Genomic DNA, 57,671 nt, shown 5'->3' with positions numbered 1-57,671 from the left:
CCACGAGTACCCGCACGCCGTCATCGAGCGCGAGTTACCCGGCACCGGGCACCCACTGCCGCCTGACTGGGCCCTGCAGCACTCCGAGGACTGGCGTGAGGTACTGCGCACCGTCGTTCCCGCTGCGCTCGCCGTCTCCGGCGTCGATCCCGCTCACGTCATCGGCATCGCCACCGACTTCACCGCCAGCACGGTCCTGCCGGTGCTCGCCGACGGCACCCCGCTCGCCGAGACCACCGAGTGGGCCGCTCACCCGCACGCCTGGCCCAAGCTCTGGAAGCACCACGCGGCCCAGGACCAGGCCGACCGCATCAACGCCCTCGCCCACGCACGCGGAGAGAAGTGGATCTCCCGCTACGGCGGAAGGATCTCCGCCGAGTGGCAGTACGCCAAGGCGCTCCAGGTCCTGGAGGAGGACCCGGCCGTCTATGCCGCCTGCGCGCGGTGGATCGAGGCAGCCGACTGGATCGTCTGGCAGCTCACCGGCGTCGAGAGCCGCAACGCCTGCACGGCCGGATACAGCGGCATCTTCCAGGACGGCGGTTACCCGAGCGAGGAGTACCTCGCCGCCCTGCACCCCGGGTTCGCCGACTTCGCCCGCACCCGTCTGGAACACCCCCTCGCCCCGCTGGGCTCCCGGGTCGGCTCGCTCACCGCCCGGGCGGCGGAGTGGACGGGGCTGCCCGCGGGCATCGCGGTGGCCGCCGGCAACGTCGACGCGCACGTGGCCGCACCGGCCGCTCGGGCCGTCGAGAACGGCCAACTCCTCGCCCTCATGGGCACCTCCACCTGCCACGTCGTCAACGGCGCCGCCCTCGCAGACGTCCCTGGCATCTGCGGCGTGGTCGAGGACGGCATCGTCACCGGCTCCTATCGCTACGAGGCGGGTCAGAGTGCCGTCGGCGACATCTTCGCCTGGTGGCTGCGTCAGGGCCTCCCGGCCCACTACCTCGCCGAGGCCGAGGCGGTCGGTGCAGACCGGCACGAGCTCCTCAGCCGCAAGGCCGCCGCCCAGCCCGTCGGTGGGCACGGCCTGGTGGCTCTCGACTGGATGAACGGCAACCGCTCCACCCTGGTCGACCACAACCTCTCCGGCGTGATCGTAGGCCTCGGACTCAACACCCGCCCCGAGGAGATCTACCGTGCCCTGCTGGAGGCCACCGCCTTCGGTACCCGTGTCATCGTCGAGGCCCTGGAACAGGGCGGTGTCCCCGTCTCCGAGTTCATCGTCACCGGTGGCCTGAAGAAGAACGCCCTGCTGATGCAGATCTACGCCGACGTACTACGCCGTCCCGTCTCGCTCGCCCAGTCGGATCAGGGTCCGGCCCTCGGCTCGGCGATCCACGCCGCCGTCGCCGCCGGGGCGCACCCGGATGTGCGCTCGGCGGCGGCGGCCATGGGCCGGGTGCTCCGGGGGGCGTACCAGCCCGACCCCGGCCGGGCCGACGCCTACGACGCGCTGTACGCCGAGTACCGCGCCCTGCACGACCACTTCGGCACCGGGCCGGACAAGCTGCTCCACCGACTGAGCCGCATCCGCAACGCCGCCCTGACCACGCCTACCACCCCGACCACGGCCCTGACCGACCCGAGCGAGGTACGGTGAACGCGACCATCGACCTGGTTCGTCGCCAGGTCAGCGGCCTCCGCCGGGAACTCGTCCGTAATGGCCTGGTGGTCTGGACGGCGGGCAATGTCCCCCCCCGCGTTCCCCGCCGAGGACCTGTGGGTCATCAAGCCGAGCGGCGTCTCCCACGACGAGCTGTCGCCCCGGAACACGATGCTCAGTGACCCCGACGGGAACGTCGTCGAAGGCGACCACGCGCCCTCCTCCGACACCGCCGCACACGCCTACGTCTACCGGCACCCGCCCGAGGCCGGGGGAGTGGTGCACACCCACTCGACATGGGCGGCCGCTTCCGGCTGGTCGCCAACGAGGTCGACGTGGTCGAAGCCCCGGCTCCGCTGCCCAACCTGCCGGTTCGCCCGCGCCGTCTGGAAGCCGCGTCCGGACCTGCGCACCTCCACCGAGGCCTGGCTGACAGCCGGAGCGCCGACCACACCGTACTCTCCGGCCCCCTCGGTGCCGAGGAACTCGACGACCTCGCGGAGATGCTCGGCGTGGAACTCCTGGTGATCGACGCCGGCACCGCCATCCGCCGGTTCACCAAGGAGCTGCGCTGGAACCAGGCCTACCACCGACTGGCTCAGGGGATGTGACCTCGCCCGCCCCGAGCCGATGACGCCCGCCCATACGGCGGGCATCGCCCCCCTCCCCGCCTCGTCGAACGGAGTAGTCGCGTGTCGCGAGACGCACTCGTGTCCCATGGTGAACTGACGGTGACCCAGGAGACTGCCGCAGAGCTCCCGGACGGACGGCGTATCACCCGCTGGACGTTTGGCTCCCCGGAGCGCGTGACGGCGGAGGTGCTCAGTCTGGGAGCCCGCTTGCAGGCCCTGCACACGCCGGACCGGAACGGGCGGCGGGCCAACGTCGTCCTGGGCTGCGAGAGCACAGCGGATCTGTTCGGGGAGGCTGCCTCCTTCGGCGCGACGGTCGGCCGCTACGCCAATCGAATCGCCGGCGGAACGCTGCCCCTCGACGGCACGACGCACCGGCTGGCGACCCAGCAGGACGGCCACACCCTGCACGGCGGACCGGACGGCTTCGCCACCCGCCTCTGGGACGGCGTGCCGGTCCGCGTGGGCAGGCGGGCAGGCGTCCGTCTCCGCATGGACAGTCCCGACGGCGATCAGGGATTCCCGGGCGCCCTCACGGCCGAGGTCACGTACCTGCTCGGCCCCGACGGTGAACTCTCCCTCACCTACCGGGCGACCACGGATGCCCCGACGGTCGTCAACCTCACCAACCACATGTACGTCAACCTGGCCGGCGAGGGCTGTGGGACGGTGCTCGGCCACCTGCTGCGGGTCGAGGCCGCCCGTTACACCCCCGTGGACGCAGAACTGATACCGCTCGGTCCGGCCGAGTCCGTCACCGGCACACCGTTCGACCTCCGCGAGGCCCAGACGATCGGTGCCCGCATCACCGAGGAACACCCGCAGATCCGCCGGGCCGCCGATGGCTTCGACCACAACTGGGTGCTCGACGGCACCGGGCTCAGGCGGGCCGCCGTCCTGAGCCACCCTGCCAGCGGCCGGCGCGTCGAATGCCTGACGTCGGAGCCGGGGCTCCAGGTCTACACCGGAAACCACTTCGACGGCTCGCTGACCGGCCGCTCCGGTCGCCCGTATTTCGCGTACGCGGGCATCGCGTTGGAGACCCAGCACTTTCCCGACTCGCCCAACCGGCCCGAGTACCCCTCCACCCTCCTGCGCCCGGGGGAGGAGTACCGCTCGACGACGGCGTACCGCTTCTCGACCGAGTAGGAAAGGCCGACGTGATGCTTCACAGCCGCCGACCGCTCCGCCGAGCACCCGGTCCTCACCGCACAGCTCACGGTGACCGGGACGGCCCCCGCGCCCCGCGTGGTCGTCGACTTCGACGACCACGCGGACACCGCCACGTCGACGCCACCCGCACCAGCGGCGACGCAGTGACCCCGGCCGATCCGGTGTGGCCCGCGGTGCTTCTCTTCCGCGACGTCGATCTCTCCGGGGCGGTCCGGGGGGAGGCCGAGACCCGCCCTCGAGAACGCGGGGTGCGGGGAGGCGCGGTGGCCCGTCCGGGGGGACGGGCCACCGCCCCTCCCCACACCAGTGCCCGGACCTGCGAGGCAAGGCTCCCTGTGGCCGCCAAGCTCCGCTGCCTCGTCACCTCTCCGACCGGAGGAAGCCCCATGCCGCTCACCGACCTCGACGCGGACGAACTCGTCCGCTACCGGCCAGAGTTGTCCGATCCGAGGGATTTCGACGCCTTCCGGCGGCGGACCCTTGCCGAAGCCCGGTCGCACGACGCGGCGATCAAGGTGGAACGGGTCACCGCCCAGCACCTGCTGAGCACCGTCGAGTCGACGACGTGCGCTTCCCCGGCTGGAACGGCGAGCCGGTGGCCGCCTGGCTGCTGCGCCCGCGCAACGCGGCCGGACCGCTGCCGGTCGTCGTTACCTACATGGGCTACGGCGGCGGACGGGGACTGCCCACCGACCACCTGTTCTGGTCCGCCGCCGGCTACGCCCAACTCGTCGTCGACAGCCGGGGCCAGGGCCACGACACCCCGGACCGGGGCATGGGCGACGGCACGCAGTGGGTCGAGGGCTTCATGACCCGCGGCATCGACTCTCCCGACACCTACTACTACCGGCGATTGGTCACCGACTGCGTGCGAGCCGTGGAGGCGGTCGCGGAGCTGCCCGGACTCGACGGCCGTCGGATCGTGGTGGCCGGAGCCAGCCAGGGCGGCGGTCTGGCGCTCGCCGTCGCCGGTCTCGCCGGGGACCGCGTGGCGGCGGCGATGCCGGACCTCCCGTTCCTGTGCCACTTCCGCCACGCTGCCGCGATCTGCGGCGACGGCCCGTACCAGGAGATCGCCAAGTACCTGCGCTGGCAGAGCCGCCACCGCGCGGAACCGGCCTTCGCCACCCTCGACCACTTCGACGGCGTCCACTTCGCCCGGCGGGCCACCGTGCCGACGCTGTTCAGCGTGGGCCTGATGGACCCGGTCTGCCCGCCCTCCACGGTCTACGCCGCCTTCAATCACTACGCGGGCGAGGACCGCACCATGACCGTGTGGCCGTTCGGCGGCCACGGCGGCGGCCACGGCTCCAACCCGCCCGTCCAACTGGCCTGGCTGCGCGAGCGCGACCTGGCGCCGGCGCTCTGACCGCCCCGCACCACCGGACCGGGCAGACCGCGCGAGGCCCCGCGCGCCCACGCACTGAGCCCCGCCCCCGAGACTGAGGAGCAGGACAGACCCATGAGGTACTGCCCATGAGCACCCCGGCCTTCCCGGAACTGCCCACCGGGTTCTGTTTCGGTGCCGCGATCGCCGCCTACCAGATCGAGGGCGCCCACGACCAGGACGGCCGCGGGCCGTCCATCTGGGACACCTTCAGCCACACCCCCGGCCGTACGCTCGACGGTGCAACGGGCGACACCGCCTGCGACCACTACCACCGCTACCGCGAGGACGTGGCCCTGCTGCGCGGGCTCGGCGTCGACAGCTACCGCTTCTCGATCGCCTGGCCCCGCCTGCTGCCCCGGGGCACCGGGCCGGTCAACGCCAAGGGCCTGGACTTCTACGACCGCCTGATCGACGAGCTGCTGGCCGCCGGAGTCGCACCCGCCGCCACCCTCTACCACTGGGACCTGCCCCAAGCCCTGGAGGACCGCGGCGGCTGGCGCGTCAGGGAGACCGCCGAGGCGTTCGCGCAGTACGCGGCCCTCGCGGCCGAGCGCTACGGGGACCGGGTGGTGCGCTGGATCACCCTCAACGAGCCGTACTGCTCCGCCTTCGCCGGCTACGCCGAGGGGCGGCACGCACCCGGTGCCGAGGAGGGCCGCGGCGCACGGGCGGCCGCCCACCACCTGCTGGTCGCCCACGGCCTCGCGATACGGGAGCTGCGCGCCGCGGGCGCCCAGGAGGCCGGGATCACCCTCAATCTCGACCGCATCCATCTCGCCTCCGCCCTCCCAGAGGACCGGGCCGCCCTGCGCCGTGCCAAGGTCCTCCACAACGAGGTCTGGACCGAGCCGCTCCTCGCGGGCCGTTACCCCGCGCACGAGGCCGAGACCTGGGCCGGCCTCGCCGACGGCCCCTGGCGGTTGCCGGGCGACCTGGAACTGATCGGCGCCCCGCTGGACTTCCTCGGAGTCAACTTCTACCGCCCGGTGACGTTCGCCGCCGCCCCCCACGGCGAGGCCGACCCCGAAGTGCGCACCGCCGTGGACATCGGCGTCACCGAGCTGGACCGGTACCGGGCCCGGCACACCACCATGGGATGGCCCGTCGTCCCGGACGCGCTCACAGAGTTGCTCCGTGAACTCCACGCCCGCTACCCGCGGCTTCCGCCGGTCTGGATCACCGGGAACGGCTCCGCCGAGGGAGACACCGTCGGCCCCGACGGCCGGGTCCATGACACAGAGCGGATCGACTACCTCGCGGACCACCTCGCCGCCGTCGCCGACGCCATCTCCGCAGGGGTGGACGTGCGCGGCTACTACGTCTGGTCGCTGCTGGACAACTTCGAGTGGGCGCGCGGCTACGGCCAGCGTTTCGGCCTGGTCCACGTCGACTACGACGCCCTGACCCGAACGCCCAAGGACAGCTACCACTGGTACCGGGGCCTGATCACCGCGCACCGCGCCCGGACGGAGGAACCTGCACGATGAAGTTCACCGACGGCTAATGGCTGATGCCCCCGGGCGTCACCACGCGTTACGCCACCGAGGTCGCGGACGTCCGGGCCGACGAGCACCGGATGACCCTCTACGCGCCGGTGGAGCACGTGCGCGGCCGCGGCGACACGCTCAACAGTCTGTTGCTGACCGTCGAGTGCCGGTCGCCGGCCGAGGGCGTGATCGGGGTCCGCGTCACGCACCACGCCGGTTCGGTGCGGCGGGGGCCGGAGTACGCGCTGCCCGGCGCGCAACCGGAAGTGGGAAAGGTGCACCAGGACGGCGCGGTGGTCGAGCTCAGTGCGGGTGAGCTGTCGCTGCGGGTGGACACCTCCCAGCCGTGGCGCCTGGAGTTCACCGCCGGCGGACGGATGCTGACCTCCGTGGGCGAGCGCGGCACCGGCTTCGCCACCGACGCCGCCGGCCGGCACTTCATGCTCGGGCAACTCTCCCTCGGTGTGGGTGAGTCGCAGTACGGGCTGGGGGAGCGGCTCACTCCGTTCGTCAAGAACGGGCAGATCGTGGACATCTGGCAGGCCGACGGCGGCAGCAGCGTGGACTGCTTCAAGGCCGACTTCGGTGTACTGGGTCGGCGACTGCGAGTCGCACTTCAACGCCATGGCCGAGTCACTGCGCGGCGGCCTCTGTCGGCCCCCTGGCGGTTCCCTCGTGGCGGAGCCGGGCCGTGGAACGTCACGGCCCGGTTCATGGGCACACCGGCTCAGCGGGCGCCGAGGAGGTGTTCGAGGGCGAGCTGGTCCAGCTGTTCGAAGGCCATGCCGCGGCGGGCGGCGGCATCGACGTCGAACTCGTCGAAGGCGGACCGGTCGGCCAGCAGCCCGGCCAGGCCGTCCTCGGCGGTGGGGAGAGCGAGTTCGGGCAGCCGGGAGGAGGCGAACGCGGCCTGGACCTCCGGATCGGCCCGGAAGGCGCGGGAACGCTCCGCCAGGAGCAGGTAGTTGCGCATGCAGGCGGCCGCCGAGGCCCAGACGCCGGCAGAGTCCTCGGTGCGCGGCGGCTTGAAGTCGAAGTGGCGGGGGCCGTCGTAGCCGGCCGACTCCAGCAGGTCGACCAGCCAGAAGGCCTGACGCAGGTCGCCCGCTCCGAAGCGCAGGTCCTGGTCGTACTTGATGCCGGACTGGCCGTTGAGGTCGATGTGGAACAGCTTGCCGTGCCACAGGGTCTGGGCGATGCCGTGCGGGAAGTTCAGCCCGGCCATCTGCTCATGGCCGACCTCCGGGTTGAGGCCGACCCGCTCGGGCCGGTCCAACTCGTTGATGAACGCCAGGGCGTGGCCGATGGTGGGCAGCAGGATGTCGCCGCGCGGCTCGTTGGGCTTGGGTTCGATCGCGAAGCGCAGGTCGTAACCCTGGTTCTCGACGTACTCGCCCAGCAGGTCGAAGGCCTCCTTCAGCCGGTCGAGGGCGGTGCGCACGTCCTTGGCCGCGCCCGACTCGGCGCCCTCGCGGCCGCCCCAGGCGACGTAGACCGAGGCACCGAGTTCCACGGCCAGGTCGATGTTGCGGATCGTCTTGCGCAGCGCGTACCGGCGCACGTCCCGGTCGTTGGCGGTGAAAGCGCCGTCCTTGAACACCGGGTGGGTGAAGAGGTTGGTGGTGGCCATCGGCACCTTCAACCCGGCCGTGTCGAGTGCGGTGCGGAAGCGCTTGACCGCCTGCTCGCGTGCGGTGCCGCCGGCGGCGAAGGGGATCAGGTCGTCGTCGTGGAACGTGACGCCGTAGGCGCCGAGTTCGGCCAGCCGCTGCACGGTCTCGACCGGGTCGAGGGCGGCTCGGGTGGCGTCGCCGAAGGGGTCCCGGCCCTGCCAGCCGACGGTCCACAGGCCGAAGGTGAACCTGTGCGCGGGAGTGGGGACGAGCGGGTCGCTGGTCATGAGGCGCTCCGGATCAGGGCCGAGGGCTATTTGTAATGACGAAAAACAAATTAGTATGCCGACACGCCAGAAGGAACCCCACCGGAGGAACGCATGTCTGCACAGCGTGTCGTGATCGGTGTCGACAGCTCGACCCAGTCCACCAAGGCCCTCGCCGTCGACCTGGAAACCGGCGCCGTCCTGGGCGAGGGCCGCGCCGCGCACGCCGTCAGCGCGGGCGCCGGACGCGAGAGCGACCCCGACCAGTGGTGGTGGGGGCTCGGCGAGGCCATGGCGGGCACCGGCTGGGCGGATCGTGCCGCCGCCTGCTCGATCGCCGGCCAGCAGCACGGCCTGGTCACCCTCGACACGGCGGGCCGGCCGGTGCGCCCGGCGCTGCTGTGGAACGACGTCCGCTCCGCCCCGCAGGCCGCCGAACTCGCAGCCGCGTTCGGCCCGGCAGAGCTCGCCCGCCGCACCGGCAGCGTCCCGACGGCCGCCTTCACGGCCGCCAAGTGGGCCTGGCTGCGCGCCAACGAGCGTGCCGCCGCAGACCGCGTCGCGGCCGTCCGGCTTCCCCACGACTTCCTGACGGAGCGGCTGACCGGCGAGGCGGTCACCGACCGCGGTGACGCGTCGGGAACCGGCTGGTGGGGCCCGGACGGCTACGACCAGGACGTCCTCGGCCGGATCGGCCTCGACCCCGGGCTACTGCCACAGGTCCTCCCGCCGGGCGCCCGGGCGGGCGTCGTCCGAGCAGGGATGCCACTGCGCGAGGGCGCGCTGGTGGCCACCGGGACCGGTGACAACATGGCGGCCGCCCTCGGGCTGGGCCTGACGCCCGGACGTCCGGTGCTGAGCCTCGGTACCTCCGGCACCGTCTACGCCGTCGGCCGGACCCGGCCCACCGACCCGAGCGGAACCGTCGCCGGCTTCGCCGATGCCCTCGGCGGCTGGCTGCCGCTCGCCTGCACGCTCAACTGCACCCTCGCCGTGGACCGCTTCGCCGCCCTCGTCGGCCGCGACCGCGAGGACGTCGAGGGTGGCGGCACGGTGGTGGTGCTTCCCCATCTGGACGGCGAGCGCACTCCGGACCTCCCGGGTGCATCCGGCCTGGTCCACGGCCTGCGCCACGACACCACGCCGGGACAGCTGCTCCAGGCCGCCTACGACGGCGCCGCCCAAGCCCTGCTCGCGGCCCTGGACGACGTGTTGCGTGCCGGAGGCGAGAAACCCGCCCCCGACGAACCCCTGCTGCTGATCGGCGGCGGAGCCCGCGGCCGGGCCTGGCAGCGGACCGTCCTGCGGCTGTCCGGTCGAGCGGTTCAGGTGCCCGCGGCCCAGGAACCGGTCGCGCTCGGGGCCGCCGCCCAGGCCGCCGCACTGCTCACCGGTGAGCCTGCCGACGCCGTCGCCCGGCGCTGGCGGACCGCCGAGGGCCGGGTGCTGGAACCCGTGACCCGTGACGACGACACGCTCGAACGGATCACCAGTACGCTGCGGCGGGCGCGGGCGTTGCAGGAGGTCCCGCCGGGAGGGCGATAGGAGGGTCGGGTCAATGACGGGGATCGGCAGGGCGAGCGGGGGCGTGGACGCCGCGCCCGCCTCGCAGCAGGGGATGCGTCGGCAGAACCTCGCGGTGGTGATCGGCGCAGTCGCCGCGCACGGCCCGCTCTCCCGGGCGGACGTCGCCGGGCACACGGGCCTGACCAGGCCGGCCGTCTCCTCCATGGTCGACGAGCTCATCGGTCGCGGAGCGCTGACCGAGACGGAGACCGCGCCCAGCGGACGGGTCGGCCGCCCCGGACGGGCACTGGCCCTGAGCGATCGGGGTCCCGCGGGCCTCGGCCTGGAGATCGGCGTCACCCATCTCGCCGCGTGCGTCGTGGACCTGCGCGGTGAACCCCGGGTGTGGCGTCGGGTGGAGCGGGCCAACGCCGGCCGGCCGGCCGGGCAGGTGCTGGCGGAGGCCGCCGCGCTGGGCGCCGAGGCGGAGGCCGAGGCCGCCGCCCTCGGCCTGCGCGTCGAGGGCCGCGTCCTGGCCGTGCCGGGGGTGGTGCCGAACACGCCGAGCGGGCTGATCGCGAACGCGCCCAACCTCGGCTGGCAGGCGGTCCGCCCCGCCGACCACTGGCCCGACCCCGGCACCGTGCCCGAGCCGGAGAACGAGGCCAACCTCGGGGCGCTGGCCGAGCAGTGGCACCAGGGACACCCCGCCGAGACCTTCGTACACGTCTCCGCCGAGGCCGGAATCGGTGCCGCACTGGTCATCGGCGGACAGCTGTTCCGGGGCGCCCGCGGCTTCGCAGGCGAACTCGGCCACCTGCCCGTCCACCCGGAGGGCGCCCGTTGCGCCTGCGGGGCACGCGGCTGCCTGGAGCAGTACGCGGGCGAAGCGGCCGTGCTGCGCGAGGCCGGGCTGGGACATGTCGGCGACCCGGTGGCCCTGCTGGCCGAACGGGCAGGCGCCGGGGACGCGTCGACCCTTCGCGCCCTGGACCGCGCCGGACGGGCCCTGGGACTCGCCCTCGCCTCGGCAGTGAACCTGATCGACCCGGACTCCCTCGTTCTGGGCGGCGCCTACGCCGAACTCGCCGACTGGCTCCTCCCGTCGATACGCGCCGAACTGGCCGTCCGGGTCACCGTCCGGCCCTGGACCCCGGAGGCGGTGCGCCCCTCCGCGCTGGGGCGCCGCGGACCGGTGCTGGGCGCGGCATGGTCGACCGTCCGACAGATCATCGCCGATCCCACCCGCCTGCCTGCCCGCTAGTGCTCTGACCGCATGGGTTCGCAACGACGACCAGTACCGGTGGGGCTGGACCGGCACGGCCATCTCCGGCGATCCGCCCGTCCACGGCTGCTCAGGGGTGGCGCGGAGCGACTTCCTGCTCGTGGACCTGTTCCGGGCGCCGCTGGGCGTGCAGGCCCCGGGACCGTGACGGTCCGGGGCCTCGTGCGGTGCACTGCCTCCCGGCCGTGCCTGGCGTGACGGGTCCGGGCATGAGTGGGCCGCAGTGGACTCCCCTTGGGCCCTCGGATGGACACGTTCCCCGACCATGATCGGGAACACGCGGTGCGCATCAGGTGCACCGACATGTCTGCCTTGGAGGTCCGATGGCAAGCAAGGTGATACGCAGGTCTGGCAACACAGTGTTGGCGCTGCTGATGGCGGCCGGGGCCGTCGCGGTGATGCCGGGTACCGCGGCAGCAACCAGCGGCGGCGGGTGTGGGACGAGCCGGCTGGTCGGCTCCGTGCCGGATCCGAGCAGCCCCGTCCCGCGCCAGCTGCGTACCATCCTCGACGTCCGCACCTGCATCAGTGCCCGTGGGGCCAGCGTGTACCCGGACGCTTACGTCACCCCGGTCATGCAGCAGGCTCCGTGCTCTCTGCAGATCTCGTACGTCGGACCGAACGGCAACAGCAACCGGGAGACGCCCCGCTACGCCTCGGGCCGCATCGTGTACCAGCAGCCGGCCGGCGGGGTACGCGGCACGTACCGCACGGTGCTCCACCTGAACTGCATGTTCGCCGACAAGGACAGGGCGGAGAGCCCGGATTTGCACCTGGCCTGGTAGGCCGGGCACGCGGCTTCAGGGATGGGCCCTGCGGCAGAGTTCGCGAACCCACAGGTGGTCGCTCACCTGGTGCAGGGCTTTCGCCAGGTGGCGCCGGTAGGTTCCGAACGGCAGTCCCAGACGCAGCGCGGCGGACTGTCTCGTGCGTGCCGAGTCGATGAACGTCGTCGTCAGCAGGGCGTGGAACGGCTCGGTGCCCGGGCTCTCGCGCAGTGCGTCGACGGCGTCCGTCAGCCCGTGCCGCACTCGGGCCGCGAGGTCTGCCTCCCCGTATCCGGCGAGCAGTGCGCTGCGGGTGAGCGGGTTGGCTTGGAGCGCAGCCGGTCGGTGCCAGTTCCTGAAGGCGTCGTGGAGGGCATGCTCGAACTCGGTGCGGCTCAGTGCAGCCGGCTCACCGGTGCCGGGCGTGCCCCGTCCCGCGTTCGGATTCGTCCCGTCGAGTTCGAGCCGTCCAATAGCGGTGAGCCATTGCCGCAGGGGCATAGCGCGCCAGTCGTGCGCGTACAGGATGGGTACGCGGTCGTCGGCGCCGGGTGCAGAAGCGAGCGGATGCTGGTCGAGGTAGGTGAAGAACGGGCGCCACCACTGCATACCGGCCAGGGCGACGTAGGACCAGGCCAGGTTCTGCGAGTGCAGGATGGGCGAGCACCCGGTGCAGCAGCATGTCCGTGATCGGCGACGGCTCCTGCCGGCCGTCGGGAGGGACGAGAAAGCGCGCGACGGCGAGGTGCTCGCCGTCGCGCAGCGCTGCGGTCTCGCGGCAGTGCTCCCAGACAGTCGCGAGGACCGGATCGGCGGACGTCTCCGGCCCGTCGGGCTTCCGCAGCTCCAGCCATGCTGTGAAAGCCACGGGCTCGCCGGTGTCGGTCCGGCGCAGCACCCGAAAGGCGTCTGGGCGGCGGGCGATCCAGAACCCGGCCGCAGCCGCCGCCTGAGAGCCTTCGGCGCGCTCGGTCAGCCCGAGCAGTGCTTCGCGATCCCGGGAGTGGTAGTGGTCCTCATGGACGGAATCCGCTTCCTGCCATGTCACGAAGCGCCCCATGAAGCCACCCGGCCGGTGAAGGTGTGTCAGAGCCATGGCTGCGGGGAGGGCGGAAGGGCCCCCGGCTGTGAGGGCGCGGGAGACCACATGGGTGCGTACCCGCTCATGCATGTCCGCGTACCCCTGCGGGTCTCGCCACCTCATGTCGGCGTCGAGGACCGCGCGCACCGCGTCGTGCGGAGACAGCCCGCTCGGACCGGAGTCGATGTAGGGCTGTCGGCGAAGCCAGTCGAAGAGCGGCGCCGGCGCCGTGCTGGGCAGGACCTCGCGCAGCAAATCCTCCCTGGTCGCCCGAGTGTGGGCACACACCTGAAGGGCCCGGAGGTGATCCGGACAGGGCACGTCGCCGACGAGGTGATCGCGCAGTCTCCGGACGAGGTCGTGGGACGGATGCCACATCGCCGGGTGTGTCGGGCCGTAGGCGGCGCTCGCAGCGGCCAGCCGCAGTGCCAGGGGGTGCCCGCCGGCGAAGTCGAGCACTTTCTCGTGCAGCTCCGGCCGCACTCCTTCGGAGTGCAGCAGCTCTGCGGCAGAGTCCGCGGCCAGTTCCGCAAGCCGGACGACACGCAGGGCCCGCCGCCAGCCGGGGTCGGCGACCCACTGGTCGGCCGGTGCGCGCCGGGCCGTCATGACGACGAGAGTGCCCCTCGGAAGCAGCGGGAGGAAGCGGTGGGGAAACTCTTCCTCCCATGCCTCGCACTGGTCGGAGTCGTCCACCAGCAGGACGGCTCGCTCGTGCATGCGGACCTGGTCCGCCCACACCCCCCAGAGCACGGGCCAGCAGGTGGTCCTTCGCAGATCGACGCGGACCACGGGCCTTTCCGCCGCCGCGGCCTCGTCCTCGAACCGCTGCAGCAACGTCGACTTCCCGATCCCGCCCGGGCCGTGCAGGCACAGAACCGCCAGCGTGTCGGCATCGTCGGGACGGCCGCCAAGAGCCTCTCGGAACAACCCGATCTCTGCCTCGCGTCCCACGAACAGTCCCCGACGTGCGGCACGCAGCCGGCCGTACAGCTGCGCCTCTTCGAGGCTCGGGTCGTCGGACATCTGTATCTCCCATGCCTGTGTATCGGTGATCAGTGGAGGGGAAAGTGAGGGGAAAGGTTCACGTGGCGATTGCGGTCTGTGGGCGTTGCCTTGGCTCTCCCTCGGCACGGCGGCTCCATGGCGATCACTGGGCGCTGAGCGGGTTCGAGGGCGACTGGTGGTATGGCAGCCTGGTGCGGCCTCTGAGCGTCGTGGGCCCGGCCAGGCGGCGCCTTGGCTCCCGGCCCGGATCCGTACACCGGTACGGCTGGGTGGTTGGAGGATTCCTCGGCCTCGCCGGTGACGAGAAGAACCTGCCGTGTCGCGCCGCGGATCCGGGCCGGGTTTCGGGGCCCACGCCCGCCGTTGCCCGGGCACCACCGCGCAGGTTGCCCACCTTCGGGTGGATGACTGCAGGCACCGCACCTGTGCGGTGCCCGGCGTGGCGGACGCGGGAGCGGGCGCCGGCACGTTCTCTCCCGCACGGCGGCTGCCGAACGGGCATCGACGGCACCGCTGGCGGATCCGCACACGAACACGGCCGTGCCCCGATCCGGTGGCCCGGTCCGGCTACCGTCTCGGTCCCGCGACGGCGTAGGCCGCGGTGCCGGCAACCGTGAGGACCAGGGCCGTCCAGGTGCCCGCTGCCGTGCCGGGCGGCAGCAGCATCCAGGTCGCCACCTGCATCGGCACACCTGTCGGGGGCGGGGCGAAGAACGAGAAGGAGAGCCAGGTGAACGGTAGCGTCCAGGCGTACTGGCCGCCCAAGAGCGCCGCGCCCAGGGCGACCAGTCCCATCAGGCCCGCGCTGTCCCGGACGACGAACGCGGTGGTGGCCATGTCCTCGCCCATGGTCTGCACTGTCAACAGCACCGTGCCGACGACCGCGCCGATGAGCAGCACGTGTGCCGCTCTTCGGGGCACCCATCGGATCGCGGCCGTCCGGTCCAGCGCGAGGTCCTGCCCGCTGAGCCCGATCGAGGCTGCCATCGCCCCCGTAGCGAGGATGAGCACGGGCAGCCGCGGATCACCGGGTCCCTCGCCCCCGTCCCGGACCAGTGCCCACACCGCCACCGCGCTGATCACCACTGCGGCGAGTGACGCGGGTACCTGACGCGAGCGCGCGTACAGCGTCAGCCATCTCATCGGGACGCACCCCCGTTCAGTGCATCGAACGCGTCGCCCTTGCAGGAGAGCGCGGCGGCGCGCATCGCGTTGATCCGCGAGAGCTGTTCGGCCCGCGGCAGCGCCTTGAGTTCCGTCCACACCGGGCGGGCCGCGGCGTCGACCTCGCGGCGCAAACTTGCTGATCCTGTGCCGGGCAGCGACCTGAGGTCTCCGAGGACCCAGCCCACGGCGACGGTCTGCGCGAAATCCTCATTCCCGAAGCTGCTCCAGCCGACGGGGGTGCACCCTGGCACCATGCCTTTGGCGATCAGGGCCCAGGTCAGCTCCTCGCCCTTCGCGGCGGCGATGATGTCGTCGTCGAAGTCGAAGAGCACGGTCTTGCCGGACCACTGCGGCGTGGAGCCGTCGGGCAGTACGGCGGTGTTCTCCCGGACCGAGACCGGCGCCTGGCCGCCCAGGGCGCCGTGCAGCAGGCGCAGCGCCTCCTTGCCGGGACCCGCGAGGTCGGCGAGTCGTGCCTGGTGCGTCTTGGTCACGCACACCGGACCATCGCACACCAGCTCCGCGGCGGCCTCGTCGACCACATACATCCGGCCTGGAGCGGAGGGGAGGACGAGCAGGGCGATCGCCGCGCCGGCCAGGACGGGCGTCAGGGCGATCAGCCGGGCGCGCGGGGTCGCGGCGACCAGCAGCGCGAAGCCGGTCGCGGCCATGCCGAGCAGCCAGATCGTCTGCCCGACGTGCACGGAGGCGGAGAGCGTGACGAGTACCTCGCGCACCTCCTGCACCGCCGGGGACAGCAGGGAGACCCGGTTCGGCTCCGTGCCCAACGACATGTGCATGAGGGCCGTGAACACGAAGGCGCCCATGGTCAGCGCGGGCGGGGTGAGCGCGGACGGCAGGGCGCGCCCGGCCCCCATGCCCAGCACGGCTCCCGCGGCGAGAGAGAGTGCCCCCACCAGCGAGACCGGCAGCCATCCGAGGTGCGTGTACTCGGTGTTGGAGAGCACCTGGACCGCGCCCACGAGGACGAGGAGCGCGAACGCCGAGGCCAGGGTGATCGCCGTCGTGCCCGCCAGCGTGGCGGCGCGGTGCCAGGCGGGACGCGATGTGGTCGTCAGCAGCTCGGACACCTTCGAGCGGTGGTCGCGCAGGCCCTGCAGCGCCCCGAGCCCCACGGCCAGCGGCCACAGGTAGCCCAGCAGGGCGCGGGTCCACAGGGCCATGGACGTCCACTGGGCCGTCCACGCCGTGGTGCCCCTCCACCACGCGGCGTCCACCAGGTACAGGAACGCCAGCGCCGTCGTCAGGACCACGGCGCCGGCCCACGGGGCGACGGAGCGCTTCAGCTCGATGCGCAGGACACGGACGTTCACCAGGTGCCCCTTGTCTGCTCGGGGGTCAGGAGCAGTGCCGAGTAGCCGCGCTCCAGGGGGCTGTCGCCCACGTGCTCGGGGCCGCCCGCCGCGGCCAGCTCGTCCGGGGTGCCCTGGAAGACCAGCCTGCCCTCGGCGAAGAGCACCACGTTGGTGCAGGCGGCGGCGACGTCCTCCACCAGATGGGTGGAGACCACGACGCACGTGTCCGTGCCGAGCTGCTGAAGCAGCTCGCGGAAGCGCAGCCGCTGCGCCGGGTCCAGGCCGACCGTCGGCTCGTCCAGCAGCAGGATCGTCGGGTCGTTGACGATGGCCTGGGCGATGCCGACCCTGCGTACCATGCCGCCCGACAGGGCCTTCATCTTCTCGTCGGCGCGGTCCGCCAGACCCACCCGCTCCACGGCACGCTGCACCGCCCCGGGGATGTCCGCCTTGGGCACCTCCTTCAGCCACGCCATGTACTCGACGAACTCGCGCACCGTGAAGCGCTTGTAGTAGCCGAACTCCTGCGGCAGGTATCCGATCCGGCGGCGCAGCGCACGGTGCTCGCCCATGCCGCCCGCGGACTCGCCGAGCAGCTCCAAGGTGCCTTCGGTGGGGTGCAGTACGGTGGCCAGTGCCCGGATGAGGGTGGTCTTGCCGGCCCCGTTGGGGCCGAGCAGGCCGTGTACGCCGATGCCGAGCTTCAGGTCGAGCCCGTCGACCGCCATCCGTTTCCGGCCGACTCTGACCTTCAGCCCGGTGGCCTGGATCTCCCAGGCGTAGGCCGTCGGCGCGATGTCAGCCGCGCTCACCGCGGTCATCATGTGGTGTTCCTTGCGTTGTCGGTGGGTTGATTCCGGTCACTCGTAGGACCGGGAGATCCAGGGATGCCGGTGTGGCTGTGGTGTTTCAGCCACTCATGGGGATGCGCGCGACAAGATCGCTGGGTAAGGGCACACTGGCGAGGCCGATGGTCATCGATGGGCTCCCAGCACGGAGTACGCGCCCCTGCGGGCGATCACGACACCGATGCCGAGCGCGAGGATCAGCCCCCACACGGGCAGACCGTCCGTCTGCAGGGCGAAGGTCGTACGGCTGGCGGCCAGGGTCGGCGCCACGACTACGGCGGCCCACACCGCCACCAGCGCAACGGCCGCACGGGTCACGCCGACGACACCGCCGAGCGCCAGGGTCGTCGAGGTGAAGGCCAGACAGGGCAGCAGCCACTGCGCGGCCGTCATCCCCGTCACCCAGCCGGCCACCAGCAGCGCGGGGACGACCACGGCGAGCACGGACGCGGTGCGCCGCAGCACCAGGTACAGCCCGGCTCTGGGCGCCGAGGCCGTCAGTTCGTACGCCGGGTCTAGCCCGCGCGACCACGACGCCGCGACGCCGAGCACCGGCAGCACCGGAGCGAGCAGAAGTACCAGTGACACCTCGGCGGATCCGGTGCCGACCAGGTCGAGCAGGAGCGCGAGCAGTGTCACGCTCACGACCATGGCCAGCCGCGGCACCGTCACCGGCGTCATCCACACGGACAGCCACGCCGACCAGCGCCGCCGGCGCGGCATCGTGGCGGTGGCGGCCAACTGGGGGCCGAGGCCGGACCACACCGTGTCGACCAGTGCCGCCACGGCGGGCGCCTGCGCCGTAACGGCGGCCGACAGCCGGTCACGGCACACCCGGCACGCCTCCAGGTGGGCCTCCAGGGCCCACACCTCGTCGGCGGCGATGTCCGTGTCGCCGCGCGCGTAACCGTCGATGATCCGCATCGACGCGTGTTCCACGCTCATACCAGCGCCCTCCGCATCGCGATCCTGGCCCGGCGGGCACGGGTCTTGACCGTGCCCTCGGGCAGCCCGAGCAGAACCGCGGTCTCCCTGACGGACAGTCCGTCGAGCACCATGGCCTGCAGTACCTGTCTGAGCTCCGGCGTGAGGCGCCGCAGCGCGTCGCCGACGTCACCGCCCACGATCGCCGCGAGCGCCTCCTCCTCGGCGGGCGCCACGGGCTGCGGGGCGGCCGCGGGCGGCGGCTCCGCGTGGTGGGCCCTGCGCCGGAACGCGTCGACGAGGCGCCGCGCCGCGATCGTCCACAGCCAGCCGACGGCCGTTCCTCCGGCCGCGGCCCCGGCGAACGCACTCGCCGCGCGCCACACCGCCAGATACGTCTCCTGCATGACTTCGGCGACGATCTGCTCGTCCGCGCAGCGGCGGCGCAGCCGCACCGCCATCCACGGCGACGTACGCCGGTACAACTCCTCGAACGCGGCACGGTCGCCCTTGGCCACCAGCCGGACGAGACGCTCCTCGTCCAACTCGTGCAGCGCTGCTCTGACTGTTCTCACACCTCCTAGACGCCCGAGCCGAGCCGCAGGTTTTCCCACCGACGTGATCCCCGCCACATGTGGTGAAGAGCGGCAGCTGCCCCCAGCCCGTGATCACACGAGGCGGATCGGGAACGGGTGGTCGCTTCGCCTCAACCCATGCGGGGCAGGGGCGGTACGGCCGGTCAGGCTTGATCCGCGGCACGCAGGGCTCGCGCCAGCCACTCCAGCTCCTCGGACGCGTCGGGAGACGAATACTGTCCGCGCACGCGGGCGACGAGCCTGCGGTAGCGATCCGCCCCTGCCTCGATCCCGGCCTCCAGGCACAACAGCACGGCGGCCCGATCGGCGTCGCCGAACAGCTCGGACAGCACTTCGGCCGCTGCCGGTCCCTCAGGGGCGATCCCGCGGTTCCTCACCTCCGCGACGGTCTGCACGACCTGCCTGGCCCACCAGATGGACGCCCCGGGGGCACGATTCTGACCGGGGGCCGGGGTGCTCAGCTCCAGCATGGTGCGCATCCGGGAGCGGAAGCCGGGGTCCCGCACCAGCTCGGCCAGTTCGATCCAGGCGTCGACCTGCTCGGGTGTGGGGTCGTCGGGCAGTTCGATGCTGAAGGTGCGCATGCGGTCACGCAGGCGCGGGTCGACGTCGAGACCGCCGAACACCTCCTCCTTGAACTCGTCGATGATCTGCTTGCGTTCGGTGGCGGAAAGCCGTGCCAACCGGTTCATCAGTGCTGTCTCCTCAGCGGTCGAACCACGTTTCGAAACGGTGGAGAGGACGGCCCGACTCACCTTGAGGGAGCGGATCTGCGCGTCGAGCGCGGCCACGTGCGCGTCGGCGATCTCGGCGACCGTGGTGCGGCCGCTCAGGACGCGGCACACGTCGTCGAGCCCGAGGCCCAGCTCCCGCAGGGTGCGGACCAGCTCGACGCGGGCCACGGACTCGGCGTCGTACAGCCGGTAGCCGCTCGCGGAGCGGGCCACGGGCGGCACCGCTCCCTCGTCCGACCAGAAGCGCAGGGTGCGCACCGGAAGGCCAGTGCGGTGCGCGAGCTGGCCGATGGTGAGCACGTCGGGGCGTTCGTCTTCCATGGGCGAGATCCTGGACCCTCCAGCCGCTGGAGACTCAAGCGCCCGGGCGCGCGAGCCGTGGACCTTGACGTCGAGGGGCTTCCGCCGCTTGCCGTGGCGGTCATACAGGTCACATGAGCTCGTGAGGACCCGGCACACGACGGGGCCCAGCGAAGGCGCATCAGTCCTGGCAACACCACCTGCGTATCGGCCGGTCACGTCGTGCGCGTGTCTGGGCAAGCGGCGACACCCGTTCGACGAGACCTGCCTGACGATGCACAAGTTGCGCGCCGGGGGATCGACGGTCTGTGCTCAGGTGGCGGAAGACGCCCGCTGACGCTCGGCGGCTCAAGGCAGGGGCGGGGATCGATCGTCGAGACCGGTCGGCCGATGCCCGTTTGCGCGGACCGGCCTGGGCTTCAACCGGTTCACAGTCCCAGTGCCAGCCGGTAGTACGCCTGGTTCCAGCGGAGATCTCGCCGGAACTGCTTCGGGGTGGTGGTGTCGTCGATGAGGGCGAGTTCCAGGCGGAGCATCTCCGCCAGGTCGTCGAGGTGGTCGGAGGTGAGGGCGGTGCTGAGGACGGTGTGGTGCGGTCCTCCGGCCGTCAGCCAGGATTCGGTGGAGGTCCGCAGGTCGGGGTGGGGCCGCCAGACCGCGCGGGCGACGGGCAGGGCGGGCAGCGGGTGAGGGGGTGCCACCACGTCGATGTCGTTGGCGATCAGGCGGAAGCGGTCGCCAAGGTCGGCGAGTCCGATCACCACGGCCCGGCCGGGGGCGGCGTCGAACACCAGGCGCACCGGGTCCTCCCGCCCGCCGATGCCGAGGGGGTGGATCTCGCAGCTGGGCCTGGCGGCCGCGATGGTGGGGCAGACTTCCAGCATGTGTGCGCCGAGGATGAGCTGGTTGCCCGCTGTCAGGTCGTAGGTGTAGTCCTCCATGAAGGAGGTGCCGCCCGGGAGGCCGGTGGCGGCCACCTTGAGGGCGCGCAGCAGGACGGCGGTCTTCCAGTCGCCCTCTCCTCCGAAGCCGTGCCCCTGGGCCATGAGCCGCTGGACCGCGAGGCCGGGCAGCTGGCGCAGTCCGCCCAGGTCCTCGAAGTTGGTGGTGAAGGCCCCGAAGCCGCCCGTTTCCAGGAAGGTGCGCAGGCCGGCTTCGATGCGGGCCGCGTAACGCAGCGAGTCGTGCCGTTCGCCGCCCGGTCGCAGTTCCGGCGCCAAGTGGTACAGGTCGGCGTACTCCTCGACGAGGGAAGCCACGTCGGTCTCGTCCGCGCTGTCGACGACCTTCACCAGGTCGTTGACGCCGTAGGTGTTGACGGAGACGCCCAAGCGCAGCTGGGCCTCGACCTTGTCGCCCTCGGTGACGGCCACGTCGCGCATGTTGTCGCCGAAGCGGGCGACCTTGAGGGTGGCCAGTTCGGATCGTGCGGCGGCCGCCCGCGCCCAGATCGCGACGCGTGCGCTCGTCTCGGGATCGGTGACGTGGCCGGCCACCGTTTTGCGGGGTACGCCCAGACGGGTCTGGATGTGCCCGAACTCGCGGTCTCCGTGGGCAGCTTGGTTGAGGTTCATGAAGTCCATGTCGATGGTGTCCCAGGGCAGGGCCACGTTCGACTGGGTGTGGAGGTGCAGCAACGGCTTGCGCAGCGCGTCCAGTCCGGCGATCCACATCTTGGCCGGCGAGAAGGTGTGCATCCAGGCGATCAGCCCGATGCACTGGTCGTCGGCGTTCGCGTCGAGGCACACCCGGCGGATGGCGGCGGCGTCGGTCAGTACCGGCTTCCACACCACGCGCGCGAGAATGCCGGAGGCGTCGGCCAGCGCGGCGGCGATCTGCAGCGACTGTTCGGCGACCTGCTGCAGCGTCTCCTCTCCGTACAGGCCTTGGCTGCCGGTGAGGAACCAGATTTCCTGGGCGGGGGATGCGTGGCTGGGCACATGGACTCCTGAAGGTGACGTCCCGCAACGGTGGCGGGGGCGGCGGGCGGGTGGGGAAGCGGGGACGAACAGCGGGGCGGTGTCAGCCCGCGGTGTGGGCCGTGTCGCGCATGCTCCTCAGGCGGTGCAGCAGGCCGCCGGTGCCGAAGTGGTCGTGCAGGAGCCGGTATTCGGCGAAGAGGGCGTCGTACGCCTCGGCCCGGGTGGCGTCGGGCAGGTAGACGGCCGGCAGCCGGCGGCCCATGGCGGCGGTGGCCGTACGTACGTCGGTGTGCGCGCCGGCGGCTACGGCGGCGTGGATGGCCGACCCGAGGGCGGGGCCCTGGTTGGACGCGGCCAGGGAGACGGGGCGGCGCAGCACGTCGGAGTAGATCTGCATCAGCAGTTCGTTCTTGGCCAGCCCGCCGGCGACGATGAACTCGTTCACCGGTACGCCGCCCGTCTCCAGGGCCTCCACGATGACGCGGGTGCCGAACGCGGTGGCTTCGAGCAGCGCGCGGTAGACGTCCTCGGGGCGGGTCGCGAGGGTGAGACCCACGATGACTCCGGAGAGGTGGTGGTCGACGAGGACCGAACGGTTGCCGTTCAGCCAGTCGAGGGCGACCAGTCCGTGGCCGCCGACCGGCTGTCGGGCGGCCTTCCGGGTCAGCAGGGTGTGCAGGTCCTCGCCGCGTTCGGCGGCCTCGGCGAGGTAGTCCGACGGGACGCCTTGGTCCAGTACCCAGGCGAAGATGTCGCCGACCGCGCTCTGGCCGGCCTCGTAGCCGTAGGTTCCCTCGACGATCCCACCGTTGACGACACCGCAGATGCCGGGGACGTCGGCGAGGACGGGAGCGTTCACGACGTGGCAGGTGGAGGTGCCCATGATGGCGAGCAGTTGACCGTCCTCGACGGCCTGGGCCGCCGCTGCGGTGACGTGGGCGTCGACGTTGCCCGCGGCAACGGCGATGCCGGGTCGCAGCCCTGTCCAGGCTGCTGCCTCGGTGCTGAGCGAGCCCACTCGTGAGCCCAGCGCAGAGAGGGGGAATGCGAGGCGGGTGCGTGCGAAGTCGGCGAACCGGGGGTTCAGTGCGGCCAGGTACTCCTCGCTCGGGTAGGCGCCGTCCTGGTGGATGCCCTTGTATCCGGCCGTGCAGGCGTTGCGGGACTCGGTTCCGGTGAGCTGCCACACGATCCAGTCGGCGGCCTCGATCCACCGCGCGCAGGTTTCGTAGACGAGCGGATCCTCCTCCAAGACCTGGAGGGCCTTCGCGAACTGCCACTCGGAGGAGATCCGGCCGCCGTAGCGGGCGATCCACTTCTCCCCGCGGGCGTGGGCGAGTTCGTTGATGCGGTCGGCATGCGACTGGGCCGCGTGGTGCTTCCACAGCTTGGGCCACGCGTGCGGCCGTCCGGCGAGCTCCGTCTCGGCGAGGGGAGTCCCGTCGGCCAGCGTGGGCAGGACGGTGCACGCGGTGAAGTCGGTGGCGATGCCGATCACCGCGGCAGGATCGATTCCGGCCGCCGCCACCGCCTCCGGGACGGCGCGACGCAGTACGTCCCGCCAGTCCTGGGGGTGTTGCAGGGACCAGTCCGGAGGCAGTTGCGCACCGCCGTGCGGCAGGTGCCGGTCGATGACGCCGTGCCGGTAGGCGTGGACCGCCGCGGCCAGCTCCTGACCGTCGCGAACCCGCACCACCACGGCGCGGCCCGACAGGGTGCCGAAGTCGACGCCGACCGTGTACTGCTCCGATTCCTCGGAATACGGGGTGGGCGCGAGGGGATGAGGTGACGTCAACAGAGTGCCTTTCGAAGGAGCCGTGGGGCGGCAGGCGGCCCGACAGGCTGCCCGGCAGGCGGAGTTGCCGCCCGCGATCCTGGCGGTCGGTCGGGTGGTCCCTTCGCAGTGTGAGCGCTAACAATGTCGATAGGCAAGGGGTCCGTGCGGGTCACAGTCTCGTTGTCGCGCCCGACGCGGTAACGGACAGGTAACGCGCGCAAGAGGGTTGAGAACGTGGCTTGTTAGCGCTCACAATGCGACGGCGCCCCCATCTCAAGGGAATCCCTCACCTGCCGACCCTTCCCGCCCCCACCTCCGCCCCGACGTCGACCGACCGACCCGGCCGTCGTGCAGCGCGGCACCCCTGGGACTCCTTTTGGGCAAAGCCCGGCCCCCGGCCGTGCGGCGCCTCTTCCGTACACCCCGAAAGGACACTCGACATGGCCCGCAGAGCAGCTCTCGTCCTCACCGCCGCCCTCCTCGCCTCCTCGGCGTTGACCGCCTGCTCGACCGAGGGCCCCGCCTCCGGCTCCTCCTCGGGAGGCAAGGGAGGCTCCGGCGGCACGATCACCCTCGGCTTCGCCCAGGTCGGCGCCGAGAGCGGTTGGCGTACCGCCAACACCAAGTCCGTCCAGGAGGCGGCGAAGAAGGCGGGGATCACCCTCAAGTTCTCCGACGGACAGCAGAAGCAGGAGAACCAGATCAAGGCGATCCGCACCTTCATTCAGCAGAAGGTCGACGTCATCGCCTTCTCGCCGGTCGTGGAGTCCGGTTGGGACACGGTGCTGAAGGAGGCCAAGGATGCAGGCATCCCGGTCATCCTCACCGACCGCGCCGTGGACACCAAGGACACCTCCCTCTACAAGACCTTCCTGGGCTCGGACTTCGTCAAGGAGGGCAGGTCCGCGGGCGAATGGCTGACCGGCGCGTACGCCAACGAGCAGGGCCCGGTCAACATCGTCGAGCTCCAGGGCACCACGGGCTCCGCGCCCGCCAACGACCGCAAGGCCGGCTTCGCCGACGTCATCCGTGCCGACAACAAGTTCAAGATCGTTGCCTCGCAGTCGGGCGACTTCACCCGCGCCAAGGGCAAGGAGGTCATGCAGGCGTTCCTGAAGTCCCAGGAGGACATCGACGTCCTCTACGCCCACAACGACGACATGGCCCTCGGCGCCATCCAGGCCATCGAGGAGTCCGGCAAGAAGCCCGGGACGGACATCAAGGTGATCTCGGTGGACGGGATCAAGGACGCCTTCGTCGCAATGACCGAGGGCAAGATCAACGTCGTGGTGGAGTGCAACCCGATGCTCGGTGACCAGCTGATGGAGCTGACCAAGAAGGTGGCGGCCGGGGAGAGCGTGCCGGCTCGTGTCGAGACCGTGGAGGGTGTCTTCCCGCAGGACAAGGCCGCGGCCGCGCTGCCGTCCCGGAACTACTGAAACCCGCACGTTCCGGTGCCGGAGGAGGCCCGGCCCCGGTGCCTCCTTCACCGTCCGGAGCCCGCTCCACCCCACCCCACCCACGAGAGGAGGGCGGATGGCATCCCCGTCCACCCCGCGGCCCACGGACGACGGCGGCCCGCGGCCGGTCCTGGAAGCCCGGGACATCCGCAAGCAGTTCCCGGGCGTGCTCGCCCTCGACGGAGTCGCCCTGCGGCTCTTCCCCGGTGAGGTGCACGCCCTGATGGGCGAGAACGGCGCCGGCAAGTCCACCTTGATCAAGGTGCTCACCGGTGTCCACCCCGTCGAAGGCGGCACCATCCTCGTCGACGGCCGGCCGCACACCTTCGCAGACCCCCTCCAGGCGCAGCAGGCCGGAATCAGCACCGTCTACCAGGAGGTCAACCTCTGCCCGAACATCTCGGTCGCCGAGAACATCCTCATCGGGCGCGAACCGCGCCGGCTCGGCCTCATCCACTGGTCCGCGATGCGGCAGCGGGCGGCAGAGCTGCTGACGGAACTGGACCTCGACCTCGACGTCACCAGTCTGCTCGGTTCGCACTCCCTGGCGGTGCAGCAGCTGGTCGCCATCGTCCGGGCGGTGGACGTCTCGGCGAAGGTGCTCGTGCTGGACGAACCCACCTCCAGCCTGGATCGCGAGGAGGTCGCCCAGCTCTTCACCCTGGTGCGGCGCCTGCGGGACCGCGGTGCGGCCATCCTGTTCGTCACGCACTTCCTCGACCAGGTATTCGATCTCTGCGACCGCGTCACCATCCTGCGCAACGGTCACCTGGAAGGCGAGTACCCCATCGGCGAACTCACTCCGGTGACGCTGGTACAGCGCATGATCGGCGGAGAACTGGCCACCCTCGACCAGCTGTCCGACCGTGCCCACGAGGAAGCGGCCGAACGGGCGACCAGCGAGCCGTTCCTCCAGGCACGACAACTGACCCGCACGGGCTCGATCGAACCGTACGACCTCGACATCCATGCCGGCGAGGTCATCGGACTGGCCGGCCTCCTGGGCTCCGGCCGCACGGAGGCGGCGCGACTCCTGTTCGGCGCGGACAGCGCGGACGGCGGAGAAGTGAGCATCGAGGGCAAGAAGGTACTCCTGCGCACCCCTCGCCACGCCATCGCCCGAGGCATCGCCTTCTGCTCCGAGAACCGCAAGTCCGAGGGACTGGTGGGCGAGCTCACGGTCCGCGAGAACATCGTCCTCGCTCTGCAGGCCGCCCGCGGCTGGACCAGGCCGCTGGCCCGTGCGAAACAGGACGAACTGGCACGGCACTGGATCCAAGCCCTGGACATCCGCCCCGCCGACCCCGAAGCGCAGGTACGCCACCTCAGCGGAGGCAACCAGCAGAAAGTCCTCCTCGCCCGTTGGCTGCTGACCGCACCCCGGCTCCTGATCCTCGACGAGCCCACCCGGGGCATCGACATCGGGGCCAAGGCGGAGATCCAGAAACTCGTCGCCCGCCTGGCGAGCGAAGGCACCGCCGTGCTGTTCATCTCGGCGGAACTCGAAGAGGTCCTGCGCCTGAGCCACCACATCGCCGTGCTCCGCGACCACCGCATGGTGGCCACCCTCACGAACGACGACAGCGTCACGCCCGAACGCATACTCACCACCATCGCCACCGGAGCGGACTCATGACCCCCCAGCCTGCCAAGTCCGAGGCGGTCGGCGGAATCGGGAGACGACTGGCCGGCCACCGCCTGCTGTGGCCAACCCTCATCCTGTTCGCCCTGCTCCTCGGCAACCTCGCGTTCCACCACGACTTCTTCTCCGTCCGCGTACGCGACGGCCACCTCTACGGCAGCCTCATCGACATCCTCCAGTTCGGCGCGCCCCTCACCCTGGTGGCGCTGGGCATGACCCTCGTCATCGCCACCCGCGGCATCGACCTCTCGGTGGGTTCCACCGTCGCCATCGCCGGTGCCCTCGCCTGTGGGCACATCTCCACCGCCGCACATCCCGGCAGCGTCGCCACCATGCTCACGGCCGTCGCCCTCGCGCTCGGCGTCGCCCTCGTGCTGGGCCTCGCCAACGGCTTCCTGGTGTCCGGGCTGGGGGTGCAGCCCATCGTGGCCACCTTGATCCTCATGGTCGCGGGCCGCGGCGTCGCCCAGCTGATCACCGACGGCCAGATCATCACGGTGACCAGCGGCCCCTACAAGATGATCGGAGGCGGCTACTGGCTGACCTTCCCGTTCGCCGTCCTCTTGGCAACCGCCCTCGTCGCGCTCACCGCCTTCATCACCCGTCGCAGCGCACTCGGCATGCTGATCGAGTCCGTAGGCGGCAACCCCGCCGCCAGCCGACTGGTCGGCATCCGCGCCGGCGGTCTGCTCGCCCTGGTCTACGTCTTCAGCGCGCTGTGCGCCGCCGTCGCCGGGCTGATGATCAGTTCCAACGTCTCCAGCGCCGACGGTAACAACGCCGGCCTGTGGATCGAACTCGACGCGATCCTCGCCGTCGTCGTCGGCGGCACCGCCCTGACCGGAGGACGCTTCTCCCTCGGCGGCACCGTCCTGGGCGCCCTGATCATCCAGACGCTGTCCACCACCGTCTACACCCTCGGCGTCCCACCCGAGATCACCCTCGTCTTCAAGGCCTTCGTCGTCATCGTCGTCTGCCTCGTGCAGTCCCCGGTCTTCCGGGCCAAGGTCCTGCGCCGCCGCAGGACAACCACTCCCCGATCCCACACCACGGCGGGCGCCGCCCCGCAGCAGCAGGAGGTACGCGCATGAGTACCGGCATCGCGAGCGCCGCCGCTGGGCTCACCCGCCCCTTCGCGACCGTGTCCCCGCGCACCCGCACCCGTATCCCACTGATCGTCACGGCCGTCCTGCTGGTCGTCATGTTCAGCGTCGGATCGCTCCGCTACGAGGGCTTCCTCTCCGCGCAAGTCGTGCTGAACCTGCTGATCGACAACGGATTCCTCCTGGTCGTCGCGGTCGGGGCAACCTTCGTCATCCTCACCGGCGGCATCGATCTGTCCGTCGGCTCCATGGTGGCCCTGTCGACCATGCTCACCGCCTGGCTGGTCGAGTCACACGGCTGGCCCCTGGCCACCGTCATGCCACTGGTACTGCTGGTCGGAGCAGCGAGCGGGACGCTCATGGGCTGGATCATCCACACCTTCGAGATCCAGCCGTTCATCGTCACCCTGGCCGGCATGTTCCTCGCCCGCGGGCTCTGCTACACGATCAGCACCGAATCCATCACGATCAGCGACCCCACCACGGCGGGAATCGCGCAGACCCGGCTGTATGGCCCGGGGGGACTGTTCGTTTCGATCCCGGTGGTCATCGCCCTGGCCGTGCTGGTGATCGCCTTCGTCGTACTGCACCACACGCGCTTCGGCCGCAACGTGTACGCGCTGGGCGGCAATGAGTCCTCCGCACGCCTGATGGGTCTTCCGGCGGGCTCCACCAAGATCGCCGTATATGCCGTCAGCGGCCTGTGCTCCGCACTCGGCGGCCTGCTGCTGACCTTCTACATGCTCTCCGGCTACGCCCTCCACGCCATGGGCATGGAACTCGACGCGATCGCCGCCACCGTGATCGGCGGCACGCTGCTGACCGGAGGTTCCGGCTTCGTCCTTGGCACCGCCCTCGGCGTGCTCGTCCTCGGCGTGATCCAGACGGTCGTCAACTTCCAGGGCACGCTCAGCTCGTGGTGGACCCGGATCGTCATCGGCGCCCTGCTGCTCGTGTTCATCGTGCTGCAACGGCTGATGAGTGGACGCCGCCCTGCCGCCGCCTGACTCCCGGCCCCTCTGCCCATCCCGTGCCACCGCGTTCGCGTGCCGCGATCACAGCTTGCCTCCCGGCACGCCCTCCGATGGACCGACTTCCAGGGAACACCGCCATGGAATACGCATACGAACCTGTCGAACAGGCCTCTGAGCCCAGGCAGACTGCCGCCTGTCCGCGGACGGGCCGTCCCCTGCGCATGGCCGATGAAGGAACGGAGGAGAGGTGGCGGTTCGGCTTCCCCGGCCGGGCGCGCGCGGAGGTCCACACGCGCGGCGCCCGCCTCCGTTCCCTGATCCTGCCGGATCGCTGGGGCCACACTGCCGATGTGGTGCTCGCCGCCCGCGACCCCGCCGCCTTCGAGGGCTCAGCACGCTACTTCGGCGCGACGGTGGGCCGTTACGCCAACCGCATTGCGCGTGGCCGTCTCGTCCTCGACGGCGTCACCTACCGGCTCGCCACCCAGGAGAACGGGCACACGCTGCACGGCGGTCCCGACGGGTTCGACCAGTGCGTGTGGCGGTGCGAACCCTTCCACTCCGCGCACCGCACCGGTGTCCGCCTGTTCCTGCACAGCCCCCACGGCGACCAGGGATTCCCCGGTGCCCTGAACGTCCGCGTCACCTACACGCTGGACCAGGATGACAACCTGACCCTGGCGTACCAGGCGGTCGCCGACGCGCCGACGATCGTCAACCTCACCAACCACGCCCACGGGAACCTCGAAGGAGAGGGGCGCGGCAACGTCCTGTCCCACCACCTCCAGATAGAGGCTCGCCTCTACACGCCCGTCGACGCCGAGCTGATCCCCGACGGCCCTCACCGCTCGGTCAGCGGCACCCCGTTCGACCTTCGCAGGCACCGGCGGCTCTCTGACATCCTGACCCGTACGGATGAGCAACTGGCCCTCGGCGGCAGTGGCTTCGACCACAACTGGGTCCTCGACGGCGCCCGGCGAGCCCGTCCTCGCAAGGCCGCCGTGTTGTACGCCCCCGCATCCGGCCGTCGCATGGACGTGCGCACCACGGAACCGGGCATTCAGGTCTACACCGCCCAAGGCCTGACCGGTGACATCACGGGCAAGGGAGGTAGCTCGTACCGTGCCTACGCGGGGGTCGCGCTGGAAACCCAGCACTTCCCCGACTCCCCGAACCGCCCCGAGTACCCGACGGTCCTCCTGCGCCCGGGTGAGCTGTACCGGTCCACCACGATCCACAGTTTCACCACGGTCACTGTCTGAGAGGGGCGGCGCCGGCCGTTTCGCGGGTCGGTGCGGCCGTCATCTGCTCACCCGGAGCCGCGAAGATCTCCTCCGCCGACCGCTTCGCCATTCCCGGGGCGCATGCGCCGCGTTGCGCGGACCCGGCCCGGGCGACGCCGTCGGTGGTTCCAGTGTGCCGGCCGCACGTCGGCCCGGGCCGCCCGGCTCCCCCGGGGAGAGGCAATCCCTGGGCGGTGGGGGTCATTCCCTGGGGGGAGAGCTCCTGCGGGCCGTACTGGCGCGCACGATGAGCTCGGGCGCCACCACCAGGTGCGTCGACTCGTCGGTCCGGCCTTCGATGTGGTCCAGGAGCAGCCCGATGCTGGCGCGGCCGATCGAGGCGAAGTCCTGACGGATCGTCGTCAGCGGGGGTGGGAAGAACTCCGCCTCCGGGATGTCGTCGAAGCCGGCGACCGCCACGTCCTCCGGCGTGCGCAGGCCCGCTTCCCGCAAGGCCCGTAGCACACCGAGGGCCATCTGGTCGTTGGCGACGAACACTGCGGTGAGGCCCGCTCCCTGCCCTCGTGACGCCCGGACCCGACCCGCGAGCTGCTGGCCGGCCTGGTATCCGGACAACGGACTCCAGTCGCCGCGCAGCAGGGGTGGCACCTCGGCGCCGGCCTCTCGTAGGGCGTCCTCCCACCCCTGCGTGCGGGCCTCGCTCTCGAGCCAGTCGGGAGGGCCTGCGACATGCCACACGGTGGCGTGGCCCGACGCGAGAAGATGTTCCGTGATCATGCGAGCGCCGAGGTTCTGGTCCAGCGACACCCCTGGCAGGTCCAGGGTGTGGCCGCCTTCCACGGTGACCACCGGGCACGGTGCTTCCAATGCCGCCAGGGCCCTCACCGCGTCTCGTTGGGGAGTGACGGCGACGATCCCCTCCACGCCCCACCCGGCGAGGTGCTGCATGGCTTCGGCGAGGGCTGTCTGCGTGGCGGTCCGCAGCGTGACGGCGGACGTCAGATAGCCGCGGTTCCGAGCCGCCTCGTGAACTCCCGCCACGGTGCTGGCGGGCCCGTGCAGAGTGGTGTTCACTGCGATGACGCCCAGCGTGTGGGTCCGGCGAGTGGCCAGAGCCCGGGCTGCCGAGTTACGGCGGTACCCGAGCTGCTCGATGACCTGTGTCACCGCGGCCCGGGTCTTGGCGCTGACGTTCGGGTGGTCGCTGAGCACCCGTGAAACGGTCTGATGGGACACGCCGGCGACCCGCGCGACGTCCGTCATCGTGGGCGCTCGCGAGACGTCTGGGAGCTGGGTCAACTCTCTTCCTTTCCTCATCGAGCGGCCTTCCCTCAAAGTACCGAACCAGCCGCGCCCCGCACACATCTCGGACCGACCGGAAGATTGTCGACCAGGTATAGATGTTGGCGTTCACATTATGCAGCGTTGATCGCATGTTGTGGGCAGGAATCTTCTCGCACCTCTTGAGATTGCTGCTTGTTAGCGCTCACAATTTGATCGGGCGGCGGAGGTAGGCCGGCCGTGATGCCTGCTGCGGCCCCCGGTCAGTCCAGCCCACTTATGCGCGACTGCGGGGCCTGCCGGACGCCGGTCCCAAGAAGCCGCCGCACATGTCGGAGAGACGGTGAGAGCGTAGTGAGCGAGACCATCCTCAAGGACCTCCGTCGCGAGGTCCTCGCGGCCAACCTGCGCATCCCGGAGGCCGGTCTGGCCACCCTCACCTGGGGAAACGTCAGCGGAGTGGACCGAGACGCCGGCGTCTTCGTCATCAAGCCGTCCGGGGTCTCCTATGCCGACCTCACCGAGGAGGACCTGGTGGTGGTGGCGCTGGAGGACGGGCGGGTCGTCGAGGGACACCTCAGGCCGTCCACCGACACCGAAACCCATCGGTGCCTCTACCGGGCCTTCCCCTCCATCGGCGGCGTCACCCACACACACTCGACGCACGCCGTCGCCTTCGCCCAGGCGCGCCGCCCGATCCCCGTGCTCGGCACGACACACGCCGACACCTTCAACGGGCCGGTCCCCGTGACAGCGGACCTCACCGCCGAGCAGTGCGCGCAGGACTACGAGTACAACACCGGACAGGTGATCATTGCCCGGCTCGACGGCGACCCCCGTCGGGCCGAGGAGGTCCCCGGAGCGCTCGTCTCACGACACGGCCCCTTCACCTGGGGCACCACTGCGAAGGCAGCGCTGGAGAACGCCATCGTCTGCGAGGCCGTGGCGGAGATGGCGCTGCACACGCTGGCGCTGGGGTCCCGCCTCGGGGACGCCCCCGAACCACCGACGCATCTGCTGGAGCGGCACTTCACCCGTAAGCACGGACCGGACGCCTATTACGGCAACATCTCTCACGCCCCGGGCATCTGAGGCCGCGCACCGCCTCGGCGGCGCATGATCCGGCCAGACCGTCCGACTGTCGCGGCTCGGAAGACAGCGGGACCTCCCGCGCTGCATCCGGCGACGCGGCTCACTTGCTTGATGGTGTCGGCGAGGAGGAATGCCGCAGGTCGCCGCAGACGGCCAGGCGCTCCAGCGGCCGTGCCCTGCGGCAGGCCGCCAGGTGCCCGCAGCGCCACCGGGGGAGGTAGGCCTCAGACGGTCGGTATGGTCCGGCCGCGCTCCACTCCCCCCGCCTGCGCCCGGACGTTCATCGGTAGGCCGCAGCCGCTCATGAATTCCACTATGAGTCGGAACACGTCGTCCCCGGCACCGCGCAGGGCCTGGAGCTGCGCAGCGGACGGGAGGACGGCTTGCTCGGGGTCGTACTGAGGCGGCTTGACGCCCAGGAGGGGGTGGTCCTGGTTCGCCGGGCGGCCTTCTTTGCTTTGCAGACACTGGTCAGTCGATCGATGGCCTCGTCTTGCGTCAGGAAGCCCGACTCCGCGACCTGCTCGCCGCCCGGGCCCCTGTAACGGACCTTGTAGAAGTGCGGACACGTCGCCCAGCGGGATGCGGGGGGCTCGCAGTCCTTGTAAAAAGTGCCCATTCCCCGGGCGAGTGCCTTGGCTGCCATGGGCCTGGGACCCCTCGGATGCCGATGCTGACGGTTTGCTGACCGTCAGCGATCCGAGACCCACTTGACCTGTGAAGACGCTGCTATGCCGCGCTTTGTTCTGGAACTCGATCGGCCGGAGCAACGAGGAGATCGTACAAGCCCGCAAGGACTGGATGGAAGGCTCCCGCTACGGCGAAGTGAAGGGCTACGACGGCCCCCCGATCCCTGCTCCGGAACTCCCCCCAACTCGCCTGAAGGCTAGGGGAAGGGTGCGCTGAACTGCGCGTATGTCCTGAAGGTGGGACCTGGTGCAGCGGCCACGCCGTCCCTCCCGGAGGTCCGTCGGACGTCGACGAGGCCTCTGGAAGTGCTTCTCGATCTTGAGGTCGAGTCTCCTGTGAAGCAGGCTACGGTCAGGTCTGGTCAGACGAATGCTGACCCTTTGCTGACTCTACTGACGAGTAGTTAGATTCGTCCGTGGTCGACATGCCAGGGCGGCCGCCTACCCGAGATTCGGGCCGTGGGGACGTCTCGGTTTGCTGGGGGCTCCGGCGTCCGCGTGTCGGGCGGCGCCTCGTTCGGACGAGGTCCCGTAGCCGTTCCCAGGTGGTCCGCCGGCTGTGCCGTTGTTTGAACTCAACAAACTACTTCGGCCACGCTCCGGCGGATGAACAGAGGACGGGTCCCCGGTATCGGGCGACGTGGTGAATCTCTGCGTCGCTTGACGCGCCTTGGGGGTCAGCGCTTCAAGAGCTCGGCACGGAGCCGCGTGGTTACGTGAGTTCCTCGCCTTCGCCGCGTCCGGGCAGGCGTGTCGCAGGCGACTCGGACGGCGTGGGCGGGGCGGGGGTGGGGGTGGAGCGTGCGGCGCCGAGCAGGAGCAGCGCGGCACCGAGGGCGGCCACCGGGGTCACCACCACGAACGCAGCCGCTCCCAGCGCGTCCGCGATGACGGCTCCGCCCGCCGCGCCGAGGGCGAAGCCGACCGTCGTGCAACTGGTGGCCCAGCCCTGGGTCTCGTGCTCGTTGCCGGCCGGCCCCGTCGTGCCGACGACCGTGTACAGGCGTGCGAAGGCTGAGCCGATCGTCACACCGGTGAGCGGACAGACGATCAGCACCAGGACCGGGCCGACCGTCATCGCGAAGGCGAGCAGCAGAGTGCCCGCGGCGAACACGCCCACCAGGGCGGGAGGCGTGAAATGGTGCGGGGTGGAGTGCGTGCCGAGGATGAGGGCTCCCACGATGCTGCCCAGCGAGAGGGCGGCGAGGAACCAGCCGCTGTAGCCGACGGCATCGTTCTGCTGGGCGTAGAGCGGCAGCACCACTTCGACCGCGGACAGCGCGCCGCCGAACAGGAACAGGGCGGCCAGTACCCGCAGCAGCGGTCTGGACCGCAGTGGCCCCCGCCAATCCCTCGCCGTCGGAGCCGGCGTGCGAGGGATCTCGCGCACGGTGCACATCAGAACGACCGCTACGGCCATCAACACACTGGACACAACGAACGGTGCGACAGGCGAGGCGCTGGTGGACAGCCAGGTCGCCAGGACGGGCCCGGCCATGAGGGTGACGTCGATGAGCGCGGATTCCAGGGAGTTCACCGAGGCGCGCGCCCGTTCGCCCGCCGCAGCGACCCAGTAGCCGCGGATCAGGATGCTCACCGGCGGAAAGCACAGACCGAGCAGAGCCACCGAGGCCATCACCACCCACAGGGGGAGCCGGTGCGCCGCGGACGCCATCAGGCCGGCCGTGGCGGTGAGATAGCCGATCAGGAAGAGGGTGACCACCACGGGTACCCGGTGGCGGTCGGCGAGCCGGCCGCGCAATGGGCTGCTCGCCGCGTTCGCCACCACCATGATGCTGACGGCCAGGCCGGCGGCGGCGTAGGAGTAGCGGGGCGCGAGCAGGAGCAGTGCGCTGACGGCGAGCATGTTGTACTGCAGTTTCGACGCCACGCTCGCGGCCGCCAGGCGCCCGCCGCCGGGAGCAGTCAGAAGCATCCGGTACGTGCCGAGCAGCCCCGGTGCAGGACGGCCGGTGGGAGTCTTGGTCGTGCTCACGCGGTCACCGCTCCCCTGCGGAGCAACGGGTGGAAGTGGGCCGGATGTCTGTCCGCATCCCGGCGATGTGGTCCGGGCAGCGGGCGGGACCGCCCCCTGGAATGTCGGTGTGGTGCACGGTTTCCTCTCTGGGGCCTTCGTCTCTGGGCGCGGCGAGCAGGCTCTCCACCTTCAGCGCAACTCGGCGGCAAGGTCGGAGACCGCTTCGTGGGCGTCTCGACATCGGTCGTGTCCAGGATGGTGGGCCGCAGGTCCACACCGTGCGGCGGTACGAGGCCGGTGCCCGCGTGCGGCTCGGTGAGCAGGGCGGTGACCGGAAGCCGACCTGAGGCCGGACCGGGCAGCCGCGGCTGTTCTGCGGTCCGGCCCGATGCTCACGACCGTTGCGCCTCGGTGCGGTCGGCGGGCCTGCGGGCGATCTCCAACGACACTTCCGCACGGATCGTCGCGAGGGTGCGGAGCACCGCGTCACCGTCGCTGCCCGACACGTAGAACCCCAGCGGGATGTTCATGCCGCTGCTGGTGACCGGGACCAGGTCGCCCGGCTGGTAGCCGATGAGCACCTCATCAATGCCGTCCAGGGCGTCCACGGCGTCGAGTCCGTGGATGGCGGACAGCGTTCCGGGCTCATCGTCATTGCGGATGGCCAGGGCCCCGTAGCTGCCGTGGAAGGCGACCGGGGCGTCGAACGTCGCGGGCCGCTCTCCCAGGAAGCAGCTCAGGCCGTCGGCGAAGGGGTTCATGTCGGTGTGCTTCTCCCACATGCCGACCACCGGGCCGCCCGGGAGGCGCGAGGCGATCTCCATCAGGTGCACGCCGTCCTCGGCGCACTTGACTTCGGTGTGGCTGGGCCCGTGCTCGATGCCGTACGCGTCCAGGGCCTGGCGCACGTACCGCTCGACCTCGTGCCAGCGTGGGTGGCTCTCGTCGATGCGGACGCTGTCCCAGATGGGGAAGTCGTAGTCGCGGTCGTCGGGCTGGCGGTATTGCCACATGTCCACCAGGCGGTGCTCGCCGCCGAAGCTGTAGAAGTTCGCCTGGATCTCCGGGCCCCGGACGTACTCCTCGACCAGCCACTCCCGGATGGGCCTGTCGAAGGCGTCGTGGGTCTCCAGGTGGTTCAGATCGCACAGGGCCTCGGCATCGCGGAGGAGGGTCACGCCCTTGGCGGCGGAGCCGAGAGTGGGCTTGAGGATCGCCGGGAACCCGATCTCGTGTGCGGCGGCGGCGATGTCCGACACGGAGCGCACGCGGCGGAATTCGGGTATGCGCAGCCCGGCTCGGTGGGCACGTTCCCGCATGGCGGCCTTGTTGCGTCGCGCCCAGGCCAGAGTGTGGTCGTTGCCGGGCAGGCCCAGCAGGGCTGCGATCCGGTCGGCGATGTGGGTGCTGACCTCCAGCGCCGGAATGACGGCGCGGATGCGGAGACCGGCGCGGCGCAGCTCGCGGACGGCTGTCAGCGCGGCCTGCTCGGCCTCCTCGGCGGTCTCGGGGGCTCCGGTGTCGTTGACTTCGCCGTACAGCGTCACGTCGTCGCCGTCGGCGTGGCTGTCCCTCGTCGTGGTGTAGGTGCACGTGTAGAGGGAGACGACGAGGTATCCGGCGGCGCGGGCGGCGGTCTTGTAGCCGGCGGTGGTGCGGCTCGGGTCGACCAGCAGTACTGCGGGACGGTCGGTTGTCATGGGCGTGGGCTCTCTGTTCGGCTCGGCGAGTGTGGAGGGTTCAAGGGGTTGGGGACATCGGGAGATGTGCTGAGGCGCTTGTGGTCATGCGGCGCTGCGGTGTTCCCGGAAGGGGTGGTCCGGCAGGAGCGAGTCGTACGGCTCTCCGGGCACGTCGGCCGTCCTCGGCCCCGGGTGGCAGCGGCGGTTCGAACAGGGCGGGTTTCGGCGCTGTTGAGTGCATGGGAGGTCTCCCCTGGTAGCCCCGTCAGGTCTGCTGCTGGAGGAGCTCGGGGTGGTGCCGGGCGATGACCTCTGGGAAGGCGCGCAGCATGCCACGCATGGTGTTGCTGCCGTAGCTCGATGTCAGTGGGTTGGCGGGGTCGTGCACCACGCCGGCCGCTTCGCGGACGAACCGGGTGGGCAGCGGCTGCATCGTCGCTTCGAGACGCGGGTTGAAGAAGAAGGGCGCCGAGTAGCGGTTCACACCGGATGCGGGGCTGACGACCCGGTGCGTGGTGGCTCGCAGGTAGCCGCGGGTGGCGACCTCCAAGAGCTCGCCCAGGTTCACGACGAAGGCGCCGGGGATCACCGGGACGTCGACGAAATCGCCCTCGTCGACGGACACCTGGAGTCCGCCGTGCTCGTCCTGGAGCAGTAGCGTGAGCAGTCCGTAGTCCTTGTGCACCCCGATTCCCTGGTCGGAGGTCCCGCCGTCGCCGTCGCGGCCGGGGTAGTGCAGGAGCTTGAAGTGCACGTGCGGGTCGGGCGAGACGACGTGGTCCAGGAAGTCCGCCGGTGCCTCGAGCGAGGCGAGGATCAGTCGGAGCAGGCGCTGTGACACTCGGGTGAGCGCCGAGATCCAGTCGATGGTCGCCGACCGGAGCTCGGGCATGCCCTGCGGCCACTGGTTCGGGCCTGCCAGCCAGAGGTAGCCGGGATCGTCCGGGCCGCGGGGTACCTGCTTCTCCTGTTCGGGGCCGATGTCCAGCTGCGCTCGCTGGTCCGGCCTGCCCTGGGTGAGCTCGCGGCCCACTTCCGAGTAGCCGCGGAAATGGGGGGAATTGAGGATGCTCAGCTGCTCCAGCTCGGACTGGGGCAGGGCGAAGAAGTCGCGCGCCAGCTGCAGCATCCGATCGGCTCCTTCCACTTCGTGGCCGACGAGTTGGAAGAAGCCGATCTCGTGGATGGCCGAGCGCAAACTGTCGAGGAACGCCGCGCGGGCCTCGGGACCGCGGTCCGCATCCCTGAGATCGAGGACGGGAAAGACGTCGGACATGTGATTCCTTACGGTGTCGTGGAAGGGGTGACGGCAGGGAGGGCCGCTGTCATGGTCAGACCGAGCCGGTCCGCGCGTTCGCCCGCCGAACGGATGGCTGCCTCCACACCGTTGGACGACGGCCCTGAGCCGTGGTCAACGCTGGAGACCGGGGCGCCGCCGTCATGGCCTCAGAGGGCGGTGCCGTGCTCGCGGAACAGGCTTTCCAACAGGAGCTTGTCGTGTTCCTCCCCTTCGCCCAGACGCTTGATCACGAGCAGGCAGGGAACTCCGAACTCACCGCCGGGAAACATCCGCAGGCGGGTCGAGCTCACACACACCGACCAGGCCGGCGCCTGTCCGCGCGGCAGTTCCTCTCCGGTGTCCGCATCGAACACGGGCGTGCTGCTCGTCAGCAGCACGCCGGCGCCCAGCTTTGCCCCCCGCCGTACACGGGCTCCCTCGACGATCACCGAGCGGGATCCCACGAATGTCTCGTCCTCCACGACGACGGGGACGGCACCCGGCGGCTCGAGAACGCCACCGATGCCGACGCCTCCGGACAGATGCACGTTGCTGCCGATCTGTGCGCAGGAGCCCACCGTCGCCCAGGTGTCGACCAGTGTTCCGGCTCCGACGTGGGCTCCGACGTTGACGTAGGACGGCATCAGCACCACTCCGGGCGCAAGATGGCTGCCCCAGCGTGCGATCGCGCCCGGCGCCACCCGCACCCGGTCGAAGCGCCGTTTCAGCGGAAGGCGATCCTGGTACCGGAAGGGCCCGGCCTCCGACGTCCGCATGCTCAGCACCCTGAAAGCCAGCAGGATCGCGCGTCGAGCCCGCTCGTCCACCACGACCTCGTCGCTGGCCTGGTCCACGGCGGCCACCCGTGCGGCACCGCTGTCGAGCAGGTCGATGGCCTCGGTGACGGTACGGCGGGCTGCGTCGTCCGTGGGTGAGAGGTCGGCGCGCCGCTCCCACAGCTCATCGATCGCTTCCGGGACGGGACTGCTGCGAGAGACGGAGAAGGGGGTTGCGTCGGCCGTCCGGCCGTGATGCTGGGGCATGAGGCCTCCGTAGGTTGTGAGGCGGCCCGGGAGGGCCGGATGCGGCTGATGAGGACTTGCCTTCAGCGGCTTCTCCGGGGCCGCCCGTCACACAAGCGGCCAGACCTCGTCACTGAGACTCCTGAGATGCCGTGTCGGACGGATCAGCACTGCGCCGCCGGGCCGCGGCAGGGCGCAGCAGCGCCAGCCGGGAGGCGATCGCCGACAGGTCGTGAACGGCCGCGATGCGGACGTATCCGTCGCCGCGAGGCCCGAACTCGCTGCCCGGTGTCACGACCACACCGGCGTGCGCGGCTGCATGGTGGGCAAATGCACGTCCCCCGCCCTCGGGCGCGGCCACCCACGCGAACAACCCTCCTGCGGGAGAAGCACACGGCAGTCCCAGGGCGTTGAGCCGGTCGACCAGGTCCGAGACCCGGCGCGCGTTGCGGGAGCGCTGCTCCGCGGCATGCCGGTCGTCGGCGAGCAGGCTCGCGGCGAACTGCTGGGAGGCCGCCGCGGCCATGAGGCCCCCCTGCCTGCGGCGGTGTACGAGTCCGGCGACCAGCGTAGGGTCGCCGGCGTAGAAGCCGACTCGGAGTCCGGGTGCGTTCGACCGCTTGGACAGGCTGTGGACGGTGAGCACACCGTCCAGGCCGCCGCGCAGCACGGTCCGCGGTTCGTGGCACCAGGTGGTCTCGGCGTACGCCTCGTCGGACACCACGAGCACGCCGTGTGCACGCCCCCACGCAGCGACCCGGTCCAGGTCCTCGACGACCCCTGTGGGGTTCGCGGGACTGTTGACCCACAGGCACAGTGCGCGGCTCACCACATGCGGCGCGATGCGGTCCAGGCGGATACGGAACGTCTCGTCGACGGGGACGCGGTGGACCCGCAGCCCTGCCAGCCGGGCGCCGAACGCGTACGACGGATAGCCCAGGGCCGGGATCAGCACGGTGTCACGCCCGGCGCCCCTGGCGTGTTGCTGTGTCAGGTCCCGGAGGAACAGCGGGAGCGTGGAGATGAACTCCTTGGATCCCACACAGGCTGCAACCGCCTCCGGCGGAACGGCGACTGCGTACCTGCGGAGCAGATACCCGGTGATCGCGTCGCGCAACTGCGGGGTACCGGCACTCGGCGGATATGCGGCGGTCACCCGGGCGCGGGGCTGGCGGGACGTATGCGCCGCACCCGGGACCCGCGGCGGAGGGTCGCAGGGAATCCCGAGCGACAGGTCCAGGGGCCTGTGCCCGGATGCCCCGGCCAGAGCCAGCGCTTCGTCCCTGCTCCACGACCGGGCGCCGCTCATGTGACACCGGGCGCCGCGAGCCTGGCCGGTGTGCAGTCCAGTGTGGCGAAGTAGTCCTGCTGGCTCTCCGCCCTCCGGATCCGCTCGACGCTGCCGTCCGGGTGCAGCAGCAGTTCCTGGGGCCGCAGCCGGCCGTTGTAGGTGAACCCCATCGAATGGGCATGAGCCCCGGTGTCGTGGATGAGCAGGAGGTCGCCCTCGGACACGGCGGGCAGAGCACGCTGCCGGGCGAACTTGTCGTTGTTCTCGCAGAGCGAGCCGACGACGTCGACCACCTCGCAGGGCCGGCCGGCGGAGTCGTGAACGGTGATGTGGTGGTAGGCCGACTCATAGAGGGCCGGACGCATCAGGGCACTCATGCTGGCGTCGACCCCGACGAACTCCCGGAACTTGCTCATCCTGTTCAGTACCCGGGTCACCAGGACGCCGTGCGGCCCGGTGACGAAGCGCCCGCTCTCGAAGCACACGCGAGGCCGGGTCACGCCATGACGCTTCTCCCATTCCTCGAGGCGGCCGCGGATCCTGCCGGCGAGCTCGGCGAGGGCGAACGGCCGCTCGTCAGGGCGGTACGGAATACCCAGCCCGCCACCGAGGTTGACGAAGCCGACCTCGATGCCGAGCTCGGCGCGCAGCCGTACGGCCTGATCCAGGAGGAGGTCGAGCGTCAGCAGGAACGGTTCCAGTGTCAGATATCCCGAGCCCAGCATCATGTGCAGGCCGAAGGACTCGACCCCCAGCCGCTGTGCCCGCGCGCACACGTGAGCCAGCCGGTCGGCGGGGATACCGAACTTGGCCGACTCGGCGTCCCCGAGACGGGAGTCCAGAATCCCCTGCCGGTCCTTGCCCGGATGGACCCGGAAGCACAGGGTGCGGGGAACGTCGGGCAGGGCGGCGAGCTTGTCGAGCACGGCCTCGTCGTCCACGTTGACGAGTGCGCCGCTGCCGACGGCGGCTTCGAGCTCCGCGGAGCTGGTGTTGTTCGATGTGAAGCAGATGTCGTGACCGCTCGCACCAGCCTGACGGGCGAGGGTGAGTTCGGGCAGGGAGCTGCAGTCGAACCCGAAACCGCGATCGGCGAGGATCTTCAGAGCTGCCGGGTTCGGAAGGGCCTTGACCGCGAAGTATTCGCGGTAGGGGGTGCCCGCGAAGGCCTGGTCGAACTCGTCGCAGGTGTCCTTGATGCCCTGCACGTCATACAGGTGGAACGGAGTACCGAAGTGCTCCGCGGCCCGCGTCACCACCGAGCCGAGACGTCGCTCGAACGACGAGCTGATCGGCATGGAGGCTCCTTTCCTTGTCGTGGGCGACGGGCTCAGTGCCCGATGGTCGCGGTGATGACGGCACGCGCACGCTCGCCCGACAGGGGGCGTTCGTAGAGGAAGGTCTCGGTGGTGACCTCGGCGAACCCGGCGGCGAGGGCTTCGTCGCGGATATACCGGGCGGACAGCCAGTGGAACCCGTCGACGCCGGGGGCGCACTGGGCTGCACTGCCGTCCTGGGTGCTGTCGTTGGAAGCGATCAGGGTCCCCCTGCCGGTCGCGTTCCCACTCAGCCAGGTGCGGATCCGCGTCAGCATGGGGGACAGGCCGTGCTCGGCGGTGTAGAGGTGGCCGAGGAGGCCGTCCATGTAGATGACCGGCCAGTCCCCTTCGGGGGCCCAGGTGGTCACGTCGCCCTGCAGCGCGTCGACGCCCTTCGCCTTGGCCATCGCGACTGCTTCGGGCATTGCATCGACGGCGAGCACGCGATAGCCGCCTTGAGCGATGTCGCTCTCCACAGCGGCGTTGCCGCTGCCCAGGCTCAACAGCCTCGACGCCCCGTGGTCTTTGAGCGCGTCGACGAGCTTGTCCTGCATCCATTCGCGATAGGCGGAGGAGTACGTGGAGGGTGTGACCGAGTCGCCGCGCGCTTCACCGCGCTCCCATATCTCGAAGAGATTCGGCTCTCCGTCGCTGCGCGGAAGGTAGAACCGCATCAGATCGTTGATGCCGGCATTTGTCGAAGTCATTTGATGTCACCCCTTCTGAGGGACAGAAGTAATGGAGTTATTCCTGCTGAGTGTTCGTCGGTCGGCTACCAGCGCGGCGCGTTTCCGGAGGCGTGTGCCAGGGTCTGCAGGTGGCTGCGTTCCGGGCCGTCCTTCTGGAATACGCCGCCGAACACGGCGGAGGTCATCAGCGCGCCCGTCCGGATGCCACGCATGGTCATGCAGAGGTGTTCCCCCCTGCCGATCACCGCGACGTCCGGGGACCCGGTGATGTCCTCGATCTCCTTGGCGATATCAGCCACGAGCCGCTCCTGGACCTGCAACTTGTGGGCGTGCTTGTGGGCGATGCGGCCGAATTTGGACAGGCCGAGAAGGTTCTTGGCGCTGCGGTAGGCGATATTCAAGGTGCAGTTGAAAGGTAGGAGGTGGTGTTCGCACAGCGACCAGACGCGCATGTCGGACACGAACACCAGCTGGTCCTCGCTGACGCTGTCGAACAGTGTCTCGACCTTGCCGGCTTCATAGTCGATGAACTCCCGCCACCACTGTGCGTAGCGGCGGGGGGTGTCGACCAGTCCTTCGCGGTCCGGGTCCTCTCCAATGGCCACGAGTAGCTGCCTGGCAATCGTTTCCAGAGAATCAGGGTAGATCTCGGACCCGTTCGGAGCATCGGTCGAACGAAGGGGTTCAAGGGTGCTTGCCATCTCATACTCCTCGTCGGTCGCCCCAGGCGAGCACGTGCAGACGGGTGGAGAGGTTCCATCCGCGCTGAACCACCTCGCCCGCGATGTTGCCGAGATGTCGTGTGACATCCGGCTGGTTCTTTCCTTCAGGCATGATCCAGACAGGCGTTAGCCCCAAGCGTTCCTGCAGGGCGGCGACTTCGGTCAGGTCATGGTGCGACCTGCACACGAATTTGAACGCGACCCCGGGGGTCTTCTGCAGCGTCTTCAGGGCGTTCGGCTTGATGCGACGACTCTCGGGTTCCCCGGAGTGCGCGAGTTTCGGGGACACGTTGAAACGAACGCCGAGTCCAACGAGTTCATCCGTCGGCACGATGGTTCCGTTGGTCTCGATCTCCACCGATATGCCGTGGTCACGCAGGGACCGCACGAGCGGGATGAGTCGCTTCTGCTGCTGCAGAGGCTCGCCGCCGCTGATGACGACGAGGGCGACATCCATGGCGAGCAGGCTCTCCAGCACCTCGTCCGTCGTGCGCCGGGTCAGTTCCTTGCGCGGGTCGTAGGCCCGGCCCTCGTCGCTGACCCCCTTCCAGTCCCAGGTGTAGGGGGTGTCGCACCACCGGCACGACAGATTGCATCCCCCGAGACGGACGAAGGCACAGCGCTGGCCCGACGAGGGGCCCTCTCCCTGCACGGTGGGACCGAAAACCTCGTTCACCACGATGGTCGATGTCATGACACTCCCGCTCCGTCAGTCGATCGAAGCGGGCTCAGGGCCTGTACTCCGCCCATGTCTTGGGGGTTTCCGATATGCGGACCGCTGAGATCTCCCGAAATCGCTCGGACCACACCGTGTAGATCCACATCGCCATGTTCTCGGCGGACGGGTTGCAGTCGGGGATCACGTCGTTCAGATGCCGGTGGTCGAGTTCTGCATCGATCCACTTCTTGAAGTCGGAGAGGTCGCCGTAGTCGCGCACGAATCCGGCTGTCGTCAGTTCGTTCACGTCGGCCGACAGCTCCAGTTGAACGATGTAGTTGTGGCCGTGCAGGCGCGCGCACTGGTGGTCCTGGGCCAGGTGATCCAGGCGGTGACTTGCTGAGAAGGCAAATTCCTTGGTGATGCGGAACACGAACATCAGTCCCTTGCGTAGACGGTGGGGTCTTGAACGTTGGCCTTCTCAAATGAGGTCCGGCGGTCGTAGCAGGTCGCGCAGACCCCGCATTGCTCATCACCCCCGCGGAAGCAGCTCCAGGTCTCCTGCCACGGGACGCCGAGTGCTTCGCCGAGGAGGATGACCTCGTGCTTGGGCATGCGGATGAAAGGGGCGATGACGGCGAGGTTTTCGGGGGCGAAGCCCGCACACGCCACGCGTTCCATCGCATTGAAGGCGGCGAGGAATTCCGCCGAGCAGTCCGGTCCGGTGTCTGCATCGCCGGCCACGGTGCCGATAGCAACGTTGTCAGCCCTCTCCGCTGCCGCCTTCGCGAAGGCGACGGAAAGAAGGATGACATTCCTGTTCGGCACCACGTTGACCACGCCGGATACTTCGCCGCCGTGGTCCGGCACCCCGACCTCGCTGTCGGTCAGCGCGTTGCCGGGAAGCAGTGTCCCGATCGAACGCAGATCGGTCACCTCGTGTGGTGTGTTGAGTCGTCGGGCCGTTCGCCGGGCGAACTCGTGCTCCTTGCGATGGCGCTGGCCGTAGTCGATGGACAGCAGGGACAACCGATGTCCCTCTGCATGAAGATGGTGGGCGAGAACGACCGAATCCATCCCACCGGAAACGACGGCGACTGTTCGATCCATGCTCGTTTCTTCTCCTTGGTGCGGGGGAGGGGAGAGAATGTCCGGCCGCTCGGTGCGGACACGAGCACTTCTCTCGCAGATACTCTCGCCGCATTGGCTAATGACGCACTAACGGGATGCTGTTGGTTGCGTTCCGGGATCACTCCCGCTTGCGGCGGGCAGTCTTTCGGGTCGTGGTCAAGCGGCGGGAGGACAATTTCGCCGCTGGCCCATCCGGTGGGCGGTACTGCAGCAGCAGCCCGTGTCGTGCCCCGACCGCCGGCCCGGGTCCTGGTTCGCTCCCGAGTCACGCTGCCCCGGACTCGCGGTACTCGACCGGAGCACGGCGGCGTGTGTCTGCCGCAGTTTTGCTCCGGGATCAAGCCCGAGTTCCTCCGCGAGACGCCTTCGTACGGCTTCGTACACCTCCAGGGCGTCGACCTGGCGACCCGCCGCGTGCAGACAGGCCATCAGCTGCGCTGCCAGGCCCTCACGCAACGGATGCAGGCCGAGTGCTTCCCGAAGGCCCGCCACGGCCTCCGACGGCCTCCCGATACGGTGCAGGCGTTCGGCCAGCGACTCCCAGGCGTCCAGACGCGCTTCCTCCCAGGGGGTGGTGAGGTCATGCCAGGCGCTCGTTCCCGCCAGGTCGGGCAGCGCTTGTCCGCGCCACAGCGCGAGGGCCTCACGCAGGAGACCGATGGCCTCGGCGTCCTCATCCTGCTCCGCGGCGGTCTGGAGCAGCTGTGAGAACCGGTGCGCGTCAACCCTGTCGGCCTCGACGGCGAGTACGTATCCGGGCGGGCGTGTCTCGATGGACATGTCGGGGCTGAACAACTGCCGCAGCGCGGAGATGTGCCCGTGCACGATGGTGCGTGCATGCTTGGGAGGACCTCCCTCCCAGAGCAGATCCACCAGCCGGTCCAGCGGTACGACGCGATTCGCCTCCAGTGCCAGGAGGGAAAGGATCACGCGCCGCTTGCCGGTCGCGACCCGGAGGGGATCCCCGCTGTCGGTGATCAGTTCTACGGGGCCTAACACACGGACGTGCATGGAGATGCCTTTCTTGACCTTCGTCCGGTACTGCGTGAACCGGACGATCGGTTGCCTGCATCGGGATCTGCGCACCCGTTGATGTCGGCGACCAGGGGTTTCGTCCACGCCTGACCCGGGTCCGATAGATCGAGCCCTGCCCGGATCCGGGCAGGGCGACGTTCCCGAGCAGCCGGTGGTGGTGAGGTGCGGGTCATGGCTCGACACTCGCGGTGGGCGCCCGCCGCTCGCGTCGGTAGCCTTCACCTATACGACTTCCTGCGGTGATCCATGGGCGACCGGGGGTCTTCCCCGATTCCCCTGCGGCGTGCTACCGCACAGGTCGTCGATCACACCTGGGGCCAACACGGATGTGCTGATCGGCCGTCAGGACGAGATGCGCAGGCTCGACGCCCTGCTCCGAGCGGCACGGGAGGGCCGGGGCGGTCCTCCGGTTCTGCGTGGTGAGCCGGGCATCGGCAAGAGCGCGCTGCTGCGGCACCTGGACGGGGCCGGGACCGGATGACCCCAGCGACGCGGGGTCGTGGACCCCGGGCGGGACCGTGCCGGTGGGGCGCAGCTGCCACTGCGCCGTGCACGGCCGAGAATACTGCTCGCCGGCGTGCCTCCCGATGCACGGCCGCTACGGAGAACTGGGATGAGCCGGAGGGCAGTTCCTCGGACCTGCCCTGCTCGGGCCGCTTTCCGTTCGGCAGCGGTGGCCGACGGCCGGCAACGGGCGCCGCGCGGGGCCCAGGACGCCGGCGCCCCGGCGGTCACGCGCCCAGATCTGCCCAGAACTTCTCCAGGACGCCGGCTGCGGTGGCGGGGTCCTGGAGCATCCACCAGTGGCCCAGGCCTTCGAGGGGCTCGAAGTGCGCGCCAAGAGTGGCGGCCACCACCTGTGAGGCAGGACCGTCGAACGGGTCGAGCGTCGGGTGGAGGACCAGGCCGGGAGTGCTGGTCGGTGACATCAGCTCCGTCCCCCAGCGTGCGAACGGATTGGGGGTCGCGGAGCGGTACAGCGCGAGAACGGACGAGGCCATGGTCGCGTCGAAGCTCTCGCCCATTGCCCGGGCGTCGTCCTCGGGAGCGCCTGCGGCTCGCAGTTGGCCGGAGGCGCTGAGGGGACTCGCGGGCTCGGTGTCCTCCAGAGTGGCGGTCGCCCACGCCTCCCCCGATACCGGTGTCTGCCAGAGCTGTGCGATGTCATGCCATACGTAGGCAGGGTGAAGGATACCGGCGACATCCACGGACCAACTGCGCAGAGTGACACGGGACCTGGTGGCGATCCGTGCCACCAGGAGGCCTCCCCAATCGTGTCCCACGAGGTCGATCGGGCCATCGAGCTCGTGCAGTTCCCCCTCCATCCACTCCACGTACTCGTCCATGGAAGAGCCGAATCCGTCGGGGAGGGGCGCACCGAATCCGGGAAGCCGCAGGGCGACCGAGGCGGTGCCCAGGCGGGCCCGCAGTCGGTCCCACAGATCACCGGTCTCGGGTACGCCGTGAACGAAGACTGCCGTCATGAAAATTCCTTCTTCTTCGGGAGGCAACGGATGGCCGTGCAGGAGCGGCCCATTCGTGACAACGGCGGTATCGCGGAACAGGTTCACCAGGCCTCACACGGTGGACGGCACCCCGGCACAGGCAGGTTCACGGGTTCGCACCGGCGTCCCGCCGCCGTCACGCACACCGGCACGGATACCCCCGTGCCGCGGTAGCGCTGAACCGGATCGGCTCGGAGTGCGGACGTACTGGCCGGGGCCCTGGGCCGTGTACCGGGTGTGGGCTTGGCCGGGAAGCGGGGTACTGAACCGACGGCTGCTCTGTGCCGTAGGAACGCTGAGGCCTGCGACCGTGCAGGCTGTCGGCAATGAGAGGAACACCCATGACGCAGCCCCGGTCGCCGGCGTTGACCGACGAGTGCGGCGTATCGCTCCGGGACGATCTCTCCTTCGCCCTGTACGTGGCGGCACGGGCGTGGGTCGGGCACTACCGCCCGTTCCTGGCCGAGCTCGGACTCACCTATCCCCAGTTCCTGGTGATGCAGGTGCTCTGGTCGCGCGGGCGGGTCACCGTCAAGGATCTGGGCGAGGAACTCGGCCTGGACTCCGGCACGCTGTCCCCCCTTCTGAAGCGACTGGAGGGCGCAGAATTGGTCGACAGACACCGCAGTGTCAGCGACGGACGCCAGGTGCAGGTGTCCAGCACGGAGGCGGGCAGCGCCGTGCGCGATCGCGCACGCCGCGTCGTGGAATCGGCCCAGCAGGCCCTGCGTTACCCACCGGATCAGTACGACGCCCTCATCCCTGCCCTGCACGCGCTGACCGGGCGCCTGCGCGCGGGAACGCCCCCGGGGTAGCCCCGTCGCCCGCCCTCGCCGAGGCTCTGGGAACGCCACCCGCGCTCCCGCCCACGAAGGTCACCGCCGATCGAGTCGAGGCGGCGTACCGGAACGATTCCGTTGCCGCACGGCAGCCCGTAGGGTGGGACGGACTCCGGCGTCGCGTCACAGTGGACAACCGACGTACCGGCCAGGACGGCGGCTGGATCGAAATTTCGGAGAGTCCTTTGGAATGCGAACACGCCCGTACCGCCTTTGCCACTCAGATGCTCGGCGGTCTCGACGGACCGCAGCGCGAGTGTGTGGCCGAGCACCTGGACCGGTGCCCGTCGTGCCGTGCCGAGCGGGACGAGCTGTTGGCCCTTCTGCCGCTGCTCGACGCGGTGCGGCCCTACGAACTGGAGGGAGTGCCGGCTCCCGACCCCGAGCGGGCCGTGCGGGCCGCTCGCGAACTGGTGACTGACCGGGACTGACCCCCTCAGGACCGGCCCGGCAGGGCGCGGCAGCCGAGCCGCTCCGTTCGGGGCCCGGGGGAGTGCGGCGAAGAAGCCCGGACGTCGAGACGGTCATCGACCGGGTCGTGGCGCCCATGGTGTACCGCATCCCCTCCCGCCCCGGCGACCTCACCGCCGCCGACGCGCACCGGCTCGTACGGGAAGCCTGCACGGGTTCGGCGTGTCACGCCGACCCGCACCGCGGTCGAGGTGAACCATCGTCTGCCTGTGCCCGTATTGGAGATGCCGGGCCCCGCCCCGCCGGCAGGTCGATCCCGCCACCGAGCCCGGCCCGGATCCCGACGCCATCCCCCGGTGCGGCGCGAACTCTTCTGGGTGGCCGCGCCGATGAACGGACCTCGGCCGCCCGCGCTCCACAGGTGGTACGAGGGACACCGCCCCCCGAGGGGCGTCGCTGCGGAGCCGTGGCACCTCCGGTTGGCGGGAGGCCGTGGCGAACTGGACCGTGTTGCGAAAGGGATGCGGGGCGCTGGGCTCTGCCGGCACTCCCAGCCTGCCTGACGTGCCGTCAATTCCCCAGCGGGGGACGCTGCCGTACTGGCCGCCGGTGCACTCCTCCTGACCCACAGTCAATTCGGAATAACGCCTTCTCCCTTGTCTCAGCGCGGAGTTGTCTCTGCTTGACTCGTCTATTCGCTTGATGAATAGTGAGGGACGTGTCCAACTCACACATCCTTCTCGGCCTGCTCGCGCCGCACCCGCTGCACGGGTACGAGCTGAAGCGAGCGCACGACACCCGCCTGCCCAGCGCACGGCCGCTGGCCTTCGGGCAGGTGTACGCCACGCTCAATCGACTCGTCCGCGACGGTCTGGCCTGTGCGGCGGGCCACGACCGGGCCGGCGGGCCGGACCGCACGGCGTACGAAGTCACCGACGACGGCCGCCAGCTGCTCCTCGACTGGCTGGGTACGCCCGAACCTCCCGCTCCACACCTGTCGAGCGTCCTCCTCGCCAAGACGGTGGTCGCCCTGCTCGTCGCCGACGAGGCCGGTGCCCGCAGACACCTGTCGGGGCAACGGGCCGCCCACCTGGCGCGCATGCGTGAACTGACAGCGCTGAAAACCACCCCGGGCGCGGCCGTCGCCGATGTACTCGCCGCCGACCTGGCGATCGCCCATCTCGACGCCGACCTGCGGTGGATGCAGACCGCAACGGACCGCGTCGCCGACCTGCGCCTGGAGGTGCACCGATGATCATCGAAACACGTGCCGTGACGAAGTCGTACGGCCCGAGCCCGGCCCTGCGCGGCGTGTCACTCGCACTGCGGCAAGGCGAGATCGTCGCCGTCACCGGCCCCAGCGGCTGCGGCAAGTCGACATTGCTGCACCTCATGGCCGGGATCCTGCGCCCGGACGGCGGGGAGGTCCTCTATCGCGGCGCCCGCATCGACGACCTGGGCGAAGCCAGGCGCTCGCTGCTGCGCCGCACCGACTTCGGGGTGCTGTTCCAGTTCGGCCAGCTCGTGGCAGAACTTCCCGCGGTGGAGAACGTCGCACTGCCCCTGATGCTGGGCGGAACCGGTCGGCGGCAGGCGACGGCCCAGGCCGCGGACTGGCTCGATCGTCTCGGTGTCGCCGAGCTGGCCAAGCAGTTGCCCGGGGAGATGTCCGGCGGCCAGCAGCAGCGCGTGGCGCTCGCCCGCGCCCTGGTGACGGGGCCGAAGGTGCTCTTCGCCGACGAACCCACCGGTGCGCTGGACACCCTCGCCGGAGAGATGGTCATGGGCCACATGGTCCGCGCGGCCCGCACGCAGGGCACCAGCGTCATGCTGGTCACCCACGACGCCACGGTCGCCGCCTACGCCGATCGCGAGATCCGCCTGCGCGACGGCATGCTGGAAAGCGACGACGACGCCTTGACCGGATCGGCCTGGGGGCACTCCGGAGCCCGGGCGGAGAACGGTCGGTGAACCTGCTGACCACACTGCGCCTGTCGGTGGCGGGAAGCCGCTCGGATCACGTGCGCATCGCCTTGACCGCCCTCAGTTCGGCCCTCGGCACGGTAACGCTGCTCTGCGCCGCCGCAGTGATCGCGGTACCTCCCGCCCTGGCGGTGCGCTACACCAACGACCTGCTCAACGAGAGCGGGCTGCGTCCGGGGGTCGCCCTCGCGATGGTACTGCTGACCGTACCGGCCCTCGCCCTGGTCGCGCAGTGCAGTCGGCTCGGCGCGCCCGCGCGCGAGCACCGGCTGGCCGCGATCCGGATGGCCGGCGCGACACCACGCCAGATCGTCCGCATCGTGGCCGTGGAGACGGGACTCGCGTCCGTCCCCGGGGCGGCGGCGGGATTCGCGGTGTTCCTCCTCGGCCGCGCCCTGCTCGACGCCCCCGACGCGCAGGGCCGTCGCCCCCTGCCCACGGACGTGCTGCCCCATGCGGCCGCCATGGCCGGCATCGCTTCGGGGGTCCCCCTGGTCGTCGCCGCGCTGACCGTACTCACCCTGCGCAGGGCCGCTCTCACCCCACTGGGTGTCGTCCGCAGGACCCGGCGCAGCAAGCCGCGCGTCACGCCCGGCGTGCTCATCGCGACGGGGCTCGGCGCCTGCGCACTGGTCGAGCCCGTGCACGCGTACTTCACCCGCAACCCGCGGGCCGACGACCTACCGTTGCTCGTGACCGGGGGGCTGGTCGTCATCGGCGTGCTCGCCGTCGGCATCGGCGTCGTCACGGGCACGGGCTGGATCACGTACACCATCGGCCGGACCCTTCAACGGTACGCACGCAAGCCCGCCGGACTTCTCGCAGGCCGCCGCATGACGGCCGATCCCTGGTCGGGCAGCCGTACCTTCTCCGCCATGCTCGTCGCGCTGGTCATCGGCTCGGCCGCAGCCGGCCTCGCCGCCCTGACGGTGGCATCCGTCTCCGCACAGCAGGAGAACACCCGCCGCTTCGCCGCACTGGTCGGCGAGCCGTACGAACCCGCCGGCACGGGCCTGTACGAACGGGCCTACGAACTCGTCGGATACGCCGCCCTGGTGGCTCTGGTCATCGCTGCCGCCGGACTCCTCGTGGCGCTGGCCGACACGGTCCTCGCCCAACGGCGCGCACTCGCCTCCCTGATCGCCACCGGAACGCCCCGACACATCCTGGCCCGCGCGATCGGCTGGCAGACACTGGCTCCCGTCGCCCCAGCCGTGAGCCTCGCAGTACTGGCAGGCGTTCTGCTGCCCCGCTTCGCGGTCCCCGACGCGAGCGACACCGTGGACATGCAGACCTGGCGCTGCTCACCGCTGCCGGGAGACGGCATCGGCGCTTGCGAGGACCAGGCCTACTCCCAGGCACACAGCGTCCTGGTCAGCGCGGAGAAGGTCCCCGTCATCGTGAACACGCCCTGGGACCAGGTGCTGATGCTCGCCGGAACAGCGATCACGGCGACCATGGGCATCACCCTCGTCTCCCTGCTTTTCCTGCGCATGAGCACACGCGCCGGCGAACTGCGCACGGCCTGAGGTCCGGGAAACATGCCGGTCCGGTTTTCATTCCGGGGGTTTGAACCAAGAACCGGCTTTCCGCGTAGCAAGCGATGCCACCGGTGCTACGCGCACCCCGGTCCCCATCCCTCCGGCAAAGGAACGCAGACGTGCCCCACCAGCCCCCCTCCGGATCCCCTCTCAAGCGCTTCGGCCACCTGACCGCAGTCGGCGTCGCCGGAGCCTCCCTCGCCTTCTCGATAGCCGGTACCGCCGGTGCGTCGGGTACGAACTCCGCCGTCCCCACGCCGAGGCCGAAGCCGACGATCGTGCTCGAGCACGGCGCGTTCGCCGACTCCTCCAGCTGGAACAGCGTCGCCGAACGGCTGAAGAAATCCGGCTTCCCCGTGGTCGCCGCAGCCAATCCCCTGCGCGGACCCGAACATGACGCCGCCTACCTGCGCAGCGTCATGAACAGCATCGACGGCCCGCTCGTCCTGGTCGGCCACTCCTACGGCGGCACGGTGATCAGCAACGCCGCCGTCGGCCACGAGGACAAGGTCAAGGCGCTCGTCTACATAGCCGCCTTCCTCCCCGACACCGGCGAAAGCTCTCTCGGCCTGTCGAACAAGTTTCCCGGCAGTACTCTCGGTGATGCCGTCGAAGCCGTGCCCTACAACCTCCCTGGCGGTGTGACCGGCAACGACATCTCCATCAAGCCGGAGACGTTCCGTCGACAGTTCGCCACCGACGTCCCGCGTGGCCAGGCCGCCCTGATGGCCACGACGCAGCGCCCCATCGCCGCTGCGGCACTCGATGAGAAGGCCACGAGGGCAGCCTGGAAGACCATCCCCTCCTGGTCGCTGATCGCCACCGAGGACCTCAACATCCCGCCCGTCGCACAGCGGTTCATGTCCGAACGCGCGAACGCGCACACCGTCGAGGTCAAGGCTTCCCACGCCGTCCCCGTATCGCGCCCCGACGCCGTCACCCGCATCATCCAGCAGGCAGCCGCCTCGACTTCCCGCTAACCGACGCACCCGCAGGTGGCAGGCGGGAACTCGTTCCCCCTGTCTGTTCCTCAGCAATCCGGCCAATTCACGCACCGACCCAGGAGAACCCCCATGCCTTTCATCACCGTCGGCCAGGAAAACAGCACCACCATCGACCTCTACTACGAGGACCACGGCACCGGACAGCCCATCGTCCTCATCCACGGCTACCCCCTGGACGGACACTCCTGGGAGAAGCAGCTTCCCGTCCTCCTCGACGCCGGCCACCGCGTCATCACCTACGACCGCCGCGGCTTCGGGCAGTCCAGTCAGCCCACCACCGGCTACGACTACGACACCTTCGCCGCCGACCTCCACACCCTGATGGAAACCCTGGACCTCACCGACACCATCCTCGTCGGCTTCTCCATGGGCACCGGTGAAGTCGGCCGCTACCTCGGTACCTACGGCTCGGCCCGCGTCGCCAAGGCGGCCTTCCTCGCCGGCCTCGAGCCCTACCTCCTCAAGACCGACGACAACCCCACCGGCGTCGACGCAACGGTTTTCGAAGGCATCCTCAGCGCCGTCACCCACGACCGCTACGCGTACTTCACCGACTTCTACCAAGCCTTCTACAACCTCGACCAGAACCTCGGCTCCCGCATCAGCGAGGAGGTCGTGCGTGCCAACTGGGCCACCGCCGCGGGAGCCTCCTCGTATGCCTCGCGCGCTGCCGTCCCCACCTGGACCACCGACTTCCGTGCCGACATCCCCAAGATCGACGTTCCCGCCCTCATCCTGCACGGCACCGAAGACCGCATCCTCCCCATAGAAGCCACCGCCGAGCTCTTCCACGCCGCGCTCCCCGGCGCCGACTACGTCGTCATTGAAGGAGCCCCCCACGGCCTCCTCTGGACCCACGCCGACGAGGTCAACAACGCCCTCCTCGCCTTCGTCGGGAAGTAGCGCCAGCAGATCGGTGAATGCCTCGGCGCCGCCCTCCCGCACGGGGGGCGGCGCCGAGGGCCGCCGCCGCCCCGTACCGTTGGCCGCGTCGTCCCGGAGCCAGGTCCGGTGCGATGAGGGGCACTTCGCGCCCTGGTCGGAATTCACACTCGGGAGAGAGGGCCATTGAATCGATGAGCGGGAACGAAGGCGTCATCGACGACAGCCTGACCGTCGGCCGGGATCGCGCCTTCGTCGGGCGCCAGGCAGAACTCTCCCTGTTCAAGGCTGCGTTGGCGGGCGACGCGCGCGCCTGTCCGATCCACTACCTCCACGGGCCGGGCGGTATCGGCAAGTCGATGCTGCTGCGCCGTTTCGCCAGGGAGGCTCGCCGGGCGGGCCGGACGGTCGTCGAGGTGGACGGCCGGACCGTCGATCCGACGCCGGAGGGCTTCGCCGCGGCGGCTGGTCCGGAGGTGAGGACCCCGGGAGTGGTACTGCTCGTGGACACCTTCGAGAAGTGCCAGGGACTCGAGGGCTGGCTGTGGGAACGCTTCCTGCCGCGACTGCCCGCCGGCGCGCTCGTCGTGGTGGCGGGACGCAATGCCCTCGACCCTCGCTGGACAGCCGATCCGGGGTGGATCGGCCTGCTCCAGGTCTCTTCCCTGCGGAACCTCGCGCCCTCGGACGCCACCGCCTTCCTCACCACGCGCGGCGTGTCGTCCCGCGTCCACACGACACTGCTGTCGTTCACCGGCGGCAACCCGCTCGCGCTCGCGCTGGCGGCCGCCCTCGCAGTCAAGGACGAGGCCTCCACCTCCGGTTGGCGCCCCGACCAGGACGCCGTCGCCCTGCTCCTGCCGCTACTGATCGGCGACACGCCGAGCTCTCTGCACCGCCAGGCGCTCGAGATCTGCGCCCACGCCTACGTCACGTCCGAGTCCCTGCTCCGCGCTCTCATGGGCGACCACGCGCCGGAGCTGTTCTCCTGGCTGCGCGTCCAGCCGTACATCGAGACCTCGGCCGCCGGGCTCTTCCCGCACGACGCCGTCCGGGAGTCACTGGAGGCGGACCTGCGGTGGCGCGACCCGGACGGGTTCGCCGCGATGCACGGACAGATGCGCCGTTACTTCCTCTCCCAGGTCCGCGCCGTACCGGAGTCCCGGGTGCTCCAGGCCACCGGAGCACTGACCTACCTCTACCGCGGTGACGGCCACATGTCGGAGTTCAACGACTGGCGCGACGCCGGCCTGTTCCAGGACCAGCCGTACCGCCCGGACCATCGCGACCGCGTCCTGGAGCTGGCGGTCAGGGCCGAGGGCGAGGAATCCGCGGCACTGGCCGCCTTCTGGCTGGACCGTCGGCCCGAGGCGTTCCGCGTGTACCGGTCGACCCAGACCGGTGAGGTCCTCGCATTCTCCGCCTGGCTGCGCATCGAAGAGCCGGAAGGCCTGGACATCGATCCGGTGGTCGCCGCGGCCTGGCGGCACGCGCGGGCGAACGGGCCGCTCAGGCCGGGCGAGCACATGGCTCTGGCCCGCTTCTCGGTGTACCCCGACGAGTACCAACTCCCTTCCGCTCCCATGACTTTCATGCAGTGGCGCGCCACATCGGAGTACATCCGTGCCGACGGGCTCACCTGGTCGTACGCGGTGATGCGGGACAACGGGTCCTGGAACGACTATCTACGGGACCTCAACCTACTGCCCGCCGACGAACGGCCCGCGGTCGGCGACCACCGCTACGCACTGTTCGGCCACGACTGGCGCGCGCAACCGGCCGACGCCTGGTTGCAGGAGAAGAGCGCAGCGATGCTGTCGGGCGCGCCCATGCCCCCTTCGCCCTCGTCCGCGCGTGGCGGGCTGGTGGTGCTGTCACGGCCCGAGTTCGACGCTGCGGTCCGGGAAGCGCTGCGCACGTTGCGCAAACCGGCCGTGCTCGCCGGCAATCCACTCAACCGCAGCAGACTGGTCGTCGATGGCCGACTCAGTCTGTCCGAGGTTCTTGCCGCCGCCGCCGAGGCCCTGTTGGACGAGCGCAGTGGTGAGAAGCGTCATCGGGCGGTGGCCGCCACCTATTTCAGAGGAGCCCCCACGCAGGAGGCGGCCGCGGAGCGTCTCGGACTGCCTTTCAGTACCTATCGGCGCCACCTCACCTCGGGCATCGACAGGATGAGCGACCTCCTGTGGCATCACGAGCTCCAGGGCACCGACCTGGCGAGCACCGGCAAAGAGGGTTGGCCCGCCTGACCGGCCGGCGTGGAGATGACTGCGATACCCGGTGCCCGCTGTACTGCGGTGGCGGGACGCCGGTGATCCCGCTCGCCGGTCCTGTCTGACGTGCCGAGAGGCGAGGTGAGCAGAAAACCGGTCTGTGAAGTGAGCAGCGGATGCCGACATGCTCATGCCCTCGAGTACGGAGAAGGGCTGTGGGATGCATGTTGTGGTGTGCGGTGCGGGTCCTGTGGGCGCAGTGGTCGCCCTGCTGCTCGCGGCAGAGGGACATCGAGTGACGGTTCTCGATCCACGTCCCGTCCTACCCTTGACGCCGGAGCCGGATCTCCGGGGTCTCGGCGACGGGCTGGGGGCGGCAGGCGAGCGACCTCTCGTACTGCTGGCAGAAGCCATACGCCTGATGTCCGCCGAGCTGCCCGATGTGGCGCGAACCCTGGTACTCACGAGTGCCGTTGGCCATGGTGAGCCGAACCCCGTCGTGGACCGCACGCTCATCGCGGGGGTGCTGAAGGAGGAGATGTCCCGGACCGACGGCATCAGGGTCGACCGCGGAGTCGGTATCGCCTCGCTCCTGACGGGCAAGGAGCGTCTGCCCGGCAGGCCGCACATCCAGGGCGTCCTGACGGACGAAGGTGAGGCCGTGCTCGCCGATCTGATCGTCGATGCGGCAGGCCGAGGCTCGAACATGGTCAGACAACTGAGCGAGATCGGCGCTCCCCGGCCTCTGGAGGAGCGACAGGACAGCGGTATGCGCCTCTACACGCGGCGCTTCGACTCACCCGAGACGTGCCCCGGCCCAGCAAGATGGTCCCTGCGCCACTTCGACGGCGTCACTGTGACGTCGGTGTCGGCGGGCCGGGGGACCTGCTCGATGACCCTGGGCATCAGCGACGAGGACCTCCAGCTCTACCCGCTCGCCGGACCGTCCGCGTGGAGCCGGGCGGCAAGGCTCTACGAGCCGCTGCTGCCTCCCCTCACCGGGAAGCCCTCGCCCGGTGTATGGGTCACACCGCGGGTGGAGAGCAGCTACCGGCGGTTCGTTCTTGGCGGGCGACCGGTGGCAACCGGAACGGTGAGCGTCGGCAATGCGTGGGCGGCGGTCAATCCCTTGCTCGGTCTGGGGCCGTCCATGGGACTGCTGCACACCGTCCTGCTGAGGGACGCCTTGCGTCAGGTCGGTGTCGAGGACACCGTGGTGCGCTTCGACCGTCTCACGCAGGACCTGCTGTCACCGCTCCACCACCGGATCACCGACTGGGAGGAACGGCTCGAGGCGCGAAACGGAGGCGCTTCGGGGACTCCCTCTCCCCCTACCGCGGCCCCGGACGAGGAGATCGCCCGGCAGGACGCCACCCCGGTCACCCCGGTGACGCTGGCCCGGGACCTGCAGGCCAGGTTCTCACTGATTTCGGCCGACGCGGAATCCTCCATCCGGACTGGCCCGTCTCGTGCGCAGTTGGTCGAGGCCCTCGCCCGCCGCAGCGCCACGTAGGTGCGGACGACACCGGCGAGCCGCAGCACTGGTGCGCCGGTCCGAATTCCGACGTACCCCGGCCCGACACAGGAATGCGCCATGTCAC

Annotated in this window: 48 protein-coding genes and 4 pseudogenes (1 of these 52 only partly in view); 27 read left to right on the top strand and 25 right to left on the bottom strand. The window is 70.3% G+C overall.

The annotated features are described in order from the left end of the window. The 7 genes and pseudogenes from OHA91_RS05465 to OHA91_RS05430 form a co-directional block, all read left to right on the top strand. Window positions 1-1,606 carry the 3' portion of a ribulokinase gene (locus OHA91_RS05465; protein WP_328738737.1) on the top strand. The gene continues 125 nt to the left of window position 1, outside the view, so the window shows 1,606 of its 1,731 coding nt (coding positions 126-1,731); the start codon falls outside the window, past its left edge; the stop codon is at window positions 1,604-1,606. A 60-nt stretch (window positions 1,607-1,666) separates the two neighbouring features. After that, window positions 1,667-2,008 (top strand): annotated as a pseudogene (locus OHA91_RS05460) (class II aldolase/adducin family protein); the annotation flags it as partial. Next, window positions 1,906-2,220: a hypothetical protein gene (locus tag OHA91_RS05455; RefSeq protein ID WP_266494649.1), complete on the top strand. Its 315-nt coding sequence runs from the start codon at window positions 1,906-1,908 to the stop codon at window positions 2,218-2,220. The pseudogene OHA91_RS05460 and the gene OHA91_RS05455, both read left to right, overlap by 103 nt. 120 nt (window positions 2,221-2,340) lie before the next feature. Then, window positions 2,341-3,390, top strand: a complete 1,050-nt coding sequence (locus OHA91_RS05450) for an aldose epimerase family protein (protein WP_107064639.1) — start codon at window positions 2,341-2,343, stop codon at window positions 3,388-3,390. Between the two features lie 410 nt (window positions 3,391-3,800). After that, window positions 3,801-4,783, top strand: a pseudogene (locus OHA91_RS05440) (acetylxylan esterase). Window positions 4,784-4,890: 107 nt separating this feature from the next. After that, window positions 4,891-6,291: a GH1 family beta-glucosidase gene (locus OHA91_RS05435; RefSeq protein WP_328738734.1), complete on the top strand. Its 1,401-nt coding sequence runs from the start codon at window positions 4,891-4,893 to the stop codon at window positions 6,289-6,291. Between the two features lie 23 nt (window positions 6,292-6,314). Next, a pseudogene (locus OHA91_RS05430) lies at window positions 6,315-6,851 on the top strand (alpha-xylosidase); the annotation flags it as partial. Window positions 6,852-7,018: 167 nt separating this feature from the next. Here OHA91_RS05430 and xylA read toward each other — a convergent pair. Next, window positions 7,019-8,191 carry a xylose isomerase gene (xylA, locus tag OHA91_RS05425; protein ID WP_328738732.1) on the bottom strand — a complete coding sequence of 391 codons (1,173 nt, stop codon included), beginning with the start codon at window positions 8,189-8,191 and terminating at the stop codon, window positions 7,019-7,021. A gap of 93 nt (window positions 8,192-8,284) precedes the next feature. Between xylA and xylB the strand changes: the two genes are divergently transcribed. The 3 genes from xylB (at window position 8,285) to OHA91_RS05410 (ending at window position 11,746) form a co-directional block, all read left to right on the top strand. Beyond that, a complete protein-coding gene (gene xylB, locus OHA91_RS05420; RefSeq protein ID WP_266494655.1) occupies window positions 8,285-9,715 on the top strand; it encodes a xylulokinase in 1,431 nt (476 codons plus the stop codon). A 13-nt stretch (window positions 9,716-9,728) separates the two neighbouring features. After that, complete coding sequence (locus OHA91_RS05415; protein ID WP_031147322.1) at window positions 9,729-10,940, top strand: ROK family protein; 1,212 nt, start codon at window positions 9,729-9,731, stop codon at window positions 10,938-10,940. 344 nt (window positions 10,941-11,284) lie between these two features. Then, window positions 11,285-11,746 (top strand): hypothetical protein, encoded by a 462-nt coding sequence (locus OHA91_RS05410; protein WP_158714720.1) that lies wholly within the window; start codon window positions 11,285-11,287, stop codon window positions 11,744-11,746. A 15-nt stretch (window positions 11,747-11,761) separates the two neighbouring features. Here the strand turns inward: OHA91_RS05410 and OHA91_RS05405 are convergent, their stop codons facing one another. The 10 genes from OHA91_RS05405 to araB form a co-directional block, all read right to left on the bottom strand. Then, complete coding sequence (locus OHA91_RS05405) at window positions 11,762-12,229, bottom strand: hypothetical protein (RefSeq protein ID WP_328738729.1); 468 nt, start codon at window positions 12,227-12,229, stop codon at window positions 11,762-11,764. Further along, window positions 12,138-13,835: an ATP-binding protein gene (locus OHA91_RS05400; protein ID WP_328738728.1), complete on the bottom strand. Its 1,698-nt coding sequence runs from the start codon at window positions 13,833-13,835 to the stop codon at window positions 12,138-12,140. The genes OHA91_RS05405 and OHA91_RS05400 overlap by 92 nt, the downstream gene beginning before the upstream one ends. 549 nt (window positions 13,836-14,384) lie before the next feature. Beyond that, window positions 14,385-14,960 (bottom strand): hypothetical protein, encoded by a 576-nt coding sequence (locus OHA91_RS05395; RefSeq protein WP_031147328.1) that lies wholly within the window; start codon window positions 14,958-14,960, stop codon window positions 14,385-14,387. After that, window positions 14,957-16,318, bottom strand: coding sequence for a hypothetical protein (locus OHA91_RS05390; protein ID WP_328738727.1), 1,362 nt, complete (start codon window positions 16,316-16,318; stop codon window positions 14,957-14,959). The genes OHA91_RS05395 and OHA91_RS05390 overlap by 4 nt, the downstream gene beginning before the upstream one ends. Beyond that, entirely contained in the window at window positions 16,315-17,121 is an 807-nt protein-coding gene (locus OHA91_RS05385) for an ABC transporter ATP-binding protein (protein ID WP_037631672.1), read from the bottom strand. Before OHA91_RS05385 ends, OHA91_RS05390 begins: the two co-directional genes overlap by 4 nt. A 153-nt stretch (window positions 17,122-17,274) precedes the next feature. Next, window positions 17,275-18,093: a zf-HC2 domain-containing protein gene (locus OHA91_RS05380; protein ID WP_328738725.1), complete on the bottom strand. Its 819-nt coding sequence runs from the start codon at window positions 18,091-18,093 to the stop codon at window positions 17,275-17,277. Continuing rightward, complete coding sequence (locus OHA91_RS05375) at window positions 18,090-18,647, bottom strand: RNA polymerase sigma factor (RefSeq protein ID WP_328738724.1); 558 nt, start codon at window positions 18,645-18,647, stop codon at window positions 18,090-18,092. The genes OHA91_RS05380 and OHA91_RS05375 overlap by 4 nt, the downstream gene beginning before the upstream one ends. Before the next feature lie 164 nt (window positions 18,648-18,811). Further along, window positions 18,812-19,723 (bottom strand): helix-turn-helix domain-containing protein, encoded by a 912-nt coding sequence (locus tag OHA91_RS05370; protein ID WP_328738723.1) that lies wholly within the window; start codon window positions 19,721-19,723, stop codon window positions 18,812-18,814. A gap of 407 nt (window positions 19,724-20,130) precedes the next feature. Then, window positions 20,131-21,642 carry an L-arabinose isomerase gene (araA, locus tag OHA91_RS05365; RefSeq protein ID WP_266494675.1) on the bottom strand — a complete coding sequence of 504 codons (1,512 nt, stop codon included), beginning with the start codon at window positions 21,640-21,642 and terminating at the stop codon, window positions 20,131-20,133. An 82-nt stretch (window positions 21,643-21,724) separates the two neighbouring features. After that, on the bottom strand, window positions 21,725-23,419 hold the full coding sequence (araB, locus tag OHA91_RS05360; RefSeq protein ID WP_266494678.1) for a ribulokinase: 1,695 nt from the start codon (window positions 23,417-23,419) through the stop codon (window positions 21,725-21,727). 422 nt (window positions 23,420-23,841) lie between these two features. On the opposite strand from araB, the gene OHA91_RS05355 reads away from it, so the two are divergent. The 5 genes from OHA91_RS05355 (at window position 23,842) to OHA91_RS05335 (ending at window position 29,842) form a co-directional block, all read left to right on the top strand. Then, the gene (locus OHA91_RS05355) at window positions 23,842-24,840 is read left to right on the top strand and encodes an ABC transporter substrate-binding protein (RefSeq protein WP_031147344.1); all 999 of its coding nucleotides are present in this window, start codon (window positions 23,842-23,844) and stop codon (window positions 24,838-24,840) included. Window positions 24,841-24,937: 97 nt separating this feature from the next. Continuing rightward, window positions 24,938-26,497 (top strand): sugar ABC transporter ATP-binding protein, encoded by a 1,560-nt coding sequence (locus tag OHA91_RS05350; RefSeq protein ID WP_266494681.1) that lies wholly within the window; start codon window positions 24,938-24,940, stop codon window positions 26,495-26,497. Continuing rightward, a complete protein-coding gene (locus tag OHA91_RS05345; protein WP_031147348.1) occupies window positions 26,494-27,594 on the top strand; it encodes an ABC transporter permease in 1,101 nt (366 codons plus the stop codon). Before OHA91_RS05350 ends, OHA91_RS05345 begins: the two co-directional genes overlap by 4 nt. Further along, window positions 27,591-28,613, top strand: coding sequence for a galactofuranose ABC transporter, permease protein YjfF (yjfF, locus tag OHA91_RS05340; RefSeq protein ID WP_031147350.1), 1,023 nt, complete (start codon window positions 27,591-27,593; stop codon window positions 28,611-28,613). Before OHA91_RS05345 ends, yjfF begins: the two co-directional genes overlap by 4 nt. Window positions 28,614-28,801: 188 nt before the next feature. Then, window positions 28,802-29,842, top strand: coding sequence for an aldose epimerase family protein (locus OHA91_RS05335; protein ID WP_328738722.1), 1,041 nt, complete (start codon window positions 28,802-28,804; stop codon window positions 29,840-29,842). Between the two features lie 222 nt (window positions 29,843-30,064). Here the strand turns inward: OHA91_RS05335 and OHA91_RS05330 are convergent, their stop codons facing one another. Beyond that, the gene (locus OHA91_RS05330; RefSeq protein WP_381700244.1) at window positions 30,065-31,141 is read right to left on the bottom strand and encodes a LacI family DNA-binding transcriptional regulator; all 1,077 of its coding nucleotides are present in this window, start codon (window positions 31,139-31,141) and stop codon (window positions 30,065-30,067) included. 318 nt (window positions 31,142-31,459) lie between these two features. Here OHA91_RS05330 and araD point away from each other — a divergent pair, with 318 nt between their 5' ends. Together araD and OHA91_RS05320 are read left to right on the top strand one after the other, a co-directional pair. Then, window positions 31,460-32,197: an L-ribulose-5-phosphate 4-epimerase AraD gene (gene araD / locus OHA91_RS05325; RefSeq protein ID WP_266494693.1), complete on the top strand. Its 738-nt coding sequence runs from the start codon at window positions 31,460-31,462 to the stop codon at window positions 32,195-32,197. Between the two features lie 741 nt (window positions 32,198-32,938). Further along, a pseudogene (locus OHA91_RS05320) lies at window positions 32,939-33,103 on the top strand (pirin); the annotation flags it as partial. A gap of 495 nt (window positions 33,104-33,598) precedes the next feature. Here OHA91_RS05320 and OHA91_RS05315 read toward each other — a convergent pair. The 12 genes from OHA91_RS05315 to OHA91_RS05260 all read right to left on the bottom strand — a co-directional run bounded on the left by OHA91_RS05315 (window position 33,599) and on the right by OHA91_RS05260 (window position 45,776). Next, the gene (locus OHA91_RS05315) at window positions 33,599-34,882 is read right to left on the bottom strand and encodes an MFS transporter (RefSeq protein ID WP_328738720.1); all 1,284 of its coding nucleotides are present in this window, start codon (window positions 34,880-34,882) and stop codon (window positions 33,599-33,601) included. Between the two features lie 374 nt (window positions 34,883-35,256). Continuing rightward, window positions 35,257-36,564 carry an ATP-grasp domain-containing protein gene (locus OHA91_RS05310; RefSeq protein ID WP_051892750.1) on the bottom strand — a complete coding sequence of 436 codons (1,308 nt, stop codon included), beginning with the start codon at window positions 36,562-36,564 and terminating at the stop codon, window positions 35,257-35,259. A gap of 247 nt (window positions 36,565-36,811) precedes the next feature. Further along, window positions 36,812-37,822, bottom strand: a complete 1,011-nt coding sequence (locus tag OHA91_RS05305) for an isopenicillin N synthase family dioxygenase (RefSeq protein ID WP_266494710.1) — start codon at window positions 37,820-37,822, stop codon at window positions 36,812-36,814. A gap of 170 nt (window positions 37,823-37,992) precedes the next feature. After that, the gene (locus OHA91_RS05300; protein WP_051892752.1) at window positions 37,993-38,868 is read right to left on the bottom strand and encodes a 2,3,4,5-tetrahydropyridine-2,6-dicarboxylate N-succinyltransferase; all 876 of its coding nucleotides are present in this window, start codon (window positions 38,866-38,868) and stop codon (window positions 37,993-37,995) included. A 109-nt stretch (window positions 38,869-38,977) separates the two neighbouring features. Next, window positions 38,978-40,156, bottom strand: coding sequence for a pyridoxal phosphate-dependent aminotransferase (locus tag OHA91_RS05295; RefSeq protein WP_328738719.1), 1,179 nt, complete (start codon window positions 40,154-40,156; stop codon window positions 38,978-38,980). After that, window positions 40,153-41,436 carry a diaminopimelate decarboxylase gene (gene lysA, locus OHA91_RS05290; protein WP_266494717.1) on the bottom strand — a complete coding sequence of 428 codons (1,284 nt, stop codon included), beginning with the start codon at window positions 41,434-41,436 and terminating at the stop codon, window positions 40,153-40,155. Before lysA ends, OHA91_RS05295 begins: the two co-directional genes overlap by 4 nt. A gap of 32 nt (window positions 41,437-41,468) precedes the next feature. Further along, entirely contained in the window at window positions 41,469-42,164 is a 696-nt protein-coding gene (locus OHA91_RS05285) for a class I SAM-dependent methyltransferase (RefSeq protein ID WP_328738718.1), read from the bottom strand. A gap of 65 nt (window positions 42,165-42,229) precedes the next feature. Beyond that, the gene (gene folE / locus OHA91_RS05280; RefSeq protein ID WP_031147385.1) at window positions 42,230-42,847 is read right to left on the bottom strand and encodes a GTP cyclohydrolase I; all 618 of its coding nucleotides are present in this window, start codon (window positions 42,845-42,847) and stop codon (window positions 42,230-42,232) included. A 1-nt stretch (window position 42,848) separates the two neighbouring features. Beyond that, the gene (locus OHA91_RS05275) at window positions 42,849-43,562 is read right to left on the bottom strand and encodes a 7-carboxy-7-deazaguanine synthase QueE (RefSeq protein WP_266494723.1); all 714 of its coding nucleotides are present in this window, start codon (window positions 43,560-43,562) and stop codon (window positions 42,849-42,851) included. A gap of 34 nt (window positions 43,563-43,596) precedes the next feature. After that, window positions 43,597-43,965: a 6-carboxytetrahydropterin synthase QueD gene (gene queD / locus OHA91_RS05270; protein ID WP_031147390.1), complete on the bottom strand. Its 369-nt coding sequence runs from the start codon at window positions 43,963-43,965 to the stop codon at window positions 43,597-43,599. Next, window positions 43,965-44,636 (bottom strand): 7-cyano-7-deazaguanine synthase, encoded by a 672-nt coding sequence (locus OHA91_RS05265; RefSeq protein WP_031147392.1) that lies wholly within the window; start codon window positions 44,634-44,636, stop codon window positions 43,965-43,967. The genes queD and OHA91_RS05265 overlap by 1 nt, the downstream gene beginning before the upstream one ends. 177 nt (window positions 44,637-44,813) lie before the next feature. Then, complete coding sequence (locus tag OHA91_RS05260; RefSeq protein ID WP_328738717.1) at window positions 44,814-45,776, bottom strand: AfsR/SARP family transcriptional regulator; 963 nt, start codon at window positions 45,774-45,776, stop codon at window positions 44,814-44,816. A gap of 244 nt (window positions 45,777-46,020) precedes the next feature. Between OHA91_RS05260 and OHA91_RS05255 the strand changes: the two genes are divergently transcribed. Next, the gene (locus OHA91_RS05255; RefSeq protein ID WP_266494733.1) at window positions 46,021-46,173 is read left to right on the top strand and encodes an ATP-binding protein; all 153 of its coding nucleotides are present in this window, start codon (window positions 46,021-46,023) and stop codon (window positions 46,171-46,173) included. Window positions 46,174-46,423: 250 nt separating this feature from the next. Here the strand turns inward: OHA91_RS05255 and OHA91_RS05250 are convergent, their stop codons facing one another. Continuing rightward, on the bottom strand, window positions 46,424-47,176 hold the full coding sequence (locus OHA91_RS05250; RefSeq protein WP_328738715.1) for an alpha/beta fold hydrolase: 753 nt from the start codon (window positions 47,174-47,176) through the stop codon (window positions 46,424-46,426). 362 nt (window positions 47,177-47,538) lie between these two features. Here OHA91_RS05250 and OHA91_RS05245 point away from each other — a divergent pair, with 362 nt between their 5' ends. The 9 genes from OHA91_RS05245 (at window position 47,539) to OHA91_RS05200 (ending at window position 57,583) form a co-directional block, all read left to right on the top strand. Further along, window positions 47,539-48,012 (top strand): MarR family winged helix-turn-helix transcriptional regulator, encoded by a 474-nt coding sequence (locus tag OHA91_RS05245; protein WP_051892758.1) that lies wholly within the window; start codon window positions 47,539-47,541, stop codon window positions 48,010-48,012. A gap of 152 nt (window positions 48,013-48,164) precedes the next feature. Further along, on the top strand, window positions 48,165-48,467 hold the full coding sequence (locus tag OHA91_RS05240) for a zf-HC2 domain-containing protein (protein ID WP_158714726.1): 303 nt from the start codon (window positions 48,165-48,167) through the stop codon (window positions 48,465-48,467). Window positions 48,468-49,165: 698 nt separating this feature from the next. Continuing rightward, window positions 49,166-49,702, top strand: coding sequence for a PadR family transcriptional regulator (locus OHA91_RS05230; protein ID WP_031147400.1), 537 nt, complete (start codon window positions 49,166-49,168; stop codon window positions 49,700-49,702). Beyond that, a complete protein-coding gene (locus tag OHA91_RS05225; protein ID WP_051892760.1) occupies window positions 49,699-50,418 on the top strand; it encodes an ABC transporter ATP-binding protein in 720 nt (239 codons plus the stop codon). The genes OHA91_RS05230 and OHA91_RS05225 overlap by 4 nt, the downstream gene beginning before the upstream one ends. Further along, window positions 50,415-51,959: an FtsX-like permease family protein gene (locus OHA91_RS05220; RefSeq protein WP_051892762.1), complete on the top strand. Its 1,545-nt coding sequence runs from the start codon at window positions 50,415-50,417 to the stop codon at window positions 51,957-51,959. The genes OHA91_RS05225 and OHA91_RS05220 overlap by 4 nt, the downstream gene beginning before the upstream one ends. Window positions 51,960-52,090: 131 nt before the next feature. After that, a complete protein-coding gene (locus OHA91_RS05215) occupies window positions 52,091-52,951 on the top strand; it encodes an alpha/beta fold hydrolase (protein WP_408059153.1) in 861 nt (286 codons plus the stop codon). A 93-nt stretch (window positions 52,952-53,044) separates the two neighbouring features. After that, window positions 53,045-53,878, top strand: a complete 834-nt coding sequence (locus OHA91_RS05210) for an alpha/beta fold hydrolase (RefSeq protein WP_328738712.1) — start codon at window positions 53,045-53,047, stop codon at window positions 53,876-53,878. Window positions 53,879-54,051: 173 nt separating this feature from the next. Further along, a complete protein-coding gene (locus OHA91_RS05205; RefSeq protein WP_328738711.1) occupies window positions 54,052-56,106 on the top strand; it encodes an AAA family ATPase in 2,055 nt (684 codons plus the stop codon). A 214-nt stretch (window positions 56,107-56,320) separates the two neighbouring features. Further along, window positions 56,321-57,583 (top strand): hypothetical protein, encoded by a 1,263-nt coding sequence (locus OHA91_RS05200; protein ID WP_328738710.1) that lies wholly within the window; start codon window positions 56,321-56,323, stop codon window positions 57,581-57,583. Window positions 57,584-57,671 lie beyond the last annotated feature (88 nt).

Origin of the sequence: Streptomyces erythrochromogenes, from assembly GCF_036170895.1 — a bacterium.
GTDB classification, from domain to species: Bacteria; Actinomycetota; Actinomycetes; order Streptomycetales; family Streptomycetaceae; genus Streptomyces; species Streptomyces erythrochromogenes.
This window is presented reverse-complemented; position numbering and strand designations above follow the sequence as displayed.

Excerpts from the sequence above, each read along its gene's own strand:
- OHA91_RS05455 (WP_266494649.1), top strand. The coding sequence starts at position 1,906 with ATGGGCGGCCGCTTCCGGCTGGTCGCCAACGAGGTCGACGTGGTCGAA.
- OHA91_RS05435 (WP_328738734.1), top strand. The coding sequence starts at position 4,891 with ATGAGCACCCCGGCCTTCCCGGAACTGCCCACCGGGTTCTGTTTCGGT.
- xylA (WP_328738732.1), bottom strand. The coding sequence starts at position 8,191 with ATGACCAGCGACCCGCTCGTCCCCACTCCCGCGCACAGGTTCACCTTC.
- xylB (WP_266494655.1), top strand. The coding sequence starts at position 8,285 with ATGTCTGCACAGCGTGTCGTGATCGGTGTCGACAGCTCGACCCAGTCC.
- OHA91_RS05415 (WP_031147322.1), top strand. The coding sequence starts at position 9,729 with ATGACGGGGATCGGCAGGGCGAGCGGGGGCGTGGACGCCGCGCCCGCC.
- OHA91_RS05410 (WP_158714720.1), top strand. The coding sequence starts at position 11,285 with ATGGCAAGCAAGGTGATACGCAGGTCTGGCAACACAGTGTTGGCGCTG.
- OHA91_RS05405 (WP_328738729.1), bottom strand. The coding sequence starts at position 12,229 with ATGCCCCTGCGGCAATGGCTCACCGCTATTGGACGGCTCGAACTCGAC.
- OHA91_RS05400 (WP_328738728.1), bottom strand. The coding sequence starts at position 13,835 with ATGTCCGACGACCCGAGCCTCGAAGAGGCGCAGCTGTACGGCCGGCTG.
- OHA91_RS05395 (WP_031147328.1), bottom strand. The coding sequence starts at position 14,960 with ATGAGATGGCTGACGCTGTACGCGCGCTCGCGTCAGGTACCCGCGTCA.
- OHA91_RS05385 (WP_037631672.1), bottom strand. The coding sequence starts at position 17,121 with ATGACCGCGGTGAGCGCGGCTGACATCGCGCCGACGGCCTACGCCTGG.
- OHA91_RS05380 (WP_328738725.1), bottom strand. The coding sequence starts at position 18,093 with ATGAGCGTGGAACACGCGTCGATGCGGATCATCGACGGTTACGCGCGC.
- OHA91_RS05370 (WP_328738723.1), bottom strand. The coding sequence starts at position 19,723 with ATGGAAGACGAACGCCCCGACGTGCTCACCATCGGCCAGCTCGCGCAC.
- OHA91_RS05355 (WP_031147344.1), top strand. The coding sequence starts at position 23,842 with ATGGCCCGCAGAGCAGCTCTCGTCCTCACCGCCGCCCTCCTCGCCTCC.
- OHA91_RS05350 (WP_266494681.1), top strand. The coding sequence starts at position 24,938 with ATGGCATCCCCGTCCACCCCGCGGCCCACGGACGACGGCGGCCCGCGG.
- OHA91_RS05345 (WP_031147348.1), top strand. The coding sequence starts at position 26,494 with ATGACCCCCCAGCCTGCCAAGTCCGAGGCGGTCGGCGGAATCGGGAGA.
- yjfF (WP_031147350.1), top strand. The coding sequence starts at position 27,591 with ATGAGTACCGGCATCGCGAGCGCCGCCGCTGGGCTCACCCGCCCCTTC.
- OHA91_RS05335 (WP_328738722.1), top strand. The coding sequence starts at position 28,802 with ATGGCCGATGAAGGAACGGAGGAGAGGTGGCGGTTCGGCTTCCCCGGC.
- OHA91_RS05330 (WP_381700244.1), bottom strand. The coding sequence starts at position 31,141 with ATGAGGAAAGGAAGAGAGTTGACCCAGCTCCCAGACGTCTCGCGAGCG.
- OHA91_RS05310 (WP_051892750.1), bottom strand. The coding sequence starts at position 36,564 with ATGACAACCGACCGTCCCGCAGTACTGCTGGTCGACCCGAGCCGCACC.
- OHA91_RS05305 (WP_266494710.1), bottom strand. The coding sequence starts at position 37,822 with ATGTCCGACGTCTTTCCCGTCCTCGATCTCAGGGATGCGGACCGCGGT.
- OHA91_RS05300 (WP_051892752.1), bottom strand. The coding sequence starts at position 38,868 with ATGCCCCAGCATCACGGCCGGACGGCCGACGCAACCCCCTTCTCCGTC.
- OHA91_RS05295 (WP_328738719.1), bottom strand. The coding sequence starts at position 40,156 with ATGAGCGGCGCCCGGTCGTGGAGCAGGGACGAAGCGCTGGCTCTGGCC.
- lysA (WP_266494717.1), bottom strand. The coding sequence starts at position 41,436 with ATGCCGATCAGCTCGTCGTTCGAGCGACGTCTCGGCTCGGTGGTGACG.
- OHA91_RS05285 (WP_328738718.1), bottom strand. The coding sequence starts at position 42,164 with ATGACTTCGACAAATGCCGGCATCAACGATCTGATGCGGTTCTACCTT.
- folE (WP_031147385.1), bottom strand. The coding sequence starts at position 42,847 with ATGGCAAGCACCCTTGAACCCCTTCGTTCGACCGATGCTCCGAACGGG.
- OHA91_RS05275 (WP_266494723.1), bottom strand. The coding sequence starts at position 43,562 with ATGACATCGACCATCGTGGTGAACGAGGTTTTCGGTCCCACCGTGCAG.
- queD (WP_031147390.1), bottom strand. The coding sequence starts at position 43,965 with ATGTTCGTGTTCCGCATCACCAAGGAATTTGCCTTCTCAGCAAGTCAC.
- OHA91_RS05265 (WP_031147392.1), bottom strand. The coding sequence starts at position 44,636 with ATGGATCGAACAGTCGCCGTCGTTTCCGGTGGGATGGATTCGGTCGTT.
- OHA91_RS05250 (WP_328738715.1), bottom strand. The coding sequence starts at position 47,176 with ATGACGGCAGTCTTCGTTCACGGCGTACCCGAGACCGGTGATCTGTGG.
- OHA91_RS05245 (WP_051892758.1), top strand. The coding sequence starts at position 47,539 with ATGACGCAGCCCCGGTCGCCGGCGTTGACCGACGAGTGCGGCGTATCG.
- OHA91_RS05225 (WP_051892760.1), top strand. The coding sequence starts at position 49,699 with ATGATCATCGAAACACGTGCCGTGACGAAGTCGTACGGCCCGAGCCCG.
- OHA91_RS05210 (WP_328738712.1), top strand. The coding sequence starts at position 53,045 with ATGCCTTTCATCACCGTCGGCCAGGAAAACAGCACCACCATCGACCTC.
- OHA91_RS05205 (WP_328738711.1), top strand. The coding sequence starts at position 54,052 with ATGAGCGGGAACGAAGGCGTCATCGACGACAGCCTGACCGTCGGCCGG.